The organism is Peribacillus sp. P4_C12 (assembly GCF_056402095.1).
This window is the reverse complement of sequence record NZ_JBFUIB010000013.1, coordinates 1-43,545: the sequence shown is the minus strand read 5'-3', so window position 1 is coordinate 43,545 and position 43,545 is coordinate 1. Positions and strand designations below refer to the sequence as shown.

Annotated in this window: 33 protein-coding genes and 5 pseudogenes; 23 read left to right on the top strand and 15 right to left on the bottom strand. The window is 36.3% G+C overall.

What is annotated here, in order from left to right:
- From AC1DUW_RS05160 to AC1DUW_RS05105, 12 genes and pseudogenes are all read left to right on the top strand, one after another.
- Nucleotides 1-674 (top strand): PTS sugar transporter subunit IIBC family protein (locus AC1DUW_RS05160; protein ID WP_477642138.1); only part of this gene is annotated, 674 nt, incomplete at its 5' end.
- 259 nt (nt 675-933) lie between these two features.
- A complete protein-coding gene (locus tag AC1DUW_RS05155) occupies nt 934-1,092 on the top strand; it encodes a hypothetical protein (RefSeq protein WP_477642137.1) in 159 nt (52 codons plus the stop codon).
- Nucleotides 1,093-1,551: a hypothetical protein gene (locus tag AC1DUW_RS05150; protein ID WP_477642136.1), complete on the top strand. Its 459-nt coding sequence runs from the start codon at nt 1,093-1,095 to the stop codon at nt 1,549-1,551. It begins immediately after the preceding gene.
- Nucleotides 1,552-1,720: 169 nt separating this feature from the next.
- Nucleotides 1,721-1,873, top strand: coding sequence for a hypothetical protein (locus AC1DUW_RS05145; protein ID WP_477642135.1), 153 nt, complete (start codon nt 1,721-1,723; stop codon nt 1,871-1,873).
- A gap of 706 nt (nt 1,874-2,579) precedes the next feature.
- A complete protein-coding gene (locus tag AC1DUW_RS05140) occupies nt 2,580-2,993 on the top strand; it encodes a cupin domain-containing protein (protein WP_379150059.1) in 414 nt (137 codons plus the stop codon).
- 379 nt (nt 2,994-3,372) lie between these two features.
- The gene (locus tag AC1DUW_RS05135; RefSeq protein ID WP_379150061.1) at nt 3,373-4,128 is read left to right on the top strand and encodes a hypothetical protein; all 756 of its coding nucleotides are present in this window, start codon (nt 3,373-3,375) and stop codon (nt 4,126-4,128) included.
- 300 nt (nt 4,129-4,428) lie between these two features.
- Complete coding sequence (locus AC1DUW_RS05130) at nt 4,429-5,826, top strand: purine-cytosine permease family protein (RefSeq protein WP_379150067.1); 1,398 nt, start codon at nt 4,429-4,431, stop codon at nt 5,824-5,826.
- Nucleotides 5,827-6,418: 592 nt separating this feature from the next.
- A pseudogene (locus tag AC1DUW_RS05125) lies at nt 6,419-7,030 on the top strand (group II intron maturase-specific domain-containing protein).
- A gap of 612 nt (nt 7,031-7,642) precedes the next feature.
- On the top strand, nt 7,643-7,963 hold the full coding sequence (locus tag AC1DUW_RS05120) for a hypothetical protein (RefSeq protein WP_477642134.1): 321 nt from the start codon (nt 7,643-7,645) through the stop codon (nt 7,961-7,963).
- A gap of 160 nt (nt 7,964-8,123) precedes the next feature.
- Nucleotides 8,124-9,299 (top strand): CapA family protein, encoded by a 1,176-nt coding sequence (locus AC1DUW_RS05115; protein ID WP_379150211.1) that lies wholly within the window; start codon nt 8,124-8,126, stop codon nt 9,297-9,299.
- 62 nt (nt 9,300-9,361) lie between these two features.
- The gene (locus AC1DUW_RS05110; RefSeq protein ID WP_252432258.1) at nt 9,362-9,520 is read left to right on the top strand and encodes a hypothetical protein; all 159 of its coding nucleotides are present in this window, start codon (nt 9,362-9,364) and stop codon (nt 9,518-9,520) included.
- Between the two features lie 4 nt (nt 9,521-9,524).
- Nucleotides 9,525-9,626 (top strand): annotated as a pseudogene (locus AC1DUW_RS05105) (hypothetical protein); the annotation flags it as partial.
- A gap of 704 nt (nt 9,627-10,330) precedes the next feature.
- Here the strand turns inward: AC1DUW_RS05105 and AC1DUW_RS05100 are convergent.
- The 3 genes from AC1DUW_RS05100 to AC1DUW_RS05090 all read right to left on the bottom strand — a co-directional run bounded on the left by AC1DUW_RS05100 (nt 10,331) and on the right by AC1DUW_RS05090 (nt 13,057).
- Entirely contained in the window at nt 10,331-10,498 is a 168-nt protein-coding gene (locus AC1DUW_RS05100) for a hypothetical protein (RefSeq protein WP_477642133.1), read from the bottom strand.
- Nucleotides 10,499-11,727: 1,229 nt separating this feature from the next.
- Nucleotides 11,728-12,426 (bottom strand): hypothetical protein, encoded by a 699-nt coding sequence (locus AC1DUW_RS05095; protein WP_477642132.1) that lies wholly within the window; start codon nt 12,424-12,426, stop codon nt 11,728-11,730.
- Nucleotides 12,427-12,874: 448 nt separating this feature from the next.
- Complete coding sequence (locus AC1DUW_RS05090; RefSeq protein ID WP_477642131.1) at nt 12,875-13,057, bottom strand: hypothetical protein; 183 nt, start codon at nt 13,055-13,057, stop codon at nt 12,875-12,877.
- Nucleotides 13,058-13,578: 521 nt separating this feature from the next.
- Between AC1DUW_RS05090 and AC1DUW_RS05085 the strand changes: the two genes are divergently transcribed.
- Together AC1DUW_RS05085 and yyaC are read left to right on the top strand one after the other, a co-directional pair.
- Nucleotides 13,579-14,280 (top strand): hypothetical protein, encoded by a 702-nt coding sequence (locus tag AC1DUW_RS05085; protein ID WP_201225517.1) that lies wholly within the window; start codon nt 13,579-13,581, stop codon nt 14,278-14,280.
- 620 nt (nt 14,281-14,900) lie between these two features.
- Nucleotides 14,901-15,473, top strand: a complete 573-nt coding sequence (gene yyaC / locus AC1DUW_RS05080; RefSeq protein ID WP_477642130.1) for a spore protease YyaC — start codon at nt 14,901-14,903, stop codon at nt 15,471-15,473.
- Between the two features lie 96 nt (nt 15,474-15,569).
- On the opposite strand, the gene AC1DUW_RS05075 is transcribed toward yyaC, so the two are convergent.
- Both AC1DUW_RS05075 and AC1DUW_RS05070 read right to left on the bottom strand, forming a co-directional pair.
- Nucleotides 15,570-16,880: a CitMHS family transporter gene (locus AC1DUW_RS05075; RefSeq protein ID WP_376183831.1), complete on the bottom strand. Its 1,311-nt coding sequence runs from the start codon at nt 16,878-16,880 to the stop codon at nt 15,570-15,572.
- A 251-nt stretch (nt 16,881-17,131) separates the two neighbouring features.
- Nucleotides 17,132-17,995 carry a LysR family transcriptional regulator gene (locus AC1DUW_RS05070; protein WP_201225513.1) on the bottom strand — a complete coding sequence of 288 codons (864 nt, stop codon included), beginning with the start codon at nt 17,993-17,995 and terminating at the stop codon, nt 17,132-17,134.
- A gap of 148 nt (nt 17,996-18,143) precedes the next feature.
- Here AC1DUW_RS05070 and AC1DUW_RS05065 point away from each other — a divergent pair, with 148 nt between their 5' ends.
- Together AC1DUW_RS05065 and AC1DUW_RS05060 are read left to right on the top strand one after the other, a co-directional pair.
- The gene (locus tag AC1DUW_RS05065) at nt 18,144-19,271 is read left to right on the top strand and encodes a 2-methylaconitate cis-trans isomerase PrpF family protein (protein WP_376183955.1); all 1,128 of its coding nucleotides are present in this window, start codon (nt 18,144-18,146) and stop codon (nt 19,269-19,271) included.
- A gap of 57 nt (nt 19,272-19,328) precedes the next feature.
- Nucleotides 19,329-19,475 carry a hypothetical protein gene (locus tag AC1DUW_RS05060; protein ID WP_164468794.1) on the top strand — a complete coding sequence of 49 codons (147 nt, stop codon included), beginning with the start codon at nt 19,329-19,331 and terminating at the stop codon, nt 19,473-19,475.
- Between the two features lie 708 nt (nt 19,476-20,183).
- On the opposite strand, the gene tcuA is transcribed toward AC1DUW_RS05060, so the two are convergent.
- Complete coding sequence (tcuA, locus tag AC1DUW_RS05055; protein ID WP_477642129.1) at nt 20,184-21,695, bottom strand: FAD-dependent tricarballylate dehydrogenase TcuA; 1,512 nt, start codon at nt 21,693-21,695, stop codon at nt 20,184-20,186.
- A 265-nt stretch (nt 21,696-21,960) separates the two neighbouring features.
- On the opposite strand from tcuA, the gene AC1DUW_RS05050 reads away from it, so the two are divergent.
- The 4 genes from AC1DUW_RS05050 to AC1DUW_RS05035 all read left to right on the top strand — a co-directional run bounded on the left by AC1DUW_RS05050 (nt 21,961) and on the right by AC1DUW_RS05035 (nt 27,878).
- A complete protein-coding gene (locus AC1DUW_RS05050; RefSeq protein ID WP_477642128.1) occupies nt 21,961-22,842 on the top strand; it encodes a LysR family transcriptional regulator in 882 nt (293 codons plus the stop codon).
- A 26-nt stretch (nt 22,843-22,868) separates the two neighbouring features.
- Nucleotides 22,869-23,999, top strand: a complete 1,131-nt coding sequence (locus AC1DUW_RS05045; protein ID WP_477642127.1) for an AbrB family transcriptional regulator — start codon at nt 22,869-22,871, stop codon at nt 23,997-23,999.
- 389 nt (nt 24,000-24,388) lie between these two features.
- On the top strand, nt 24,389-25,711 hold the full coding sequence (locus AC1DUW_RS05040; protein ID WP_477642126.1) for a CitMHS family transporter: 1,323 nt from the start codon (nt 24,389-24,391) through the stop codon (nt 25,709-25,711).
- Between the two features lie 718 nt (nt 25,712-26,429).
- On the top strand, nt 26,430-27,878 hold the full coding sequence (locus AC1DUW_RS05035) for an NAD(P)/FAD-dependent oxidoreductase (protein WP_477642125.1): 1,449 nt from the start codon (nt 26,430-26,432) through the stop codon (nt 27,876-27,878).
- A gap of 61 nt (nt 27,879-27,939) precedes the next feature.
- Here the strand turns inward: AC1DUW_RS05035 and AC1DUW_RS05030 are convergent, their stop codons facing one another.
- The 3 genes and pseudogenes from AC1DUW_RS05030 to AC1DUW_RS05020 all read right to left on the bottom strand — a co-directional run bounded on the left by AC1DUW_RS05030 (nt 27,940) and on the right by AC1DUW_RS05020 (nt 31,031).
- A complete protein-coding gene (locus AC1DUW_RS05030) occupies nt 27,940-28,533 on the bottom strand; it encodes a TetR/AcrR family transcriptional regulator (RefSeq protein ID WP_452446385.1) in 594 nt (197 codons plus the stop codon).
- Nucleotides 28,534-29,302: 769 nt separating this feature from the next.
- Nucleotides 29,303-29,473 (bottom strand): annotated as a pseudogene (locus tag AC1DUW_RS05025) (transposase); the annotation flags it as partial.
- Nucleotides 29,474-29,777: 304 nt separating this feature from the next.
- Nucleotides 29,778-31,031, bottom strand: coding sequence for a helix-turn-helix domain-containing protein (locus AC1DUW_RS05020; RefSeq protein WP_477642124.1), 1,254 nt, complete (start codon nt 31,029-31,031; stop codon nt 29,778-29,780).
- Nucleotides 31,032-31,389: 358 nt separating this feature from the next.
- On the opposite strand from AC1DUW_RS05020, the gene AC1DUW_RS05015 reads away from it, so the two are divergent.
- Nucleotides 31,390-32,535, top strand: coding sequence for a tyrosine-type recombinase/integrase (locus AC1DUW_RS05015; RefSeq protein WP_477642123.1), 1,146 nt, complete (start codon nt 31,390-31,392; stop codon nt 32,533-32,535).
- Between the two features lie 541 nt (nt 32,536-33,076).
- On the opposite strand, the pseudogene AC1DUW_RS05010 reads toward AC1DUW_RS05015, so the two are convergent.
- Nucleotides 33,077-33,225 (bottom strand): annotated as a pseudogene (locus AC1DUW_RS05010) (OsmC family protein); the annotation flags it as partial.
- A gap of 275 nt (nt 33,226-33,500) precedes the next feature.
- Between AC1DUW_RS05010 and AC1DUW_RS05005 the strand changes: the two are divergent.
- A pseudogene (locus tag AC1DUW_RS05005) lies at nt 33,501-33,701 on the top strand (hypothetical protein); the annotation flags it as partial.
- A gap of 1,045 nt (nt 33,702-34,746) precedes the next feature.
- Here the strand turns inward: AC1DUW_RS05005 and yumC are convergent.
- From yumC to AC1DUW_RS04980, 5 genes are all read right to left on the bottom strand, one after another.
- The gene (gene yumC / locus AC1DUW_RS05000; protein WP_477642122.1) at nt 34,747-35,736 is read right to left on the bottom strand and encodes a ferredoxin--NADP reductase 2; all 990 of its coding nucleotides are present in this window, start codon (nt 35,734-35,736) and stop codon (nt 34,747-34,749) included.
- 153 nt (nt 35,737-35,889) lie between these two features.
- A complete protein-coding gene (locus tag AC1DUW_RS04995; RefSeq protein ID WP_477642121.1) occupies nt 35,890-37,038 on the bottom strand; it encodes an aromatic ring-hydroxylating oxygenase subunit alpha in 1,149 nt (382 codons plus the stop codon).
- Between the two features lie 76 nt (nt 37,039-37,114).
- A complete protein-coding gene (gene solA / locus AC1DUW_RS04990; protein ID WP_477642120.1) occupies nt 37,115-38,266 on the bottom strand; it encodes an N-methyl-L-tryptophan oxidase in 1,152 nt (383 codons plus the stop codon).
- Nucleotides 38,267-38,293: 27 nt separating this feature from the next.
- Nucleotides 38,294-40,726, bottom strand: a complete 2,433-nt coding sequence (locus AC1DUW_RS04985) for a GcvT family protein (protein WP_477642119.1) — start codon at nt 40,724-40,726, stop codon at nt 38,294-38,296.
- Nucleotides 40,727-41,815: 1,089 nt separating this feature from the next.
- A complete protein-coding gene (locus tag AC1DUW_RS04980; RefSeq protein ID WP_340452418.1) occupies nt 41,816-42,469 on the bottom strand; it encodes a TetR/AcrR family transcriptional regulator in 654 nt (217 codons plus the stop codon).
- 693 nt (nt 42,470-43,162) lie between these two features.
- Here AC1DUW_RS04980 and AC1DUW_RS04975 point away from each other — a divergent pair.
- A partial coding sequence (locus tag AC1DUW_RS04975) for a BCCT family transporter (RefSeq protein ID WP_477642118.1) occupies nt 43,163-43,545 on the top strand: 383 nt, incomplete at its 3' end.

Below are 43,545 nucleotides of genomic sequence, written 5' to 3'. Positions count from 1 at the left end.
ATGTTCTAATGAACCCTCTTCTTATTATCCCACTTATTTTAGGTGGTATGGTTGGGGTGTTTATATTCCAATTGCTTGATGTCGGTCTTGTAGCCATTCCATCGCCAGGCAGTATCTTCTTGTTTGTCGGTTTGGCACCAAAAGAGGATATGCTATTCATCCTTTTGGGTGTATTATTTTCTGCTATTGCAACCTTTTTTTGCAGTATGCTTCTTTTAAAACGGTCACCGGAATCTCCTACTTTACAGGAAAACGTTGAATATATAAAATTTCATCGTGTAGAGAAGAATGAAAAACAAATCAAAAAAGAAGAAGTGGATAAAATTACTCTTCCCCCTATGAATATTGAAAGAGCAAAGATAGATAATGTTTCAGCATTTGCGAATATAAATAAGGTTGAAAACATCTTTTTTATTTGTGAAACAGGAATGGGTTCTAGTGCAATGGGAGCCGCAATGTTAAAGAAGAAGCTCGAACAAGCAAACCTTACTATAGAAGTCGGCAACTCATCTATTAGTGATATTCCTGAGTATGCAGACCTCATTATTTGTCACCAGAAGTTCCTTTCCGTTGTTCAAAAAACGGTACCAAATAAAGCCTGTTATCCGCTTAGATCTTTTACAGATATGAAAGTTTATGATGAACTGGTGAAGCGAATAAACAATTTTGTATGATCTCCATTAGGGGTAGAGTCAGGAAAATGCGGATTTACAATGTTAAGCATTTTGATACAAGTCTTATGAGACATTATAAATCCTAATTTAGAGGTACTTTGAATATGTCTCAATAAGCTTTACTCTATTGAGATTGTGAAGGTTTCTACTAAACTAACGAGCAGTTTAGTTTAACAAGGATATACTAAGTGGAATATTAATTAAAGGTGATATTAAGGGGTAGTGCATTACACAAATCCTTAATAAAGGGGGATAGTGGATGGAAATAGAAGTTGGATATTTTCCAAAGAGATATTATGACTCAAATCCTGATGCTGGAGGTTTTTTCCCGTTTGCATTTGAAGGCACAGCACCATATGTTTTAGCTTTGGATGGCTTTTACCTACCAAGATGTAATGAAAATATCCTGCCTTTGTGAATGGAAAATATTAAAGCATTTCCATTAAATTTTTGTGCTGAAATTCCTTCCTACTGGAAAGAGGATTTTGAAAATACTTGTAAGAAATTCAATATCAGTTATAGATACTTAACCAATAAATACGAACGCTCAGTATTAGTTACTGAAGTTCAGAATGAAAAGCAGTTTCGGGAGATTTTCCCTTTTTATATTACTCTTGGTAGTGGAAATGATTTAGTTTTATGGTCAACAAATAAAGATGTATTTAGTGTAGAACAAAGACAATGGAAAGGGAATTTGGCAGGAAAAATTGCTGATACAGTTGTAGTTAAAGTAGAAACAGATACAAATATCTTTTGGATTGGCTATGACGGAGATAACATTGCTGTTATTTCAAATAATTCAATTTTCTCAACATATGAAAATATAATTACGACATTTCCCGAATTTGTAATCCCAAAACTATGTGAATACGAGTGATTATAGGACCAGATTGTGAAAGAATGTACCTAAACTAACGGGTAGCAATACTTGAAGATCAGAACTGTCATTTTGACAGCTCTTATTGTGCTAACAGATAGGATAATCGAAATAGTTTTTTAGAAAATCGGGTCATAATAGTAAATATTGAGTTATTAGGAGATAGAGGATGAAAATCAGGAAAGAGAAAAAGAATGGTCAGGGCGACATTTTTAAAGACATACTTATTGAAATTCGAGATTCAATCTTATTTGAATTAGTTTGGAACATCTTAATGTTTATACCAAGAATGATCATTCGTTTAATCAAGAATATATTTTAACTAGTCTAAATGAGTGCGATTCTTTAAAGGTATCGCCTTTTTTGGTTTGAGTACTTAAAGTAACGGGTGGCTTTAGTTGAATAATAATAATAATAAATAAAAAATGTCGATTTCTTGAAATGGAAATCGACTTTTTTTATGGGTTGAAACTTCCTTAGCGTTGTAAATCCGCATTTTCCTGATGCTACCCCCATTAGAATTAATTTGGTGCGATTCAATGGTAGAAAGGGAATGTTATTTTAAATAATGACATTTTTCATTTTTGACAAAACTCTATGATCTCAAGCAAACCATAGCAACTCACTAGCTAAACTATTATGCTTTAAAACAATTAATATAGTTCTGAGTTGGATAAGAAAATCTGGCGTCATATAAGCATACGAATGACTCCTAGAGAGTGGCTGAAACATACAAAAAGGTAAAATGTTAAGGGATCACTATTTTTAAACCAATACAGGTTCTGTTTTCTCTTATCATCGCACTAGCACAAGTTTTGTCGCATTTAATATGCGACAAAACTTAGGAAACAAGAGTAAGTATATTTCAATTAATAATGCTAACATTGAATTAGAAAGAGGAATCAATATTAAAAACTAATATTTATATTAGTGATAGTACCTCGCCTTTCCTTATGGCCATTAAGCAAGAGAGGTGGAAATCAGGGTTGAACACGTGGTAAAAAACTAAAATAATAGGAGTGGGAAAAATGAGCAGAACAGCAACTAAAGATAATTATAATTATCTAAGTCAAAAACCAGGTTTACAATTAATTAAAGCAGGAAGCTATGAAAAGAAAGAATTAAATGACATATTAGGGATTCCAGAAGTTAAAAGCCAAATCCTTGATATTCCGATTACTTCAAAAGATAATGCAGCAACATTAGGATTATACTCAATGCAAGAAGCTACAAAAGGTTTTGATTTTAAATATGATTTCTTAGAAATTAAAACTGTTGTCAGTGGGAAATTTGTTTTAAGTGATGATCAGGGAAACAATTTTGTAGCAGAAGCTGGCGATGTTGTAATCATCAACCCTGGTACAGTTGTTACTTTCCATGGCGAATCCGATGGTGAAGCGATTTATGTAGCACACAGATTGCCGGAACCTACGTTTGCATAAGTAATTATTAAATGACGTTCCCATTTGCACAAATGAAAGCGTGTGCAAATGGGTTATTTCTCTCTATTAAAATGTCTGAAAACTTTGATTTACTTATAATTAATTGCTTTGAAAGTATTACAAGAAGAAATGATTGAGTCTGGTAAGACAAAATCCTGCAATTCTAGCGTATTTTGAAGATCACATTATAAAAGAAATCATTTACTTAATTTTAAGAACTTAGTAGAAAGCGCTTCCAATCGTTGGTGAAGTATGCATCAGGTAAATTAATCGACAACTAAAGAGTGGTTACATTAATCTATGTTCACTTCCCTATCTAAAAAATAAAGGTCGTTGATTTATTCTTCTATTCTATAAAACGAAAAGGGGTTATCCAGAAATGCATACAGTCAATGCCATGAGTTATCAAAACTTCGATTTTGAGGTAGCTGGTCAAAAAGCGCTATTAGAAGATATTTTTCCGGATTTCAACGAATACGACCGCATTGGTGTTGTCGTAAGAGAAGCAGGTGGCGGAACAGGTGCCAGTGCCTTGCTGATGTCTGCGCTCACAAGATTTTATGATTTTTTTCGACCAGAACTTGGTATAGAGCCTGGGAAGCAGTTTATTTATCCCGAATTCTTTATCTTTCATGTAGGAAAACAGTACATGACTCATTATTGGATGGATATATGGCCGCCACATAAAGAGGTGTTGGTGGAGGACGATCCTGAGCAAATATTGGAAGCGATTAATGACCGCGGCATTACACGTCTGCTTGTCGAAGACATCAATCCTGTACAACCTATTTTTTTGAGAGAAACGTTAAACAGTGCGAAACATCGAATCGTCAGCGCATTGGCCTATTCTCCGACAGGGCGTGTTGAAAATAGTGATGTCAAGATCACAAGCTGTGATGCAGCAGAAAAATGTGTTCTTGACTCCTTTAAGATTTCAAAAGATCTTTCTAAAGAAGTACTAGAGAAGTTGCTAGAAAGACGCCACTCACTTACGACAAACAGGCGTGTAACAGAAACATACCGCCGTATTGAGGTATCAGAGGCTTTGTATAGGCTTACTAACAACATTGAACCTAGCCCAACTACACGGAGCTACTTTGCTCTGCTAGAGATGGAAGAAGAGATAGAAGTGTGATAGTGTCTACGAATGACAATGAAATATGAATAAGTATATCAACACAGATATCCCTGTATCTTTATTTCTTATTTTATATGAAAATTCAGAATAATTAGATTAGTTAGAAAGGCGATTTTGACTTTGCCAATTTCAACAGTGAGATTGCAGCAATTAAAAACAAGATGAAAGAAAATATAATCTTAAGTCGAATAAAAGAGGATCCTTTTGAAGCTTAAGATACGAAAAGGAGTTGGCCATATGGCTGGTGGTTCTAACAATTTAACGGGTACTCCAACGAGTGCGAGCGAAAAAGAATTAATGAAAGATGATTATTCTTTAAGTAAAGTACCTCCTGAAAAAAGATCGATGAGCTTACTAAGCGTAGCAAACATCGCTTTAGGTATTTCTACAGCCATCTTCTTTTTTCAAATGGGGAGCGTTATGGCCATTCAATTTGGCGCTATGAATGCGTTGGTCTCAGGGATTTATGCAACAATTGTTGCCGGAATAATAAGTACGATCATTGTTTATTTATCCGCAAAAACTGGCATGAATGTAAACTTATTATCTAGAGGCGGAGGGTTTGGTTATATAGGCGCTTCGTTAACCTCACTCATTTATGCCTCAAACTTCATTATGTACTGCGCATTTGAAGGAATTCTCATGGTCTATGCGGTAAATGAATTTTTACCGGCCATTCCCACGTGGGTGTTAATCGTTTTCTTTGGCTCTGTTGTTATTCCTTTAAACTGGTTTGGGATTAAGCAATTGGACAAAATACAAAAATTCACATTGCCGATATTTGTAATTATGTTAGCGATCGCTCTGATTGTATCATTCAATAGAGCTTCAGCCTACGAAGGGAACTTTTTGACCTTTATGCCAGAAGGTGTTCAATTTGGAGGAACGGCTCTGCTTCTTTGCATAGGCATGCAAAATGGATTATTGGGTCTGATGGCGTTGCTTGCATCAGATTATGCGAGATTTCTTAAAAAAGACGACGTTAAAGTAGGGAAGTATATAATCGGATTTTTTCCACAGCTCCTTTGCTTTTTCATCATGGGTCTTATTGGTATATGGTTTGGCGTTCGCATGGCAGAAGGAAATCCTGGGGTTTATATGGTTCAACTTCTAGGTATCGGCGGAGTTTTCTTTACTATTCTGACGCAGGTTAGAATTAATATTACAAACTTATATAGCGGTTCATTGTCTCTGTCCAACTTTTTTGAGAACATTTTTAAATTTAAACCAGGAAGACCATTTTGGGTTATCGTATCAGGCGTAACTTCAATCGCTTTAATGCTAGGAGGGATATTAGATCATTTAAGTGGTGTACTGATCGCACAAGGGATCTTTCTTATGGCATGGGCAGCCATCTTAATCAGTGATGCATTCGTCGTAAAAAAACTATTAAAGATTGGGCCTACTTATTATGAGCACAGACAAACGAATTTGTACGGATGGAATCCGGTTGGCGTCGTGGCTTTCATCGTAGCCAGTCTATTAGGTTCTATTGCTGGATTCGGATATATGGGGACGTTCTTGGAAAATACATCTGCATTCTTTTCCTTTATCATCGCATTTATAGTCACAATTATTATGGCAGTTGCGACAAAAGGAAAATATTATGTTAGAGAAGAAGCGAAAGATGTACCAGAGGAAGAATATATTGCATACATTCATGAAGAAATGATCAGGAAGATATCAGCAGATTAGGATGAAGGCCGTCTCAATGAGGATCTCTTGAGGCGGATTTTTCGTGCGCCCGGCATGGGTGCAATCTATAGGGTGAAAGTCCCGAACCATGAAGGCAGTAGTAGTGGTTAGCTTAATGCAAGGGTGTCCACGGTGACGTGGAATCTGAAGGAAGCAAGCGGCAAACCTCCGGTCTGAGGAACACGAACTTCATATAAGGCTAGGTATCATTGGATGAGTTTGCGAAACAAAGTCCTTACTGCCGAAGGTGGTACAGAGTAAATGAAGCAGATAGATGGAGGGAAAGATTGTACTCTTACCCGGGGAGGTCTGATGACAGCCAAGTACACTTGGTAACCTGTCCAGTGATGGACAGCTGAATCATCAGAAGTCAGCAGAGGTCATAGTACTTGTCTACTCGAGAAGATAAGGAAGGACCGAACAGATTGAGGAGGACGGATACTAGGCGTTCGTTATTTTGCGAAGAAGCAAACAATTCCTAACGGAACTTATTTAAAGGAAGAAGTGGTGAGTACATGGGGAACTTCAAAAGGGCGGAGCAGATAAAGGCACAAATAGACCATCTCGTCCACGCAGGGAAAGGATATCAACGATGTTAATGGAACAGATACTAGAGAGGGAAAACTTAATACAGGCATTGAAGCGTGTAGAAAGAAATTAGGGAAGCCATGGTGTAGATGGAATGCTGGTTCAAACCTGAGACCGTACCTCGYAACGGAATGGTACAACATGAAAACTGCCCTTTTACAGGGTACCTATCAACCGGAGCCCGTCCGTCGTATCGAAATCCCGAAACCAAACGGCGGAGTTCGGCTATTGGGTATTCCAAACGTTCTAGACCGTTTCATTCAACAAGCCATTGCCCAAATATTGACYAAGATATATGACTCAACCTTTTCGGAGAATAGCTATGGATTTCGCCCTCATTGATACTCCGAACGTATTGAAGAATTTAGATTCATGGATTCGAAGAAGACTCAGRATGTGCCTATGGAARCAATGGAAATTGCCAAGAACGAGAGTGAGGAAACTCAAAGGATTAGGCGTCCCATTTGGAAAAGCATATGAATGGGGAAATAGCAGAAAGGGTWATTGGCGCATAGCGCATAGTCCTGTTCTAGACAAAACCCTTAATAATGTTTATTGGCACCACCAAGGGTTAGTCAATCTATATGAACGATATACAAAACTACGTCAGACTTAAACTGAAGCGCCGTATACCGAACGGTACGTACGGTGGTGTGAGAGGTCGGAGGCTAGGCGCCTCCTCCTACTCGATTATTACTCATGGGATGCTGTATTCTTCTGATAAAGAGTACTTCGGTTCTAAGAAACATGTGGTATTCATCTGGTTATGGAAGGGGAATGATGGGGGCTATGGGAGGTACAATAAAACTTGCTGCTAGGAAATTTTTATTAAAAAGATTTGAAAAAGCGACTTAATTGTCGTTTTTATTTTGCACCCAGAATAAAGGTGTTGACTTACATATTAACTTATTCAATGTGGCATCGTTCTAGTTCTGGAATACATAAGTAATTTGAACATAAAAACTACTCGGTATGAGCGTCAAAAAGAGCAATCATCATAGATTCCAGGAGACAAATTTATCAGTTGCTCTAGTGAGGTTTACTTCTTAAGTATTTTAGAAATAACCTCGACAGAATATATATTAATCTAATATACAGGTCTACAAGGTGACCCAATATAAATATTTCAAAGTGTTTGATTGTGATTCGAATTGAATACAGGATGATTTGAAGGAAGTATGTTGATGTGTACCGAATAAATCAATAAGAGGATTTAGGAGGGAATTGGATGACATACTTGGAACAATTCGCACGTAATCGGAGAAGAAGAGAAAAGACCGAGTTATTAACCCCACGCATTCCAGAGGGCTTGTACGGTGATTTCAAAGGTTACTGTGACGAACTGGGTTTATCTATCAGTGAGGCGGTTCGTCATGCTTTATTAAGATTGACGTCGCCAACAAAATATACTGGAAATCCTTCACTATCAATACCATGTGGTATGTCGAAAAATACTTTGCCAATTGGTTTACAATTAATATCAAAACATGGAAATGAAGCTGTCTTATATCAATTTGGATATGCTTTAGAACAAAATAAATATATATAAGAATCAGTTCTACTAAAAGAAGAACTGGCTTCATATATTAAGGACATCAAAGGTAGATCGAGTGGATTTGTACTTTAAAATAAGCTTCAAATTTAAAAAAAGATAAAAATAAGGGATTAATCCAAAAAGAAATATCAAAAAAAGGAGACAGGGGAAATACATGAAGAAAATGAAAACTAGACAACGAAAATACAGAAGATTACGAAAGATAGAGGTTTTTACGATTCTAACTTTTTTTAGTATCTGTTATCTAATTATCATTCATGTGGATCGTTCGGCAGAGACAAGTGTAATAGTAGCAGATTCTAAGGCAGAACATAAAAAAAGTAAAGAGAAAGTATCTGTACAAACGGAACAGGTAGAAGCAGTAAAGAAGGAAGTCCGTGTGATAGAAGGAAAAGAAACAACAATCAAAGTTAGTGCAGCTGGTGACTTTACAATTGGTACCGATGAAAGTTTTCCATACCCAAACACATTTGCCGATGAAGCATCCAAAAAGGGTCTACCTTTTTTCGTTAAGAATATTTCGAATATTTTTAATAGTGATGATTTAACAACGGTTAATTTAGAAACTACATTAACTACTGCTACTCAAAAAGCAGAAAAAACATTTCGTTTTAAAGGAGATCCTTCCTACACAGAGATTTTAAATCTAGGCAGCATAGAAGCTGTTAATCTAGCAAACAATCATACATATGATTATTTAGAGCAAGGATATGAAGATACCATTGATAATTTAAAAAATCATAAAGTTGGTTATTTTGGTAATGAGGATAAATATCTTACCACGATTAAAGGGGTTAAAGTAGGAGCTCTTGGTTATGAAGGATGGGAAGACAACGTGAAAATACGGAAACAAATTCATCATGACATCCATTCTTTGAAGAAAAAAGGAGTTAAAATTATTCTTGTTCACTTTCACTGGGGAGTAGAAAGAAGTCAAATACCTAACGAGGGTCAAAGATCTTTAGCGCGCTATACGGTGGATAACGGAGCTGATCTCGTTCTGGGTCATCACCCACATGTTGTTCAAGGAATTGAGGAATATAACGGAAAGTTTATTGTATATAGCCTTGGTAACTTTATGTTTGGGGGGAATAAAAATCCAAGTGATAAAGATACCTTTGTATTTCAACAAACTTTCCACCTGAAAAATGGACAATTATCAAATAAAAAGGAAATAAAAGTAATTCCATTTCGGATTTCTTCTGTCACTTCCAGAAATAACTATCAACCTACACCACTAGAAGGTTCTGAAGCTGAAAGAGTGAAAAATAAGATCGTTCATTTATCAACTAAAATTAAAAATTCGGACTGGCTTGTTTATGAAGAATGAAAACAAAATATAAAAGTAAGAGCTTTCCCTTTTGTAGTTGAAATAAAAGGAGAGGATTAAATTTGCCAAAGGTATTAGTGGTGGATTATAAAGCCCATATCCATATGCCAGTCAATATAATAGAGGTGCCTGGTTTGTTGTCCAGGAAATTCGGTATTGCAATCGTTAAAACAGCACCCATAACCATCATCCAGACAGCCCCGATTACTGTACCCGAATAACTGTGCATACGCCCCTTACGTTGCAGACTATTCTCGCTATCTTCCGGTAACTACACCAACGTCTCATACATTCTGGTATAGTTACGTTGGCACAGTTATCGGGACAAAATAGTAGGGTATTCATTTTCTTTTCAATGACGACAGAACTGGTCATAAAAGCTTTCAATAACGCACACTAAAGATAACTTCGGAAGTCCTTACCTTACCAGTTGAGAATGTAGGAGAAAGATAATGCCCTTGATGAGGAAAAGGATGTTGTCTTACATGGTATGGCTGGATTTGAAAGACTTTTAAAAGAAGCTGGCATTTAGTTTGATTGAAGATAGTTTGCTATTTTTCTCGTCTCATAAGGTAAGATTACTCTTTACAATGAGATACAATAAATAAAAGCATCTAAGATGAACCTAGAGGCTTTTATTCTCTGTTTATGGCTGATGTACAAGAACCGTAACAGAGAATAAAATGAGATTGCCTTAATTATATAATATATAATGTGAAGATTAGATTATATGAATTGATTAATGTAAAAAAGGTTTCTTGAAATTACATATACCGTCTCACTATCACAAGGTTACTTGACATTTTGAGATTTGATTTTGTGTGTTTTTATAACTTCCTATAATAAGTGTTATGTAAACTAGAAAGAAAAGGTTAGCAGATTATCTTAATGGAATAATCCACATTTAGCAAATTATGTAATTTTAGTTTACGAGTTTTCCATCTTCCCTTTTATCATCGAATGGGCATTAGAATTAATCACCTTTAAATATAAGTCGAGACTAGCAAAATTGCTAGTCTAAATTTAATTCATTAATTATCTTGATCTTCGTCTTCTACTACGCCAATTTCTACATAATCGTCATTTTTTCTTAATATTGTCTTTTCTTTTTCGGCTTCTTCTCTAGTAGCACACGGTATAGTATATGGCACTGCCCAATTATGTTTATCTCTATATGTAACTGTAAACACTTCTTGCATTGAACATACCCCCAAGTAATTTTWTGGTAACTTATTTATATACCATATTTAGTATGGTATATAAATTTTCCCCACTTGGTTTACTCATCTTTTTTTCCGAATCTATATAGATGATACCAAGGCAATAAGACTAAGTTGCCTTTTATGTCCGGGGAGCATCTTTCACAGTAATAATGAATGTGATAATTTCCTTCTTCATACAAAGGTGTCATTGTCTCACTTTCAAACTACTCACCACAGTATGAACAAAACTTTGTATCTTTGCAGTCGTAATACAGCTGCAAATCACTTAATCTTTCTTCTATTTTCTTATTAAACCTTCGCATATCGTTATATTTGATTCTTAGCAATGAGATATTGTTATCCCCACAAAAGGCGGTCTTGATCCCATCTCTATATTACACTTCTCTGAATTTCTGTAACATCTTTCCTTATCTTTTGAAAATTGTGCAGGCTTGTCATGCTGTTCCCCATCCGAATCACATTTGTGTCCTGCTACCATAATATAAAGGCAGCGGGTATAAAACCCTCTATCTTTTTCTTTCACTCCTTAGCTTAGCTAACCCAACACTATTATAAAATGATATTACCTGGTATGCTCCTAAATCAGATTAATTCAATCTAGTTAGAATTTTTATACTACAATTGATTAACATAATTTTCTTTTAAAATATCCTTTTTTGTCTTTCCCATGAAATCCCTAAAATGTATTACCCATGATATCCCTTTTAACATTGATATCAGAAACAGTGAGAGTGAAAATAACCATAATGGTTGTTCAATTTTGGTTAGGTAGACCCCTCCCATGAATGTAAGTAAAGTTTCCAAAACCTTTATGTAAATGCCTATATGGAAAAGTTTGTAGAAATTTTTATTTGCAAAATGTACACATAGAAAAACAATAACTAAAGTAAATACAATAATTAGGAATCTCCATTTTACATCCAACGATATAGTACATCCCCTCCGAATAAATAAATTAAATCTAGCGATAGCATAAATAAATAAAAAAGTAAAAAAATGGACATTGTAATAATTGCGACAACTTCCATTTTTTTATCTCTTTTTGATTCTAAACTCCTCCTCAAATATATTATTTTCCCTACTTGTATAAACAATAAAATCAAAATTTTATTAAATACTTTACAGTTCAGCCCCACATGTATTTCTTTTCCTTAACTTTATAGATAGTTTACTGATTTAGAAATGCAAGAAATATTAAACTATTTTCAAAAGAACTTTCCCATACTCGTCAAGGTTTTTATAAGGTCAAGGGTTGTTCCAACTATAGTATCTGCAGAGCCAACTATCTTTTCTACTTTTTCAACCTTTCCTATTGCACCATCAAAAAAGCTATTTTCTTGTTTGATAAAATCTTTACTTACTTTTCCTGAATCATCTTCAGATTCACTTACTGCTCTTTCCAATTGTTCTTGATGTTGCTTTTGCCTACTATTTTCATATTCAACTCTTAGTTCGTCCATTATCTTAGTTTGTAGTTGAAACCCTCTATAAAAATGGAAATTCCTTTTAGGGAGCTTACAATATTCACTCCAAATATCACTCTCAATAAGCATTTTTGCTAGAGCAAGTTCGGAATGTACTCTTTCAGCTATAGTGGTTGTTCCATGAAAACGACTTTTTTTTATTAAGAAATTTCTAAGAGCGTAGAAATCGATTAAATTGTTACAATGCAAAAATATATCAAATTCCAAGTCTAGTAGTCTCTTTTGTAGAGATTCTGGTAATTGTAAATATGTTACTTGAAGTTTATTTGATAGTGTAAATAATGAAGGGTGACTTAATTCATATTCACTATCTTTAATTATTCCTCCATTTAAATACTCCATAAATGCTTTGAAATATTCAGTAAATGTGTCCTTAAACTCTTGAACTTGGCTTAATAATTGTTCTTTTTGTTGCTGCATGTTTTACCTCCATATTTTTTATATCAGAATTATAGATTCAAAAATGTAAGTTTTTACTATTATACTACACATTATGATACTTAATTTAACCAGCTACAATGATGCAGAACTATACACCTTCTATAAATTTAACTTTTACTACTAAACGTGTATCCTGGCTGATAATTTCATCCAGCAGTGCTTCCCCTCTATTAAAGTAAGAGCGGTGCATCCTTTACATTTCTTATAAAAATTATTTATAAACCGGATAAAGTTGTGACACCACACCCTTTGTTGAGCAAAATAAAAAAACCGATTTCCAAGTAGGAGAATCGACCTTAAACATTTGGTTTAGTTATTTTGTTCCTCAGCTGCTTGATGTTTGATTAACTCCCTTTGTTTTTCTATTAGCTGTTCTATTGCCACTCCAATAGGATCATTATCTTTGTATTTCGCTCTTCTATGGATTTTATATTTCTTCCGAGCTTTGATCATATAGCAATGGATTATTTTGTTTATTGGCTGCTAAACTTTTGCTTGTCTCTCCATGTTGTTTTATTAGCATTTTAATAGGAGCAATTTTCTTTTTCTCTGGTTCTTCCGTAGATTTTTTTATTTGTGCAAGGTATCGGGAATTTTGTATTTCATTCATTATTTCTACTCCCTTTCATTTTTTATTTTTTTATTTAATACCTTACCTTGCCCTACCATAATTCACATTATTGAAAAGTTATTTCGACTCCCTCGAACTAATCTCTTTTTATGTTCGGGGATAAGAAAGAACGCTATATAATTCTATCAAACACGATGTCACGTTATCATTTTTCATTACTCACACTTTATAAATTCTCCTTACACGGTAATATTAATCCTTCGATATTATTGAAAACGAAAAAAGTATTTTATTCTCAGAACAATTTACAAAATTTATGACCAGAAATAACGGTATTTTTTTAATATTCGAAAATAACTTCGGCGGATATTGTAGTTCATCCTTTATTGAATTCATTATCACCCATCCTTATATTTTCGATATTTCCTTTCTGCAATAGTCACATTCTCACCCCTAAGACAATTGCACTAAAAACAAAAGTTTCAATAAAAGGTTTATACAAATAACAGTATAATAATCTTTTAGTAGAATTTTGAAATTATTGTATAGGGGGATTATATATGCATAAGTTTATTATAATTATATTTACTATAATGTATGCTCTATTACCAGTTACACTCTTAAAGAGTTATATTTTGTCAACTTTTTTATTGGGTATTTCAATTATCATTTTTACTATTGGCTTAAAAATACCCAAATTTCAAGAAAACCCTGTCTTTATTTTTCTCATAAGAATCTTATTATTATTTATTATTATGATGATTAGTTTAAAAAGCATTAAGGTAATAAGCATTGAACTATATAAAATTACTGGTAATGAATTAATAGAGAAATACATCATTATTCTTTTTTTAGTCATTGTAATTGTCTTTTTCATTTTGATTTTGATTGATTTAGGTTATAGAATAATAAAAAATATTTCAGAGCCGGGACAAAAAACAAATATTTTGATCTTACTAGGTTTTCTGGTAGTTTTACTACTAGCCCCTAATTACCTTTTTGGATTGTGTTATAGCTTAGTATTAGCAACTTTCTATGACATTCAATTATCCCCCTTTAAGGGTTTCTATTTAACTTTTGCAATAAGTTATTCATTACCAATTAATGACGAGGAGCTTTCAAACACAATTAAAACATTCAATAAATATTTTTCTTTACAATTTATACAAATTGTTCATATTACACTTTATAAAATCATTGATCTTACAGTAATTGCAACTATCATAAATTATATTAATGATCTGTTGAAACGTAAGCGATAATAAAACCAATAGTTAAACAGAAAAAGACACTTCAAATAGTGAACTGCACCCTAATTGTAGTTTGTGTCTAACAAATGGGGTGCAGTTCATTTCTTCCATATATTTAATCATATCTTTCATTGCATTATACGCCGTTAAAACGCCACCTGATCAATATCTAAATAAACATTGGTAAGCCTAAGGGTTGGAATTGCCCGCTCCTTAAGTTCGTGATCGTCTTGGGAGGAATAGAAATGGAAAATACACAAAGGTCCTTTAGTTTACATAATACTGATTTCTGGCAATCAAGAAGCCTTCGAATTTAATAGAATTCGAGGGCTTTATAATAACATATATTACTTATATTGTTATATTATGGAGCATCCACTTAAACATTACATGTAGTCAGAGAGCGAATCACAGCATAAGAATCTTATTGTTAGTTCATATCTTTTAAATTTCATTTTTATATTGAGGATTCTTATAATAAAGCAGAAGAGAAGAGAAGAAAATAATAGAATTACTTTTTTCAGAGTGTTAAATACTAATAATTGAAAAAGAACCATCATTCTTAAGCATATGCTTATCTTTACATGCATGATATCTTTTTTGTTCGTATAATGGAATAAAGGGGAATCAAGATGAGTCTAATTTACAAGAAGAAGGAGCAGATTAATTCTGTGGAACCAAAAGGCGAAGAAATAAAGAATTTAGCATTAAAAGTCAAAGAGATTATTCAATCTTCAGGATATCAAAATGAAGATGTAATCTTTCTGTGTATTGGTTCAGACCGATCAGTTGGGGATTCATTAGGCCCTTTAGTGGGGACAATGCTTAAAGAACACATGGTGCCTTATCGTGTTTACGGCACTTTGGAAAATCCCGTTCATGCATTTAATTTAGAAGACACGTTGAAAGAAATTAAAAAACAATTCAAAAAGCCTCTTATTTTTAGTGTGGATGCTTGTTTAGGGGATCAAAACCAGGTCGGTTATGTTTTCTTGAAGGATGGACCTCTTGTCCCAGGGAAAGCTTTAAAAAAAGTATTGCCGGAAGTGGGAGACTATCATCTTACAGGAATGGTCAACTATATAGATCCGCTGCCAACCATGCAATTTTTAAATGATACTCGTCTATACACGGTTATGAACCTTGCGAAAACAATCGTAAAAATCATTACTCAAGCGACCGGCGAGACTAATGGAACTTATTAAAAGAATGGGTTTGTACCAAAAACCACTATTAAGAATTGGTTTTTGGTACAAACCCATATGGTTTAAGTTCGATGAATTTATTAGATAACATAAAACTTAAACAATAGCCCCTGTCAAGATAGCAACAATGATAAGGACTAATGAGCAAATTAGAGCCCATTTAAATGCATACCGCTGTAGTTCCCCGATATCTGTCTTTACCATCCCTACTAGTAAAAGAGTCGATGCCACGAGAGGACTTAAGAAATGTACAGGCTGGCCCAGTACGGAAGCTCTGGCAATTTCTAAAGGACTCACTCCATAAGCTGCTCCTGCTTCGGCAAGAATTGGCAAAACGCCAAAGTAGTAAGCATCATTGGATAAAACGAACGTAAATGGCATGCTGGTGAACGCAACGACCATCGGTAAAAATGAGCCTAAAGAATCAGGAATGATGGCCACTAATGAATTTGCAATGGCGTCGACCATTTTCGTACCCGAAAAGATCCCTGTGAAAATACCAGCCGCAAATACTAATGTGACAACGGTTATGGCGTTTCCTGCATGTGACACGATTCGCTCTTTTTGCTGTTCTAGATTAGGGTAATTAATGATTGAAGCAAGCACAAACCCGATTAGAAACAACACAGGTACCGGTACTAAGCCCATTACAAGAACGACCATAACCGTGAGCGTCAACAAAAGATTGACCCATATTAATTTAGGGCGCTTTAAATCGTCTTGTATGGCGGAAGCTACCGCTGCTTCAGCAAGAGCTCCTTTCATTTCAGGTGCAGCTTTGATATTAACAACGCCAATCCTTTTGCGCTCTTTTTTCCCAAGTACATAAGCGGTAAAAAGAATAGCTGCAATTCCTGCGAATAGTGTTGGGATAATCGGGACAAAGAATTCATTTGCATCGAGACCTAAAGATGCTATTGCTCTTGTTGCAGGTCCTCCCCAAGGAGTCATACCACTCATAATACTGACAGCCAGCATAGAAATAGTGGCAAGAATAAGTGGATTCATACCAAGTCGTAAGTAAAGAGGCAGCATAGCGGAAATCGTAATCATATGAGTCGTGGTACCATCACCATCTAAGGCAACGGTCATTGCGATTACTGCTGTTCCTATCGCTATTTTAACCGGATCCCCTTTTACGATTTTTAACATAGTTTTAATAAGTGGATCAAATAATCCAGCGTCAATCAGAACTCCGAAAAACAAAATAGCGAACAATAGCAAAGCGGCTGAAGGTGCGACAACCTTTATTCCATCGAGCATCATATCTCCGAGCTCTGGACCAAATCCGCCAATTAATGCAAAGATAATTGGAATGACTACAAGAGAAGCAACAGGTGATAACCGTTTAGACATGATTAAATAAGTAAAGACAACGACCATTGAAATACCAAGTAACGTAAGAATATGAATCCCCTCCTATTAAAGAAACCGCTTACAAATTGAACAAAAAGTTTGAATAGTTAAAAAATATTATATGATATTTTCTGTTTCCCTGTTGCTTTGTTTTCTTTTTTTAGAATAGTTCATATCGTTAAATAAGTGAAATACATATTTTTTGTACTTTTTCGAAAAAAAAACTTATAATCCATTTTATATTAAATTAAGAAATCGAAAAAGCACAATGAAATTGTCAATAATTTCATTGTGCTTTTTCGTTAAAGATTGGAATTTTTATTCAAGAAATCAATAAAGTTTTTCACAGTAGAGAGTTTTAAAGAATCCTGGTTATACATTAACCATGTATTTCTTAACACCGGCTTCCCATTTTTGTAGGATAACCCGTATGTATGCAAGTTATCTGAAGGCTGCAGGCATATTTCCGGCAGAATAGAAACACCAAGATCATTTTTGACCATCTCTTTGCACGTCTCCTGCCGATCTGTTTCCATAGTTACAAATGGTGGCTCCGGGAATCTATCATGCCACCAGCCATTTATTAAGTTTTTTAAAGAACTGTCGGTTTTATAATTTATGAATGGAAGTTCTGGCAAGTTATCCAAGTCTACCTCTTTCTTAGAAATTAAACAAAGTCTTTCTTTATGCAGTAGCGATTTGATTCCATACCATTCATAGTTTCCACGCAGAATGCCTAATTGAACACTAGAGGAATCCAGAAGATGCATGATTTCTGTACTCCAGCCTGTATTCACATTAAATTGTACATGAGGATATTGTGTTGAAAACTTTTTCAATATTTCTGGTAGTTTATATTGGGCAAAGTTGCTGGAAACGCCAAGCCTTAACGTTCCTCTTACCTCATTTTTCATATTCAGCATATAATCTTTCGTTTTTTGCAACTTTTTCACCATTTCTTCCGCATAGCCCGCTAAATGTATCCCTTCGGAAGTAAACTCAATACCTCCTTTTATTTTGAAAAATAAGTTCGTGCTAAATTCTTTTTCTAAATTTTTAAGCCGATACGTTAACGCCGGCTGCGATATATATAAACGCTCTGCGGCACGGCTAATGTTTTTTTCTTCATATAGTATCCTTATCGCAATCCAATCTTTTTCGTCCACTTAACCATCTCCCACTTTTCGATTATAAGTTTTTTTATCATTTTTATTAAAAAAATATGTATTTTACTTATTACAGAACTTATCATACTATATTCCCAATGGAACCGGTAGTGCTATAAATATTGGGTTGAGAAAAGGTGGTTATACAATGAAAGTACCAGTAGTTGTAATGCGCGGCGGGACAAGTAAAGGTGTGTTCCTTAACTTTGAACATATGCCTTCGAATCGCTCACACTGGGAAGGTTTCTTACTTGACGTGATGGGCAGTCCGGATCGGAGACAGATTGATGGTCTTGGAGGAGCGAATTCATTGACAAGTAAAGCAGCGATTATCAAAAAATCGGATTCACCAGAATTCGATGTGGAATATACATTTGCGCAGATCAGCATCGATAATCAAATGGTTGATTTTAAAGGGAATTGTGGTAATATTTCATCTGCTGTAGGACCTTACGCAATTGAGCACGGAATAGTTCCGGCAAAAGAACCTGTTACAACGGTGAGAATTTTTAACTCGAATACACAAAAATTGATAATTGCAGAAGTAGAGGTTGAAAATGGACAAGTGAAAACAGAAGGTAGCTGCTCAATTCCAGGCGTGCCTGGTAAAGGATCACCTATCTATCTTTCTTTTACTCGTGCTGAAGGAGCAGTCACAGGAAAACTATTCCCTACAGGAAATCCGATTGACATGATTAAAACGAAGGATCGACTGATTCAAGTTTCAATTATTGATGTTGCTAATCCACTTGTTTTTGTAAGGGCACAGGATATTGGTCTAAACGGAAGCGAATTGCCCACTGAATATTCACAGGAAAAATTAAATGAACTAGAGGAAATCCGGTCGATTGCAGCTGAAATGTGTCAATTTTCCGATAAGAAATCAGCAACTGTCCAATCTCCTGCTGTGCCTAAAATGACTCTAATTGCTCCTCCTATGGATTACGTCGACCTAAACGGATCGGAAAGAAAAGCGTCAGAGATGGATTTGATGATCAGAATGATGTCGATGCAAAAGCCCCATCAAGCGCTTGCTATTACAGGAGCAATCTGTGCAACTGCAGGAGCTTACTTACAGGAAACGATTTTATCTGAGATGGTGAACATCAAACAGGAAATTTTTCGATTAGCCCACCCGGCGGGGATAATGGAAACAAAAGTTGATTTTTTGGCAGGACACATACGCGCTATTAAAGTGGTACGCACAGCGAGAATCATTTTAGAGGGTTACGTGTACACGAAAAAAAATTACGAGCTTTCCTATCAATTAGCTTGATTTGAATTGATTTGCAAATTACGCAAAAAAAATTATCTATCACTTGGAGGCTTTGCAATGTGGGTCATCACTGTCTTTTTAAAAGGAAATATTAAAATTTTTGAATTTGACACAGAAAAAGAAGCGAAAGAACTTTTCAAAAATATGAAAGGCACTAAAATTCTTTCCGAAATAGTTTACTTCAATGATCCTTGTTTTGTATAAGTGAGTTTTCAATAGAGCCCAGACTCTAATGTATCTCCAACTAACCGATGCCTACAAAATTCAATAATAAAATAGGGTTGAGAATAGATGAAAATTTTCCGGAGGGAGCGTTCACCCTTATACAATTTAGGATATAGATACTGAATCCAGATTTTCATGGTTACTAGAGTATTAAACAAAAAGAAAACTAATTGTTATCTTTCATCCTTGTTATAGGGAAAAGTATCCACAAACCAACCCATTATTTATTGACTGGCCACCCTTTTTCACAGGCTCAATTTTAGCATCAATCGGAGCATAGGAAGAACACCTATATATTATAATCATACAAAATAATTGATAACTGGTAACTGTTGATAAGTCAGCACTGACTTCATGCGCGATAATGCCCAGCTGATCTATTCAGCTGGTGCTAAAATCGAATAACTATAATAGATGAAAAATCATATTGTCTGGCTATCAGGACGCCTAAAGCTATACAATCACTACATCTGAAAAAACTGCAATAGATAAACTGTTACTAAGGTTGACTAAAACTCATATCCCTATATGATATGAGTTTTAATCAATGCATAAAGACTTTTAATATTTAAAGTACCAAACAGCCAAGAACTTTTTTAAGCCTTGGCTGTTTTTTATTCTTCTATTTAATGTATCCCTAGAATTTTTGGACACATTCTTATCTAATTAACTATGCAATGAAAAGACTCAATGATTATTGATCGCTTCAACCTTTTCTTGAATATAGTGGGCTGCGGATGAACCAGCTAATTTTCCAAAGACTGCTCCAGACATTAACCCGGATCCACCAGGATAGTTTTCATAAAAAATCCCCCCAATCATTTCACCAGCCGCAAAGAGACCTTTTATCGGTTGTTCTTCTTTGTTTAACACATGACCCGTAGCATCTACATGCAAACCACCGAACGAGAAGGTGATTCCGCACGTTACAGGGAAAGCATAGAATGGCCCTTGCTCAATTCGAAGTGCCCAGTTGGATTTAGGAGGGGTAATTCCTTTCGTTCCTTTGCCATCTTTCTCTGCGGGTCTATACTCGCCACCTTGTACTGCACTGTTATATTCTTCGATCGTTTTAAGGAATTGTGTTTGATTGACCGGCAGGAAACTAGCCAACTCTTCAAGTGTATCTGCTTTATAAATAGTCGCTTCTTCAAGGTCATATTCTTTACGCAGCATCGGGCGTACCTGTGCATCATAAATTTGATATGCCACATGTCCAGGCTGTTTTAATACCTCACGGCCGTATTTGGCATAGGTGTAATTTCGCAAATCTGCTCCTTCATCAACAAAACGTTTCCCTTCATTATTAAGCATGACGCTGTACGGATAAGAATGCTTTTTAAAAATATCTCCCGGCTTCGTGAAGTCTCCTACTTTTGGCGCGTTATAATCTGTCCCAATTGAATGACATCCAGACCACTGCCCAAATTTTTGAGCCCCGACTGCCATAGCCATGGAGATGCCGTCTCCTGTGTTGAACTCGGTTCCACGAACAATCGCCGCTTCCCATTCTTCACCAATATTTTCACTTCTCATTTTCTTATTGGCTTCAAAGCCGCCACAAGCCAAAATCACACCGGATGTCTGAACTGTTACCATTGTATGATCCTTCTCAACAACGACACCGGATATTGTGTTATTCTCTGATACAAGCTCCACAGCACGTGAATCGTACCAAACGTCGATGCCAATTTCTTCTGTCCGCGCAAAGAGCTGTCTCATTAAGCCAACGCCTTTATCTTCCGTTTTGATAGGCAGTCCTCCCCAGAAATTGCGCTTGCCATCTTGTACGAAAGATTGATTTTCATAATTCAATTCAAATTTTATTCCCTGATCACGCATCCACGCAATTGTTTCATACGATTTAGTAACTAGCTGTTTTGCTAATTCAGGATTACTTTGTCCACCTGTTACTCGCATTAGATCATCTAAATAATCAGATTCAGCGTATTCAGGCATAACAATTAACTCGGCTTCTACGTCTGTTAATTCAGGTATAACTTTTCTGATTGCGTCTAAATTATTGTATGCAACACGTATGGCTCCATCTGTGAAGAAAGAGTTTCCTCCACGCTTTTCCACTGGTCCTCGTTCTAATACAAGAACTCTAGCACCGACCTCTTTTGCTGAGATTGCCGCACATAAAGCTGCGTTTCCTGCCCCCACTACAACTACATCATAATTTTGTACATTTGCCATTCTTACCCCTCCTGCTAAGTAGTGATAACTCTTCATGTAAATAATAAGTGAAAATAAAGAATAAAAATAATATTGTTTTTTTATTTATTGACATAAAAAAAATTTATGAATAAATACTAGAAACATTTAGTGAGATTATTGATTTACACAAAAAAAGATAGATTTCTTTCATTCATTAGTTGTATTATACTTTTAGAAATCAAATAAATTATTGCTATTTTTAATTAGCTATAAATATTTTTTATGAAGAAAGGAGAAAAATATTATGGATGAAAAAGACTGGCATATATTAATTACTCTTCATGAAGAAAGAAATATAACAAAGGCAGCACAACGACTATTTATTTCGCAGCCAGCTTTAACCTACCGTATAAAACAGCTAGAAAAAGAATTTAAAACAAATTTAATCTCTAGAGGAAAAAGAGGTATCGAGTTTACTGTTAAAGGCGAATATCTGGTTCAATATTCAAGAGATATGAGTAACCAGTTACGAGATGCAAAAGAACATATTTCAAATTTGGATGAAAAAGTAAAAGGAACTTTACGTTTGGGTGTATCTGGCTTGTTTGCCCGATATAAACTACCAGTATTATTAAAAGAATTTCTAACCCTGTATCCAGATGTTGAAATTAGTTTGAAAACTGGATGGAGTTCTGAAATTCATCAAATGCTTAAAAAAGAAGAAGCACACCTCGGGATAGTTAGAGGTCCTTACAAATGGCAGGAAAATAAAGTGTTATTTCAAGAAGAAAAGATTTGCATTGCTTCCAGTAAAAAAATTGAATTAAAAGATCTTCCTTTTCTTCCTAGAGTGAATTATCAAACAGACCAATCGTTAAAACTAACTATTGAAAACTGGTGGCAGGAAACATTTACAGTACCACCTAAGGTTTCAATGGAGGTAGATCGGATAGAAACATGTAAAGAAATGGTTCTTAATGGTTTAGGATATGCCATTTTACCAGAAATCTGTATTAAGAATGATGAACCACTGTATACTTTCCCCATTGTATTAAGCGATAATAGCTATTTGCTTAGAGAAACTTGGATTTTTTATCGGGATGTCACTATGGATTTGGCTCAAGTAAAAGCATTTATTGATTTTCTATATGATTCTAAACAAAGGAAACAAGACGAAACGAAATAAATCTAATACAAAGGAAGAGAATTAATATGAAAAAGTGGGATTTAAATAACGTAAGCAGGGGAATCCAATTATTAGCTGCACTTGTAACTGCTTTTATTGGAGGCGGCCTTTTCTCTCTTATCAGGTTGCCAATCCCCTGGCTTCTAGGTCCAATGGCAGCCCTATTAATTGCTTCACGCTTCAAAAACGTTAAATTAATTTGGCCCGTTTCGATTAGAAATACAGGATTAATTATTGTGGGTTATTCAATTGGCATCTCCTTTACCAAGAGCTCATTTTCTGACATGATTAGTCACCTTCCCTCAATGTTGATCCTTACAACTTTAATTGTCCTTGTGTGTGTATGTTCGGCTTTTGTCATGTCAAAACTTACCGGTATTGACTATCCTACCTCCTTAACAAGCAGTATTCCTGGAGGGTTGTCACAAATCGTTGTGTTTGCAGAAGAAATGAAAGGGATTGATATTACAACAGTAACCTTTTTCCATGTTACAAGAGTGATCATGGTTGTTTTCTTAGTTCCCTTTTTAATTTCCAGTCCCCTTTTTGCATCGGAAAGTACCAATGGCTCAACTAGAATAATGGATAACGTTATTCCACAGTGGAGTGAATTATTTCCACTTATCTTTCTGTTCGCGCTTATTTGTTTTCTCGCAGCAAGAATAGGTAAAATAATCAAATTTCCAGCACCTTACTTTTTAGGACCAGTAATCGTTACTGCTGCAATAAGCCTTTTTGGTTTGCAGGGACCCCCGCTTCCCCCTTCCCTTCTTGATATATCTCAATTTATGGTTGGCGGTTATATCGGTTTACTATTAAAACCGGAACAACTCGACAACAAAAAGAAAACCATATTATTGGCTTTGATGAACGGGCTAATTTTGATCTGCGCAACAATGTTTTTCAGTTTTCTACTGACCCAGTATTATGATTTATCATCTATTACGGGTTTTTTAAGTTTAGCCCCTGGTGGAATGGATCAAATGGGAATCATTTCACATGAAGTCAATGCTGATGTATCTACTGTTACCAGCTATCAACTATTTCGGTTGGCTTTTATTTATATCGCCGTTCCTCCATTACTCAGATTGGTATTAAAATTAAGTTTAAGAAAAAAAGACAAGAACAGTAATTCAGTAAAACTAAATGTTAAATAAAAAGGAGGGATCTTTGCTCAAAGGCACTGAAAAAGTCTGATTCATAAAGAAAAGAAGATCATCATCTATAATTTAGATGATGACCTTCTTTATAAAACTAAATGTAGCATTTAATTTTAAAAACTTTAGTTAGGAATCACTTTTCCAGTGGCTTTCATTGCTCTATTCCCCATTCTTTTTTAAAGAATAAATTATTTTGATAACAATACAAAAAAAATATGTATTTAACTTATTGCTCTCTCTGTATTAACCTTTATTAAAGAAAAGCGCATAAGCATAGTGTAAAACTTATTAATCTACCAGTTTTTTTCTGAAAATTCACAAAATTATTTCTAAGTCATCCGGAGATTAATTGAAAGCGCATTCAAAAGTAGGGAGGGGATTTAATAATGTTTCTTACAATTTTAGGTACTTCCATGGTTATCGTTTTTACCTATTTAATTATGTCCAAACGTTTATCACCCATTGTTGCTTTAACTTTAGTTCCGATCGTGTTTGCAGGAGTTGGTGGTTTTGGAAGTAAAATTGGCACTATGATGATGGAAGGCATTAAGCTAGTCGCTCCTTCTGCAGCTCTATTATTATTCGCCATATTGTTTTTTGGTATTATGATAGACACGGGCTTATTTGACCCACTTATCAAAAAGCTATTAGAAGTTGTCAAGGGAGATCCTGTCAAAATTTCGATGGGTACCACAATTCTTGCATTACTCGTGGCCCTTGATGGAGACGGTACAACAACGTATATCATTACTGTTTCAGCTATGTATCCACTTTATAAACGAATCGGTATGAATCCATTGGTTTTAGCCACAGTAGCCATGCTAGCTTTAAGTGTTATGAGTGGTATGACCCCCTGGGGTGGACCTGCTACCCGAGCAATAGCAGTATTGGGACTTGATGCATCCGAATTTTTTGTTCCACTTATTCCTACCATGATCGGTGGTGCTTTTTGGGTTATTTTCGTCGCATTTATTTTAGGAACAAAAGAACGTAAACGACTGGGTGTAATACACATAGAAGAGTTAAATATTGAAATAGCTGCTACTGTAGAAAATGAAGCCACTGAGATAGTCCCACACATTGACATTAAACGTCCTCATTTATTGTGGGTTAACTTATTTATTGTAGTAGGCATTATGGTCATTCTTATTATGGGATTGGTACCTTCTCCTATTTTATTTTTGGTCGGTTTCGCTATTGCTTTAATGATTAACTACCCCAATCTGGAAATGCAAAAAAGTCGCATCTTAGCACACTCTGGAAACGCCTTGATTGTTGTTCTGTTAGTTTTTGCGGCAGGAGTATTTGCAGGAATCTTTTCCGGTACAAAAATGGTTGATGCTATTGCTAATGGAATGGTTTCGATAATACCTGCTTCACTAGGTCAATTTTTTCCTGTCATTGTTGGCATTACAAGTATGCCATTCACTTTCGTTTTATCGAATGATGCCTATTATTTTGGAGTTCTCCCTATTCTTGCAGAAGCAGCTTCAGCCTATGGAATCAGTCCGTTAGAAATTGCTCGGGCTTCTATATTGGGACAACCCGCTCATTTAATGAGTCCACTTGTTGCATCAACCATTCTATTAGTTGGTATGGTTGATAAAGACCTTGGAGAATATCAGAAATTCGCATACAAATGGGCCATCTTGACATCGTTAATCTTAACAGTATTAGCTATAATTAGTGGTGCCATTTCTTTTATGTAAATTATAAAAGTCCTTGTATACTTGTTTGCAAGGACTTTTGTGGCATTTTTCAGCTAGATAGTTTTTTGATACAACTTTGTTGACAGGTAAAGTTCTATGTTTATAATTTCAGTCGATTTATTTAAAAAAAGACCCTATTAAGGTCTCAATGATTGTGATTGATTTAAGAACCCTCTAATTTCATCATAGGTTCATGAAAAAATTGAAATGATCCAACGTTTGCAGTGATAACCGGTGTTCAAGTCTTGCTTTGTTTTCATTTCCTCCCCTCCATTCCTTTATGTCCATAATTGAAACCATTAAATAAGATTGGAAAACTGAAGTATTTACTGATATTATGTGGATCTGTTGATAAGAGAATGTCAAATCCATGAGCAGAAATGGGAACAGCTGGTTAAGTCCATGCCTTTCTACATCGTTGAGTATGTTTACAATAAATTGGATACCCGGCCCCCTTCTACCCTTTTGAATTACGTTCTTTGCTGCAAGTAATGGTCATCTGACTAAATCACAATTCTTGTCTGTCAGACATAAGACAACCTGTGTTCTGTTATTTTATGCAGGGTCGCCTATAAACTTCCCCATATTTTGGTTATAAATATGTCAAAGAAGCGTATATTCGATTTAAAACAATATCTTTTATGAATTGACATATAGTGGTAAATGCATTATTCTTGTGTTGACTGATTTAATCAATCATAAAAAGGAGATTTAGCTTATGGAAAACAATCTTCGAATGGGAAAAGCAATCGTTATCGGAGGCAGTATGGCAGGTTTGATGACTGCTCGCGTATTGGCGGATGTTTATGGAGAAGTGCTTGTTATTGATAAAGATAAATATCCGGAACATCCGGCTGACCGGGCTGGCGTACCTCACGGTTTCCAGCCGCATCGATTCACAAATCGCGGCAAAATGATTACGGAAAATCTGTTTCCCGGTTACGAAGAGGAGTTGGCCGCACTTGGCTCGCCTTCCTCGCTCAATAAGACAGCGCATATTATGAATCAGTATGGGATCGTCAGCGGACCTTATATGCGCAATGATTATAAATTCAGCCGCGCCGTGCTTGAATGGATCATTCGCGGACGCGTGAGCGCGAGTCCGAATGTGAGGTTTCTTCAAGGGCATGACGTACTTGAACTCATTGCAGCTCCAGACTGTTCAGCCATTACCGGAGTACGGGTCCGGGAGCGGAAAGTTGCCGGAGAAGAAAGTGTCCGGATGGCCGACCTGATCGTCGATGCCAGCGGCCGAACCTCCCGGCTGCCAGAGTGGCTGGAGAGCCTGGGGTACGAAGTGCCGAAGCCCGATCTGATGAAGACGGCCATCGGGTACAGCACCCGCCGCTATACATTGCCGCCTGCAATGCGACATCTGGCCGAAGAGTGGGATGTCGTCAACATTATGGGCCAGCCGGAGAACAACACCTTTACAGGCGTCTTCTCCTTCATTGAGAATCAAGTCGCCGAACTGCTGCTGTACCGTCCCGGAGGGCAATTTCCTCCTACAGATGCGGAGGCGTTCGAACAAACGGTGGCCGGGCTGCCGTCTTCCCTGATCGCGGAAATCGTCAAGGATTTGGAACCTGTCGGCAACCCGCGGGGCTTTCGTGTAGCGGAATTATACCGCCGCCATTATGAACAGGTTCACCATTGGCCTGCTGGCCTGCTCGTCCTTGGTGATGCTTACTGCATCTATGATCCGATTTTCGGTCAAGGGATGACGGTTGCGGCAATCGAAGCGGAAATACTGCAATCCTCTTTGCGGGAGCAGCTTAGCGATCCGAAGCCGCAGTTTGAAAAGCGGGTACTTAAACGAATGCAGCGTGAAGCCATTACGCCTGCCTGGTGGCTGAACTGTGCGGCGGATTTACAGTGGGAGGGCGTTGAATATGAAGCCGGGTCAGAACCGCTTGAAGGGATAGATTTTTGCCGAAAGGTGATGGATATGCTGCTTAAAGAGGGCACGGTGAATCACAACTTTCAGCTTTACGGCATGTATTGGGGAGTAAACACATTGTCTGTTCCGCTTGGTGAGCTGTTCAATCCGCAAATGATCAGAGCGGTGCTGGAAGCATCGGACGAAGGAAAGGAAATCCTCGCCGAGCTGCTGGAGCAGCATCATCGGCCGCTTGAAGAAATACTGGAAAAGATCATTCCACGATAAGAGAAGCCGTACATTCCGTAAAAATAAAGCACTTGCCGCCTGCAATGAGGTGATAGGTGCTTTATTTGCTAATCATCCTCATCAGCATTTCGATATCCGGGATGCGAAACTGCCGTTCATCCACCGATCCCACCATCATCACTCCGGTTAGTACCGTCAGGAAGCCGGCAATCAATTCTCCCGGATCCCCAGGTGCAATCGTCCCATCCCTTTGTCCCTCTTCGAACAAAGGCCGAAGGATGCTAACATAATCGTCCAACGTGTATTGGTTGATCAATATTCTCGCTTCTTCAGGCACGCCATCGGACGTTCTTGCCTGATAAATCAGCTGAAAATACGGGGCTCCTTCCTCATCCATCATTTCTTCAACCAATTTTCTGATTTTATCATAAGCGGTTCCCGGAAGGGATGTAACGAACGACATGGCTTCCTGCGCACCCTCTATAGCACCTTTGACAAGCGTAACGAAAAGCTCTTCCTTGGATTTGAAATAATGGTACACTAGGCCATGGCTAATGCCTGCTTCCTTCACGATCATACTCATTTTGGTTCCGGCAACGCCGCGTCTGGAAAATACGCTTAAGGCAGCGGCCAGAATCTGTTCCCTGCGCTCATCGCGGATCTGGATTAGCTGCTCTTCATTTAATGGTGCCACGCTGCACCCGCCCCCTTCGAGTTCATATCATTAACATTCCTTATATTGATCAAGTCAGTCAAAATTAAAAATACAGCATTTTATTTTTACAGTCAACCTATTTCTCACATTCTCGACCCAAAAAGAGACGCAGGAGGTGGATAAATTAAATTGCAGATAAGAAAAAGTTTTAATAACATTGTCCCCTGTGTTTATTACAGGGTCATGGTATGATATCGTTCACGTACAAGGAAGTCTCCTAACTGCTGAATTTATTGTGAGAACAGTAGCTATAGTTATAGGACTGATTGTAATATATGATGGTATTAATATCCCAAGCGTTTGAAGCCTTTACGGAAACTACAAAAGCACCAATAAAAACGGATATGTGAACTAATAAGAAAAGCAGTTGTCATCAACGACAACTGGACTTTTAGGGAAAAGCCCCTTAAATGAAATTCTCGACTTTCTGAGTGTGAATGGAGGAATGACATATGAATATGAAAAAAGCCGACCTTTATTGGTCGGCTTCTTCAAATTTGATTCCTATTTCTGGGGAATGATAGCTATTTTGAGGACTCTAATTATGGTCCAGACGACAAAACGAGAAAAACTATGATAATACATTCTATGAAAAATAAAGCCTCGAACGCTTAGAATCTTCAAGGATCTCATATCTTAATCAACTAACGCACTCGTTTGTTTAAGTACATTTATTCACATACTATGTTTTACAAGATAGATTTCATCATTTCCTTGTTAACTAGTAAATAAATTAAAACAATAAAAGCTACCGCTGGCATCGTGTGGCGAAGCGTTCGTTGTAGTCGTCAAATTGTGAGACAAGGAAGCGTTCTAACGACGATTCGTTTGGGAACTGTTCCTTGCGTTTCGTGTACTTTTTAATTTGTTTATTAAACGATTCGATTAAGTTCGTGAAATAAATATTGCGCCAGATGGCTACAAATAGCATTACCAGTAAAATATACCATTAAGTAACTTAGAAATTCAATGCATGAAACAACTCTTACAAGCTAATAATACGGGTCTTCTTTAATTTACGTCAATTGTCGACTCCGACTTTCCACCATATTAAAAAATAATCAGTGACTTATCTACTAAGAGGTAATAATAAGAGGATATTTTACATAACAAAACCAATGTATACCTTAGTTCTTTGGTTGGTAGGTCTCCTTATTTAGCATTTTCTTATTTGATAATTTCTAGCTGTTAAGTTTGTAGCAAGTGTTTTCAATCCTATCCTTTTACCTAGTCGTAATTGTATATAGTTGCTGTTCTATCCACTTACTGATACTGATTCCTTCTTGTTCTGCTAAGTTTGAAATTGTTTCTAACAATTCGATAGGTAATTCAAAACTAGTTTTTCTATTTGGACTACGTAATATCAAAGTATCATCTTCATGGTGCATTTCTCCATTAATTAAATATGGTAAAATATCAGCAATACCAAACACCTCGGATTTTAACGGCTTTTCCCCTGCCTTGATGTAGAGTAAAACTGTTTCACTTTGTTCTCTAAGTCGAATATTTTCCGCTCCCCAAATTCCATATAAATAGTCCATGAAGGGATAAAAAACAACTTCATTTTTGGGTACCTGAAGCTCAACATATCCTTTATAATCCAAAGTAGATTGATGGATCGAATAGGATGGCTTTAAGGCATAATTGTTCATTCCTTCTTCATACGTCAACCACTTTTGGATATTGGGTAAGTAGAAACCCCATACTTTTTCTTCATTTCGTATAACACGGGCCTCTGGTATTTTATTCGAATGAAACCTTTGATATAAAACAATATCATTTTTCGAATCATAATATTCATATTTTTTCGGTCTCTGTATTTCAGATGGTTTGAGTGATTTTTCTGCATCCTGATAGGCTGTTTCCGAAATTACATAAGTGATTCTTTCATCTCCATAAGGGACAGCCTCAGCTTTTATTGACCCATCTTGTATATACTTATAAACACTTTGTACAGATAACCCCAATTTCTTTGCAACCTCATTGGGACTCATGCCAGTAGGTAAAGATTGTTTTTCATAGACTAATCGATCCACTTCCTCTTTTTGATAACGGGCCTCTTTATGTAATCGATGTGGATCCAGAATTTTAATGATTTTCTTCTGCTTTCCATAATGGTAGACCGTTGCCTTGGATACGCCTAATAAATCAGCTACCTCCTTTTGTGTATACCATTCCACTTTATTCCCCTCCCATCCTTCTTGCTTATCCGTTCCTGTAATTAAAACATCCCGTTGGTTGCCATTCGTTAATTCCTCATGATACAGGACTGCTTCCGCCTGGCCAAATTTTACACGATATTGGAGACGGGGGTGTTCGATCACTTCCAAAATCTCACCTTCTTTTTTTTCAAATTGTTTAAAGTAGTAAAAACTCTCTGGGTCTTCTTCTTCCGTACATGTTGGGAGAACATAAACCGTTTCCCCCATTTCATAAGAGGCAGTCTGCGTGTTTTTTTCATGGTTTAGTTTATTCATTATTTGTCTCTTCACCTTTTATCTTTTATTGTTATATATCTTTCTATCTAATGATTAACTATTTAGTTCATATATCTATCATAATAAATAATATTGATATAAATAAGTATAATTGTAAATTCCTTTTATATAAACATTATAGATATAATATTTGAATTTAACAATATTATTATAATTTTCGAATCTAGTTATGTAATAATTATGGTTAACATAAATAAATGTAGGATTTATTTATGTCATTCATAATTATTTATATCTTGTAATTTGTTATAATGTAATTACTATTTATTAAAATGTATCTAATAAATATAGACTTTATCTTATTGATAGTTAGAATATAAAAGTGAGGGATTAAAGTATGCATGAACTGATAGAGAAAACGAAAGAGATTCAGAGTAGTGCATGGAAAAAAAGTCTTTCAGAAATTTCAATCCACACGTTACAAGAACGATTAGATACGACAGAAAAGAATGGGCATCATCCTTTTTCCGATTTTAGCGATGCAGAAATGCTACAGTGGTTTCTTCAAAGGCGGGAGCATTTAAAACAGCAACATGAAAAGTCCACCCGCACCGTCCAAGCCTATGAGCGAGAACTTATTCAATTTATTGAACAATTACTCACTTATTCGGTGGAAATCCATGTAGACTTGGAAAAAGTTGTGGACGGTTCCCTCTTTAAATCTCTATCTACCCGGCACATTCGAAGATATCAGGAATGGTTATCAGAAAAAAGCCCCTATGTCTTATCAAAAGGAGCGTATTCCGTTGCCACATTATCCAGAAAGACAGCCATCATTAAGAGTTTTTTGAAATTCCTGTTCGAATCAGGCTATATCACGGAACCCATTCATGAAGGTTTCTTTAAGGTAAGTATTCGTAAAGATGATCGGCCGAACCGTGATTTGGGACCTAAGGAAGTCATTCAGCTACTTGATTACTTCAGGGAAATCCACCACCCCATCATTTTTTCGATTATTCATATCCTAACGATGACAGGCATGCGTAATGAAGAGTTTACAAGACTCCGAGTCAAGGATCTTCAATATGATTCCATTACCAGCACGTATTTTTTAGAGGTCCTAGGTAAAGGAAATAAAAGAAGGCAAATACCCTTGAAAGAAAAAGGAATGAATAGTATTCGAATGTTCCGTTCAGCTAGAGGAATCGACGATATAGATGCAGCAGAAGGAGACGACCCGCTCTTTACGACCAATACCGGCCGTGCCTACTCTCCCTCTTATTTGTCTCAATACATAACAAAAGCCATTAAAGAGAGTGGATTGCCTTTTTTGAAGTTTCGTTCTTCTTCCATTGGTCCTCATACATTTAGGCATGCTTTTGCCATCATTTCTCACTTAAATGGAGTAGATGTCTATCAGATTATGAAGAGTCTGGGCCATGAGCAACTATCCACTACAGAAATTTATTTGGAGAAGGTTTTTGAAAAAGAACGCCATGCGATTCATTTGTGGAAATCAGATGTGTTTGGAGAGTATATATAATAGAAGAAACTCGTCATATTTAGAGAAGTTTTTGCTGAATTTTTGGACTTCAATTGACTTAAAAGATCCATTTCTAAAATGGTTTAAAGGTTGAAGATATGAAAAATGGACGAGATTTAATAATAGATATGTCCACACCTTGCAAGTAGTTTATTCAGACGTCTATACAGACTTCCAGATAGGTTTAATAATTATTAAAAAATTAAATTATTAGGTAAAGTGAATAACGTCTTATACAGCTTTCTATGACCAAAAGAAGTGCTACCTATTGTTATAGGGAACATTCTGACCTAAAAAAATTAAGCCAGGCGTTGCTGGAGCAGCAATTGTTGGCGGAATTGCTTCTTTCAGTATTCACGGATGGGGCTGGATGGTTATGGCAATGCTTGGAACATCTTTATCAATATTTATGCGACCACTTTTCGGCCTAGAAAACCCGAAACCAATATATTCAATTTGTTAATGAGATTGTTCGTTTTAGTTCATAACAGTTTCCATCCCTTTGAATTAATGGAGTCTGTTTCTTCTAAAAAATTTTCCATTAATCTCCTTTGACACCATTAATCGAATAGCTCACTACAATGTTTGCATTAATTTCGATAATTGAATAGCACGGACCACTTTATCTTTTGGCAATTCCCCTTCCAGTAAATAATGGATATGATAATCGGTAAAACGTTTTGGATGATTTTGTAGAATGTAGGGAATTACCATTGTGGGTGAAAGTTAAAAAGTTAATCCATTTTCAAAACTGCCTTCATAAAGTAAAGATAACCTTTATATTTCTAAATTTTGATGCTGAGATTCGCTCTACAGCGAAATTAACTTTTGTTTTATGGATAATGGTTCATTCGTTTTAATATAGAAGGTTTAAGAAACACACTATTTTACGAGATATCTTATTGTATATCTATATAAAGGGGCCACTTAGTGAAATCGATTGATCTCAATGTAAAAAATATCTTGGCGCGTTAGGATTGAACGAAAATGAATTCGCTGCCCATAGCCTCCGTAGTATGCTATCTACGAGTGCAGCAATGACGGGAATGGCCGATATTGCTATCATGAAACAGACAGGACATAAAACGAGGGAGATGGTCGATCGTTATGTTCAGTCTGGGACACGCTATAATAATAACGCCAGTTGCATCATGAAGAATATATAAGGTAAAAGACCCATTCTTTTACCTTATATAATAGAAGAAACTCGTCAAAGATTATATGATTTTTCTATTTGTGATTGAAATAAATTAGTGTATCTAGGAAGCTTTGTAATAAAATAATTGGGCAATGGGTTTGGAAAATAAATTTATTTTTGACTGAGAGTTAATCTAAGACAATGGAATAAGTATTTGCAAATTAAAATCCTAGTAAATGTCAATACCGGTGTACTTTTCCGATCTTACTAAATACGAATAGTGAGTATTTAGCTATTTTGGGATGCCAATTAAAATATATATTCTATCGAGGTGTATTTTAAAATAAACAAAATCTTTACAAAGGTTCTTCCGACAGTGCTCAGATACCTACAACATTTTGAACTAGTAAAGGATAGAAAAATGGGACTGAAACTACGGAGTTTTGAAGTTAGACAGTGCCCAAGCAACTATATTGTCGAAACACAAGAAAGCTAGTCCCCTTCTTGTCATTCGAAATCCAGACTTAGCCTTATCATCTATTTTTTAGTGAACATTCCCCCCCATTTATCAAGGTATACGTTAAAAAACACCAATGAATTGTTCTTTTCTGACTTTGCCTCTTTACAAGGAAAAAACCATGGCTTCATATAAAGATAATAACCCAAGCTGGTCTAATCTAGATTATTTTGCTATCTCAAAAAGACCAGACTAAACTTGTTCATCATTTCTATGATAAAACCCCTATCATCTGCTTAAGCTACTTACAAAAAAAGAACCATTTCATTAAGAAATGATTCTTCCTAGACTAAAATATCTCAGGTGAGAGCTTGTGTACCACACCACCACATTCCAAAACAATGGATATATGGGGATGTTTAGAAATGTTCAATTTATTTTCTGTTTCAGTAAACAATGATTGGTATTTATCATCTTTTGATTTTTTAGCTCTTCTGATTCTAATAATCCCCTAATAGTATTTTCAATATTCATTCCAAGTCGTTTACTATCCGGTAGTCGACGGCATAGTGGTTTTAATATCTAAAGTCGTCAGAATAAAATCAAATCACGGATTTCAAAATAAACTTGTGCTGTGAAGTGGTTGGAGGCGTGCTTTCGGATCCATATAAGCCTTTGCGTTGTTAACGGCAGTAGGTGCTTCACCGAAACCACTTGCGATAAGCTTCACTTTCCCTTCATATGTACAAATGTCTCCAGCAGCATATATTCCCTCGATGTTTGTTTCCATTTTGCTATTTACGACAATAGAATTTTTCTCGATTTCTAGACCCCAGGTTTTGATGGGTCCTAATGAAGAAACAAATCCATAGTTCACTATAACATTATCAACATCCAATATTTCTTTACGATTGCCTTTTACTTCTTCTAAAACTACTTGCTCAATTCTTTCACCACCAGTTAATTCCTTTGGAATAAAAGGAGTGCGTACGTCCACTTTTGAGTTATAAAGATTTTCAATACTATGTTCATGAGCACGGAACTTATCTCGCCTATGAACTAGTGATACTTTTTCGGCAATTGGTTCAAGCATAAGAGCCCAGTCCACTGCTGAATCTCCGCCTCCACATACAAGTACTCTTTGTCCAGCAAATGTATTCAGGTCATTTATAAAATAATGAAGGTTACTATTCTCAAAATGAGAGGCTTCCTCAAGTTCGATTTTTCGAGGTTGAAATGCACCGTTTCCAGCAGTAATCACAATCGTTTTTGAATAATGTACTTCATTGTTTGTAGTTAATTTAAATACTCCATCTACTTGTTTTTCAACCGTTTCAACAGCTTGTTCAAGGCAGATTGTCGATTCAAACTTAGTCATTTGTTCCTTTAAATTGTCAATTAACTCTTGTGCTCGGACCTTAGGGAATCCAGCAACATCATAAATGTACTTTTCAGGATATAATGCTGTAAGTTGTCCACCAAGTTGTGGCAAGCTTTCAATTATTTTTACAGTCGCTTGACGCATTCCTCCATAGAAAGCAGTAAACAATCCTACTGGACCACCACCTATGATGGTTATATCGTATACTTTAGTGTCTTCTTTCACAAATATCCCTCCATTTAAGTGTTTTTGATTATAAAACTCATTAACAATAAGGAACCGTCCTCCACCAATACAACCATTGGATCCCTTAACAAAAGGCACCTGTCTTCTACAACAGATGCCTTTTTTATCAAATCACCAATTTATAAGTATCTGTTATTCGACTTCCTCCCCGATTGACTCTAAAACGTAATTGTAAAATCGAGAAACATGATGCTCAATTGGAACTAAGATTCCGCCATTTTTGTAAGCTTTTGATCCCATGTTTTCTTGACACCATTGACAAGCTTCAAAATCTTGCTCATTTACACGATGGAATAATTCAACTGCGTCCAGTGGATCAAAATCTGGTTTGGCCATTTCTTCTGGATCAAATAGCCAATCACAAATCACAATCGATCGATCCGTACTAATCGGAATAATCCGGTGAGTAATCACATGATCCGGCGTTAAGTTGATGAATACATGAGGAATAATGGTCATTCCATAATAGATACGGTCATCTTCAGGAAGCAACCCTTTTAACATTGGCCGAGATCCTTTTCCACTTATGGAGAAAGCCTCCAAATTTTCATTAAATTCTGCTCCTATACCGACTGCGTTTTGTGTTCCCATGCCTGATTTGAATTCAGGAAGTGCTGCTGTCAATTCAGGGTGAATGGCAGAGCAATGGTAACATTCCTGGAAGTTTTCTACAATGATTTTCCAGTTTGCTTTCACATCATACTCTTTGCGATGAGCGACTCTTAGATTTTGAATTTGATATCTACCAAATGTCTCAAGTTCACCGAAACGATCAAAAATTTGTGTGTCTAATTGTTGTTCAACCGGCATTGGATTTTCAGAAAAGTTCACCCAGATCATACCATGCCATGTTTGAAGGTGCACTTCCTCTAATCCGTAGCTATCATTATTTATTAACTCTTCACGACATTCACTCGATTTGGGTACTCCAAGTAAGGAACCGTCAAGTCCATAACTCCAAGAATGATATGGACATCGGATGATCCCTGTCTTTCCAGAAGGGTCGCTGCAGAGTGTTGCTCCACGATGACGACATACGTTTAAGAAAGCCCGCAGCACACGGTCTTTTCCCCTAACAATCAGAATATTTTCGCCTTCAACCTTCGTTGTAATGTACTGGCCTGGCTCCGCTACCTCATACTCATAATCAACGAAAAGCCAAGATTTCGCAAAAATATTCTTTTTTTCTAGTTCAAAAACCTCCGGGGATGTATAATATTCTCCTTTTAAGGTAGATCTGACTTTCCCTTTATCATTTAAGATACTCTGATCCATTGCCATCTATTATTCCTCCTTGGTCCTTTTGGAATCATGTAACGTTAGTCTGACACAAGGTGTTTTATCTATTGTCAAAAACTTACTGATAGGCAAAACGCTGCGGACTGAATAAATCAATGGGATGATTTGTTTTTCCATCTATCACTAAATCCGCTAATATTTCCCCTACAACACTTGCAAACTTAAATCCATGTCCAGAAAATCCAGCTGCAACTGCCACTTGCGGATGATTCGGATGCGCAGAAATTACAAAATGTTCGTCTGGTGTGTTTGTATACATACATGTTTTTCCTTGTAAAAAGCGTCCGTTTAATTGTGGAATGCCTTGGGCCAGATACTCTCTCATCATGTCCACTTCATCGCTATGCACATTTCGGTCAATGGTTTCTGGTGTACACGGTTTTCCCTTGCGGAAAAAGGCGACTTTTGCTCCTTCTGCACCTATTCCTACAGAAGGGAAACCATATAATTGCACATTGTCATCTGCTTCCCATATATAAATCGGTTGATTTCCAACACGGAACGGCTCAATTCCTCTTGTTGGCTCAAAGAACATTTGAATATGACGCTCTACTTGTAAGTTTACCCCTAAGTCTTTCAAAATCTGTGGTGCCCAGGCTCCTGCAGAAATGACCACTTTTCCAGCTTCATATGTCCCGTTATTTGTCACAACACGGACACCTTCACCAGAAGGATGGGCTTCCCACGATTGAACAGATTCGAAGAATCGAAGGTCGGCACCGTGCTTCTCTGCATGAAGAAGATGGGTGTATACACTACGTTCTGGTCTGACAAATCCAGCCTTTTCTTCGTATAATGCGATTGTGTTAGGTGATGGGTTAAACACCGGGAAACGTCCGCGAATATCATTTGCCTCCAGCACTTCGTAAGCAAGGTCCCACTGTTTCGAACTTTTAATACTACCGGATACAGTTAAACTATCTGGAGGACCCATCATTAATCCTCCCGTAACCGTCATAATCTCTTCTCCGCTTTCTCGCTTAATCTCATCCCATAATTCGTATGCACGAAGTAATAATGGAACATAAGCTGGATCTTCAAAATAAGATTGTCGAATGATCCGTGATCCGCCGTGACTAGATCCTTGATCATGTGCGGGCCCAAACTGCTCAAGCCCAAGCACACGTTGACCTCTCTTTGCTAATTGATAAGCAGCTGTACTGCCCATGGCTCCTAATCCGATAACAATTACATCATAATGTGTTGACATATATAATCCTCCTGGCTGTTTTTGATTTTATTGATGAGCCCTCACAGCGGATTGGCTAATTCTTGTTGCTGTATATCGTTTCCCAAAGTATTCAATACTCAATGGGCTACTTTTATGGACAGTTTCAGGTGATAACAGGGCATACACAATCCCCTTACCAAAGCGGTATGCATAGCCCGCACTTGTTACAAAACCAGCTACTTCATCTTCATCAAATACTGGTTCATATCCCATAACAACCATTGAAGGATCATCAAGAAGTAATGGCGTTAACAATAGGTTAGGTCCATTTGCCTTGCGATCAAGCAATGCTTGTTTCCCAATGAAAGTAGGTTTGTTAAGGTCGACCAAATGGTCGAGTCCTACTTCATAAGGATTATGTTCACTCCAAAAGTCCTTACCGTTTCTTAGTGAAAGTGACTCGATTCTAAGACTTTCAAGTGCACGATCTCCTGCAGCAATGATCTGATGGTGGCGTCCTGCTTCAAATAGGACATCCCATAACTTTAATCCTTGATCGGATGTTGTGAATAGCTCCCATCTTTCTGTTCCGGCATAGGAATCGTACACTGCGAGAACTGGAACATTCCCGATAAATCCTTCTTTGGCTTGTCCAATCTCCCATTCACTTTTTACAAAAGTCTGGGAATCAAGAGAATTCATTATTTCGCTCGCCTTACCACCTATTACGCTAAGACCGCACATTCCGTTCGTTAGATCTTGAATCACAACCCGACTGGATACAGGTACTTGTTTTTTAATCCAGCTAGCTTCAACTGCTCCTGTGCAAAGAACAAAGAATGTTGAAGCTGCGGTACGAATCACTTTTATTTCATCTTTTATACCAGCTAATTCATGAAGCATCAGTGTACTCGTCACCTGTCCGATTGGAATATCAATTGCGCTTGTTGTGAGGTGTTGTAGAAACTCTAGCGCTCCTTCTCCACTGATTTCCAACCGTTTTTTCACTGCTGTCACATCATAAATTCCAGCATATTGACGAGTATGCAGATGTTCAGCTTCGATTATTGGTGACCAATACTGGGCAGCCCATCCTTTGCGCTCCAAGATGCTTTTTTCATACGTTGCTACAAGCGAATCATTTGCTTCAAACCATTGTGGCTGTTCCCAGCCCGATTTTTCGTTAAAATAAGCCCCTAATGATTGTTGACGCATATAATATGGACTTACACGCATGTCGCGTGATGTTTCCGGCTGCATGAACGGATGATGAATATCGTATACTTTTTCATAATTTTCAATAGAGCGTTTCTTATAATAAGCGGGGCTTTGTGCATAAGTGTCAAAACGATTAATATCACACAGCTCCAAATCGAGGGTTGGTGCTCCATTTACAATCCATTCAGCCATTTCTTTCCCAACACCGGCTGAATGAGTTACCCAGATAGCTTCTGCCGCCCAAAAACCACGAACTTTTTGTGATTCTCCTAGTAGTGGCATCCCATCTGGTGTAAAAGAGAATATTCCGTTTATTCCTCTTTTCACGCCGGCTTGTTTTAATGCTGGAAAGAGTTCCTGAGCATCTTCCCATGGCTTTTCAAAATCTTCAGGTGTAAAAGGCTTTACAGATGGCATTTCTTTCGCTTCGCCATACTTCGTAATTTCACTGACCTCAACAGGCAATGGTCGATGTTGATAAGAACCAATTCCTATCCCATTGAATACTTGGCGATAATACATAGCACTATCCTGATGACGGATAATAGGCATTGATACTTCTTCCGTTTCAGCAGCAAGTTCTTGTAAGTCATTCGAAAATACATATTGATGAGCGATTGGTTGAAGAGGAATGGTGACTCCTACCATTTCTCCAATACGAGGTCCCCAGAATCCGGCACAGCAAATGATCAAGTCCGCTTCAAATCGTCCAGCACTTGTTTCCACTGCTTTTACTTGACCATCCACTACCTCGATGTCCATCACTTCTGTGTGACCGTAAAACTCAGTCCCGCAAGATTTAGCAAAATGAGCCATTTGGTCAACAGCCCGAAGGGGTTTGGCAATTCCATCTGATGGTACATACAGTCCGCCATAAATGTTGTCTGTGTTGAGTAGCGAACTTTTTTGGGCACATTCTTCTGGTGAAAGAACAAATGCCTCCATTCCCCATGATTTTGCAACGCCTGCTTTTCGTTTCAAATCGTCTAAACGTTCCTGAGTATTTGCAACTTCAAGACTTCCTACCGAATAGAAAGAGGGTTGACCTTCATGACTTAACTCTTTGAACGCTTCTACTGTTTGAGAGGCCAAAGTTGTTAGCACTTTGGAAAAACCAAGTTGAAACACAAGCCCTGGAGCATGCGATGTGGACCCCCCTGTTTCAAATAACGGCCCTTGTTCAATAACAGTTATGTTTCGCTGCCCCATTTTATTTAAATAATAGGCTGTACTACATCCAACAACACCTGCACCTATGATGACAATTTTCTTTTGTCCCATAACTTCCCTTCCCACTCCCCTCTTTTACCTACATAGTAACTAGTTGGGTTATTCTTAATATGTTATAAGGATTACTATGTTCACATTCAATAACGATTGCTCCTTGCATACCAAAAGAAGTTGAAAATTGACCTACTAAAAACGTTGACTGATTTTTCTAATTGACCTGAACGATTACACTAAAAAAATAATTGTTGTACAATGTTCCTTTTTAAATTTTTACATAATAGCATTGTTTACAGACTGATAAGCTGAAATTTAAAATGGGGCAGTCTTTTGTAATCTTGAGGAAGTAGCAAGATGTATTCTAGGAGGATGGTAAACTTTTTTACTTTGAAAATCTGCATAAGGATTTACTTACACTTCTAGTTCTTTGAATCTTAAATCACCAAGAAAGGTTTCTGAATAATATAAGCTTTTAAATTCAATCTTCTGTACAGAAAACTCTCCTATTTCAACTCCATAATTTTATTAAATAATCATGATTACTTAATAATTAAGATAATTATATTACCGTTTTTTAACAAAGTAAATAATATTTTAAATATTTTAAATATTTTAAATATAGATTAGTGATAATCATTGTAAGCGCTTACTAAAATAGTGGGTGAATTAGTTGAATAACATTGATTGGGTAATGTAAGTTATATCAAATACTAATATTTTTGCTTACCATTTCGCTTATGATCATTTAGGTGATAGTAGGAAGACAGCTCAAAATTTTAAAATGTTTACCTACACATTAGGAATCTATCTTAACCAATTTTATGTACAAGCTTAAGAAAAAACCTATTAGGAAAATTCTTAAGCTTCAATCTGGACATTATTTTATTAGGTATGGTGGAAAGCATGGGGACCGTTTTTAGGGAGCTTCAGGAAGTACAATCAAAGGGTTTGTTTTAGATGCATTAAAATTTATTCCAGGCTTATCCTGCCGATTCGGCTAAGGAATTGCTCTGAGTTCTTATATCTGTCTTGCAGTTATTAAGAAGCACCCTGCATCATTTGCAGCAGCATTTCCATTTAGCATTCTTATGATTTATGTCACAAAAGTCGAAACAAGAAGTCGTTTGATTTATCAATTATTGTTTAAAGAATGGTATTACGAATATGATTAACAGTTACTTCTGCTGCTTCATCAACAGTATAAGTAGATCTATTATTGATAAACATGGTAAGCATGCCCTGCCAGATTAAATAATGACTTTCTGCGATCCGTTCAGCATTCATCTCTTGAATGTATCCTTCGCTGATACATTGATTAAAGGCAATAAGAGTTCTCTTAGATAAATTAGATTCTAAAAGCATTGGCTTTATATCATCTGGAAATGCTACCAAATCAGTCGGGGAATATTCGTAATATTTTGTCAGGTTAATCGGGTGAGTACCTAAATTAGCCGAAAATACCGCATAGTAGATTTGTGGAGATTCAAAAGAATATTTACAAAAACATTCCCAAATCAAAAAATATCTTTCCAAGGGTGTTCTTGCTCTCAAAAGATAAGTTGGTAATGCATCCGTGTATTTTTTTACAAATCTCATAGAAGCAAAGAAAATGAGGTGGGATAAGTCTTCAAAGTAGTTATAAATCGTTGCACTGTTATAACCTGCTAAATCAGCGATTTTTCTTATAGTAACTCTATCAATTCCCTCATCTGTGATAATTTCAGCAGTTGCATTAATAAAGTAAGACATCATTCGGACAGTTTGCGTTTCTTTATTTTTTTCTGTTTGTTTTTTCATATTTAACACCTCGATTTTATGATAATTAATTTTGAGTGTAACATAAAAATGCATTCTATAGCAGCAATGAAGGATCCTATAAGGATCTCATTTATGAGAGGGCATATGGAAATTAGCGGATCTTAATTTTTTCCTATTATTTGAATATATCCCAATAACGCTTAAATATTATTATTCTACTTTTATTTGTAACTGTATTTCTTGCTATTTTTAAGGATTTTAAAGGGTCTATAACTAAAATCCTTTTTATTTTGTAATAATGTTTATTTGGGGGGAGCCAATCAAATAGACTTTCTGTAGTGTAGTATAATCATACAGATAAGAAAAATTAAGCTTATTTTAATAGTTTTTTTCGAAAGTGTATTTTTAAAAATTTTTAGATAATTTATCAAAATCACATTTTCTTCTAATTTTGATTATGGTATTATCATGATTAGATATCGTTAAAAGTAGAAATTAAAATAATGTAAGCGCTTACTTATAGATAGGAGGAAACAGAGAATGTAAAAATAATGTTTTCATTACTTCACAATAGATTTTAAGAGTATTAATTTTACTTACTGCATTATTTACTAAGCTAGTAATAAACCTTGAGTATCTTTAGAATAATTCGATTAAAAAATAAGCAGAAAAGGGATGCAGCACACAACCGAATACTCAGGAGCCACTTTTATCGAAGTAGGAGGAGTTAATTTGAGTAAAAAGAGGATAAACAAAAATTTCGTTTTTTATGTTTCAGTCCTATTAACGGTTGCTTTTATTATTTGGGGGACCTTTTTTACAAAGAGTCTCTCAACGATTACCACTGCCCTTTATAATAGTACCATTGACTACTTTGGGTGGATTTATCTTGGATCTGCCCTCTTTTTTGTACTATTTTCTGTTTATTTATTATTCTCTAAATATGGTCATATTAGGTTGGGGAAGGAAACAGACAAACCAGAATTTAAGACAGCATCATGGTTAGCTATGCTTTTTGGTGCAGGTTCGGGAGTAGGAATTGTCTTTTGGAGTGTTGCAGAACCTGTATTTCATTATACGAGTCCACCTACTGGAGAAGGACATACAGAAGCAGC

What these genes read in the sequence shown, in the direction of transcription:
- AC1DUW_RS05060 (WP_164468794.1), top strand. Translation starts at nt 19,329, where the DNA reads ATGTGGGTCATCACTGTCTTTTTAAAAGGAAATATTAAAATTTTTGAA.
- AC1DUW_RS05045 (WP_477642127.1), top strand. Translation starts at nt 22,869, where the DNA reads ATGAAAAAGTGGGATTTAAATAACGTAAGCAGGGGAATCCAATTATTA.
- solA (WP_477642120.1), bottom strand. Translation starts at nt 38,266, where the DNA reads ATGTCAACACATTATGATGTAATTGTTATCGGATTAGGAGCCATGGGC.
- AC1DUW_RS05115 (WP_379150211.1), top strand. Translation starts at nt 8,124, where the DNA reads ATGAAGAAAATGAAAACTAGACAACGAAAATACAGAAGATTACGAAAG.
- AC1DUW_RS05130 (WP_379150067.1), top strand. Translation starts at nt 4,429, where the DNA reads ATGAAAGATGATTATTCTTTAAGTAAAGTACCTCCTGAAAAAAGATCG.
- AC1DUW_RS05090 (WP_477642131.1), bottom strand. Translation starts at nt 13,057, where the DNA reads ATGAATGAAATACAAAATTCCCGATACCTTGCACAAATAAAAAAATCT.
- AC1DUW_RS05020 (WP_477642124.1), bottom strand. Translation starts at nt 31,031, where the DNA reads ATGAATAAACTAAACCATGAAAAAAACACGCAGACTGCCTCTTATGAA.
- AC1DUW_RS04985 (WP_477642119.1), bottom strand. Translation starts at nt 40,726, where the DNA reads ATGGGACAAAAGAAAATTGTCATCATAGGTGCAGGTGTTGTTGGATGT.
- AC1DUW_RS05095 (WP_477642132.1), bottom strand. Translation starts at nt 12,426, where the DNA reads ATGCAGCAACAAAAAGAACAATTATTAAGCCAAGTTCAAGAGTTTAAG.
- yyaC (WP_477642130.1), top strand. Translation starts at nt 14,901, where the DNA reads ATGAGTCTAATTTACAAGAAGAAGGAGCAGATTAATTCTGTGGAACCA.
- AC1DUW_RS05150 (WP_477642136.1), top strand. Translation starts at nt 1,093, where the DNA reads ATGGAAAATATTAAAGCATTTCCATTAAATTTTTGTGCTGAAATTCCT.
- AC1DUW_RS05145 (WP_477642135.1), top strand. Translation starts at nt 1,721, where the DNA reads ATGAAAATCAGGAAAGAGAAAAAGAATGGTCAGGGCGACATTTTTAAA.
- AC1DUW_RS04980 (WP_340452418.1), bottom strand. Translation starts at nt 42,469, where the DNA reads ATGAAAAAACAAACAGAAAAAAATAAAGAAACGCAAACTGTCCGAATG.
- AC1DUW_RS05140 (WP_379150059.1), top strand. Translation starts at nt 2,580, where the DNA reads ATGAGCAGAACAGCAACTAAAGATAATTATAATTATCTAAGTCAAAAA.
- AC1DUW_RS05155 (WP_477642137.1), top strand. Translation starts at nt 934, where the DNA reads ATGGAAATAGAAGTTGGATATTTTCCAAAGAGATATTATGACTCAAAT.
- AC1DUW_RS05135 (WP_379150061.1), top strand. Translation starts at nt 3,373, where the DNA reads ATGCATACAGTCAATGCCATGAGTTATCAAAACTTCGATTTTGAGGTA.
- AC1DUW_RS05120 (WP_477642134.1), top strand. Translation starts at nt 7,643, where the DNA reads ATGACATACTTGGAACAATTCGCACGTAATCGGAGAAGAAGAGAAAAG.
- tcuA (WP_477642129.1), bottom strand. Translation starts at nt 21,695, where the DNA reads ATGGCAAATGTACAAAATTATGATGTAGTTGTAGTGGGGGCAGGAAAC.
- AC1DUW_RS05050 (WP_477642128.1), top strand. Translation starts at nt 21,961, where the DNA reads ATGGATGAAAAAGACTGGCATATATTAATTACTCTTCATGAAGAAAGA.
- AC1DUW_RS05085 (WP_201225517.1), top strand. Translation starts at nt 13,579, where the DNA reads ATGCATAAGTTTATTATAATTATATTTACTATAATGTATGCTCTATTA.
- AC1DUW_RS05035 (WP_477642125.1), top strand. Translation starts at nt 26,430, where the DNA reads ATGGAAAACAATCTTCGAATGGGAAAAGCAATCGTTATCGGAGGCAGT.
- AC1DUW_RS05100 (WP_477642133.1), bottom strand. Translation starts at nt 10,498, where the DNA reads ATGCAAGAAGTGTTTACAGTTACATATAGAGATAAACATAATTGGGCA.
- AC1DUW_RS04995 (WP_477642121.1), bottom strand. Translation starts at nt 37,038, where the DNA reads ATGGCAATGGATCAGAGTATCTTAAATGATAAAGGGAAAGTCAGATCT.
- AC1DUW_RS05065 (WP_376183955.1), top strand. Translation starts at nt 18,144, where the DNA reads ATGAAAGTACCAGTAGTTGTAATGCGCGGCGGGACAAGTAAAGGTGTG.
- AC1DUW_RS05040 (WP_477642126.1), top strand. Translation starts at nt 24,389, where the DNA reads ATGTTTCTTACAATTTTAGGTACTTCCATGGTTATCGTTTTTACCTAT.
- AC1DUW_RS05015 (WP_477642123.1), top strand. Translation starts at nt 31,390, where the DNA reads ATGCATGAACTGATAGAGAAAACGAAAGAGATTCAGAGTAGTGCATGG.